We start from the raw sequence: 44678 nt of genomic DNA, 5'->3' as shown, positions 1-44678 counted from the left end.
ATATCGACTGGCTGGCAGGCCAGATACACCTTCGTTCCCGCAGCGATCTGGATCATGACTTCGCACCGAGGGCAGCAAGAACCCGCCGAAGCGCCCGCTCGTTGACAAAGGCGTCAACCCGAACACGTGCACCGTTTGGCAGGTCTATCTCAATCACGCCAGGCCGCTCCTCCAGGATTGACGTTCTGGCCGGCCTCTCGGCTCTCGACTGTGCCGAACTCTCCACTGGACTGGCGTCCGGCGCGCGAAGAGCCGGCATCGTGATCGCGGGCCCTTCGTCGCCGCACGTCCCGAAGACCCCGATCGGGATGAACTCATTGTGCGACGAAGCCTCGGGGAGAAGCACCAGAGAAGCCGGACGGGGTCCCAGTTTGCCTGCTTCGGCAGCCCGGATCCAACCGAAAAGCTGATTGTTGTTGACGCCGCGTCGACGGGCTACCTCCGCGACAGCGTTTCCCGGGAGCCTGGCCTCTTCGACAAACCGCCACTTCTCTTCCGTTGTCCAACTGCGCCGACGACGAGGCTCCGTCTCTGACATGCATGCCACCTAAGTGTCCGCTTCAATCTTCGTGGACACTTATCTCATCCTGATCGCCGCTTCGGTAGGCGGCCATGACGCCACGCTTACGTAAGGAACTCCGCCTACGGTGCTGCTCCGTCCTTGATCGGAGACAGCCCATGAGACGCTTTCTGCTCGCCACGATCGGGATCGTCCTGGTGTCCCCAGCAGCGATCGCCGACGGCCTGAGCCTTGCAGGCTCCCTCTGGCAATGCACCCGCGCTTCCGACCGATCTCAGTTCGTGATTACCTTCTATCCAGGTGGTGGCGTCGGAGGAGGGGAACTCGAGAACGGGGAGGTGAGCCCCTACATCTTCGATGCGTCCGAGACCAAACCCGGCGAATGGCCGGGCAAATGGGAGCAGACTGGCCAGCGGTTCACCTGGGCGTTTCCCGACCAGAGCATCCGAATTGAAGGGAGCCTCTCAGGCCCTGGGCAGGCAACTGCGCGGCTCACCGGCACAGAAACCTCTTCGGGCGAGCGCTCGGCCATTACCTGCACCTCCCTGTCCAAGCTGCCCAAGATCGGGGAAGGGTTGGTCATCCCCAGGAACAACCATTTCATCGACCTGGATCAGAACGACGGCGAGCTGAAGGTGCCGGCGGGCATCTCGCTGCAGGAGCCAGGAGGTCGATAAGAGCTATGGCTGCGGTGAGCCGGACTCAGTCGCAGATCCTTGTTCTGCGCACTGTGACATCGCCATAGGCGTCGATCCGCTTCGTTGAGACAACGCGGCATTCCTCGATTGGCGCAGGGATGCCGACCACTCTCTCCTGGTAGACGGGCGGAGGCAGGACCGGCTGCACAGAGACAATCGGGACATTCCGGGGAGGAACCAACGCAGGCCCCTCAAAGCCTTCGCTCTCCTCCAGAGGCACAATCGGCAGAGGCTGCTGCGGCACCAGAGCTGGCCCTTCATAACCGCCAACAAAGCGGCGCTCGATCACGCGGCGGCCAATAACCCTGTGCTCGACCGGTGGGGTGATATAGGTTTCCTCGACCGCGAGCCTGCGCCGAACTGGCGGGTGTTCCAGAGCCGCCTCTTGATCGTCGTAGTATGGGGGGAGATCTGCGGCGACGGCGGCCGTTGTAGTCACGAGAGACGATCCGCCGAGCACCAGTGCAGCCAAGCCCAGTTGTGCAACTTTGTTAAAATGGAAGGCTCGCATGTGAGATCCTATAGCTCCTCAACGGGAACGTCGCCTCACGGTCAAGGTTCCCCTGCTCGACCTTGGTGCTCGATGGAGGAACTTCGACATACCGATGGGATGCGTTCGCTCCTCAAATCTGGTGAGGCTGCGACACAATGTTCGCCCTAACCCGCTTGTGAATTTTATATCAACCCTTATATCAGGCTTACCCCAGCGGACAGTGTTGTGGACTTCGACAGCGGCGGGCGTCACCGCCAGCGTCGATGAGACCGTGCCAGGACGGATGTACTCCGGCACGGATTGTTCCTGCGCTTGCCTGACGATGCGAGCGCCCGTCTGGTACCCTATTAGCCCAGGCCCGTAGCTGGCGCGGCAGGAGATGCGAAGGCATTCCGCCCGTTGACCCCGGAGCCTGGGCTTTTCCATTTTGTCAGACGCCTAAGACTGAAGAAGCTTTAAAGTGCTCAGCGCATCGCCGGTCGCAGCGAAAGCAGCCGTATTGTCGAAGATGCACCATGCCGCTCGTCCGGCCTCTACATGGTCCCGAAGGATCTTGGCGGTTTCCGCGATGACATCGTGTGAGTACGCCGAGTAGTACATTTTCGGCGACCCATGCAGGCGGTAGTAAACCAGACCAGTCCAGCCCCCCGGAGTACCGGCACTCGGATGAGGCTTGGGATCGGCCGCCACCCGCGCGATCCGGTGCTCTACCAGGAAGGCGTCGACATCGGCGGTGAACCATGATGCATGCCGCGGCTCACAGACGAGATCTCCAGCAAAGGATGCTCGAAGCCTCTCAACGAATGATCGCACGTCGGCCGGGTCGAACTTCAGGCTTGGAGGAAGCTGGATAAGCACCGGTCCGAGCTTTGGGCCCAGGCCTGCAATCTCCCCTAGAAAACGCTCCAACGGCTCGTCGACATCGCGCAGACGGCCTTCGTGAGTGATCGCCTTCGGCATCTTCACGGCAAAGCGGAAATGCTCCGGTACATCACCGGCCCAGCGCTGATAGGTCGACACGCGATGCGGGCGATAAAACGAGGAGTTGATCTCGACGCCGTCAAACCGGCTCGCATAGCGCACGAGATGGCTGCCCTCGCTCGGGAAGGCGTCATCGTACTGCTTTGGGATCGCCCAGGCGGCGGTCCCAACATGAACGCGGTGCTCACTCATACCTGCCATCAGGGCACTGGGCTGCTAGGGATTAGCCTCGTTTGAGCTTCCCAGCCGCTGCATCGAGCTTCTCGCGGCTGTTCCCGTGCTCCTTGATCAACTCTTCGGCCTGCGCAACGCTGATGCCGTGCTTCCGGGCAAAGTAGCCGATCTCGTACTCTTCGCCGCCGGCGACCCGGCCTCGGTCCGCACCACCCCGATTGGCTTTGTCATCTGACATTCCGTTACTCCTTACACAACAACGACACTTCAAAAATGCGTCACGATGGGGAGTGGTTTCCTGGGGCGTTAACCAACCCCGAGACTCCTGTGGAGAACTCGGAACGAGTCATTTCGGGGCGACGTTGCCGACTCGTGACGGTGCCGGTCAAGGTTGCCAGACCTGTCACACAGTAGAGTATCGTTGGGAGTTCTACCCATGGCTGAACGGACGGTTTGGAAAGGTCACATCAAGCTCTCTCTCGTGTCCTGCGCGGTCGGCCTATACCCCTCCACATCGTCGGGTGGAAAGATCCGGTTCAACACCCTCAACCGCAAGACCGGCAACCGCGTGAAGCGCCAATTCGTCGACAGCGAGACCGAGGAAGTCGTCGAGAGTGAAGACCAGGTCAAAGGCTTCGCGGTCGGCAAGGGCAGCTACATCCAGGTTGAGGACGAGGAACTCGACGCCCTGAAGCTGGAAAGCACCCACACCATCGACATCGAGAGCTTTGTGCCGCGCGAGGAGGTGGACGAGCGCTTCCTTGACACCGCCTACTACATCGCCCCGACCGATAAGGTGTCCAACGAAGCCTTTTGCGTCATTCGTGATGCGATCCGCGATAAAGGCATGGCCGGCATTGCCCGCATCGTGCTAGCGCGACGAGAACGCATGATCCTGCTGGAGCCCCTTGATGAAGGGCTAGTCGGAACCACACTGCACGCGGCCGACGAAGTTCGCGACGAGGACAAGGTCTTCGACGAGATCAGCGAGGTGAAGTATCCCAAGGAGATGAAGAATCTCGCTGCCCACATCATCGACAGCAAGGCGGCCCACTTCGATCCGAAGCAATTCGATGATCGTTATGAGGAAGCCGTCGCGGAGCTGCTGAAGTCGAAGCAGGCCGGCAAGCCTCTGAAAGAGGAGCCGTCCGAAAAACCGTCGAATGTCGTCAACCTGATGGACGCGCTCAAGCGCAGTGTCTCGGCCGAGAAAGCAGGATCCGCAGGCAAGAAGACTGCTCCGGCGAAGAAAGCCGCGTCGAAATCCAAATCGGCGAAAAAGCCGGCACCCAAGGCGAAGGCGCGTAAGGCCGGCTAACCCTGACGTTTCGTGTTGCGTAGGAGAGTGTCATGGTCGCGGCATCAGCCCGTCCGAAAGCCAGGAAGGCGCCGTCGCGAGGCCGAGCCACCACGAAAAGAGCCTCTGGTTCTCTCGCCACCTACCGGGCGAAACGGGACTTCTCTATCACGAGCGAACCCAAGGCGAGGAGAGCCAAGTCTCAGGGCAACCGCTTCGTGGTGCAGAAGCATGATGCGCGCCGCCTGCACTATGACCTGCGGCTGGAGCTCGATGGGGTTCTCAAAAGTTGGGCGGTGACGCGGGGCCCGAGCCTGGTCCCTGGTGAGAAGCGCCTCTCGGTCCACACCGAGGACCATCCCCTGCAGTACATCGATTTCGAGGGCGTCATCCCGGCTGGCCAGTATGGCGGTGGGACCATGATTGTCTGGGATCAGGGCCGCTGGATTCCGGACGGCGACCCGCATGAAGATTATGCCCGGGGTCGCTTGACGTTCACTCTTGAGGGAGAGCGCCTCAAGGGCAAGTGGCACCTCGTGCGAACCCGCGGCAAGCCCGGTGAGAAGAATGAGCAGTGGCTGCTGCTCAAGTCCGACGATCCGGCTGCACGCACCTCCGAGGATGCGGATATCCTGGAGGAGGAGACGACCTCGCTTAAATCAGGCCGGACCATTGAGGAGCTGGCCGCCCAAGGCGATATCCGGGTCGATCATGCTGCACGCGAAAAGGTGGCCAGATCCAGGTCGGAGAAATCGCGACGACCATTGAAGGTCAAAGGTGCCAAGAAGGGCATTCTGCCAGCCTTTGTCGAACCGGCGTTGGCCCAACTGGTTGAGAGTGCCCCAAGGGGTGGCAACTGGCTTCACGAGATCAAGCTCGATGGCTATCGCATGCAGGCCCGCATCGACGGCCGCGAGATCAAGCTCCTGACACGAAAGGGGCTCGACTGGACAGCGAAGTTCAAACCAATTGCGAATGCCCTCAAAGAATTGAAGATTCCATCTGCGTTGCTCGACGGCGAAATCGTCGTGGAGGATGAGGCGGGGGTCTCAAGCTTCTCGGCGCTCCAGCAGGAACTCAAGGGCGGGAAGGGCGAGCGTTTCGTCTACTATGTGTTCGATCTGCTTTATCTCGACGGAGAGGACCTGAGGAAGGCGACACTTGCAGACCGCAAGGCGGCCTTACGCCTCCTGTTCGATGATCTGCCCCAGGGTAGTGCGATCCGCTTCAGCGACCATCTTGAGGAGGATGGGGCAATGCTCGTGCGGCATGCTTGCCGGATGGGCTTGGAGGGGATCATCTCCAAGCGCGCCGATCAGCCCTACAGGTCAGGGCGCGGCGACGACTGGGTCAAGTCGAAGTGCACGCAGCGCCAGGAACTGGTGATCGTAGGCTACCTGCCATCGAGCGCGAGCAAGAAGGCGGTGGGCTCACTGGTCATGGGTGTCTATGAGGCTGGCAAGCTCATCTCTGTCGGTCGCGTTGGGACCGGCTTTACATCCGAGGTGGCGGGCGCTCTCTACGAGACCCTCACGTCGATTGAAATCAAGGCTTCGCCCTTTGCCCGCAAGATCCCTGCCGCTGCCAGTCGGGGAGTGAAGTGGGTCAGGCCGGAGCTGGTCGCCGAGGTCGAGTTCCGCGGATGGACGCATGATGGCATGGTCCGGCAGGGCTCTTTCCAAGGGCTGCGCGAGGACAAGGATCCGCGGGACGTCGTGCGGGAGACAACTGTGCAGGGCTCTCGCGACACAAGCCCTGGTGCTGCGATCCTAGAGAAAGCCCATCTCACGCATCCGGACCGCGTTCTGTGGGAGGACGAAGGGATCACCAAGCTCGGGCTCGCTGAGTTCTATACGGAAATGGCCGATTGGATCCTGCCTCACATCGTGAACCGTCCGCTCTCGCTCCTGCGCTGCCCAGGGGGATCACAGAAGGAATGCTTCTTCCAGAAACATGCCTGGGCGGGTCTTGATGAGGAGCTGATCCAGCGGGTCCGCGTGGGCGATGACGAAGCAGTAGCGATCCAAGATCTCTCCGGGCTTCTCGCTTTAGTGCAAGCCGGCGTTCTCGAGATCCACCCGTGGGGCTCAACGCTGAAGAACCCGGAGAAGCCCGATCGGCTTGTCTTCGACCTGGATCCGGGAGAGGGCGTCGGCTGGGGTGCGGTGGTTCAAGGTGCGATCGACGTGCGTGATTACCTCCAGGACCTCGATCTTGTCAGCTTCGTCAAGACCTCCGGCGGCAAGGGTTTGCATGTTGTGGTTCCCCTCCGCCCAAAAGCCTCTTGGGATGAGGCAAAAGCGTTCGCGGCTAGTGTCGCAGCAGCCATGACGAAGGCAAGCCCCGCTCTTTACACGGACACTATGGCGAAGCGGGCCCGAGCTGGGCGGATCTTCATCGACTATCTGCGCAACGGGCGGGGTGCCACGGCTGTGGCGGCTTATTCCACGCGAGCCCGGGCCGGAGCTCCTGTTTCAACGCCCCTGACGTGGGAGGAACTGTCGACGATCCGCAGCGGCAATCAATATCGGATTGGCAATCTGGCCGCGCGCTTGCCTCATCTTCAGAATGATCCTTGGGCCGAGTTTCGAGATATCGACCAAGTGATCCCGAAACCTCGGAGACGTTCTTAGGCGGTACGGGGTCTGATCAGCACAGGTGTGGCGATACCCTATAGGTCACCACCGATATGCTAGTGGCTGCCAAGTCCGGTAATTTGAGACGCCACTAAGAATCCAGCCCCTTCTTCCAAGGCTCCCACTGGAGGTGGGAAACCTCGTGTGGATCAGTGTCGATGGACACCCGCTTCACGTGATGAACGGTGAGAGAGTCAGATTGAAGTCTGAGGGTTGAGTTGCGCAGATCCGTGTCGTCGGCGGCAGGAGTGCTTGAGCCTTCCTGATGCTTGGCGCTGTCACTGGCCTGGATTGGCTCGGGAAGCTCTTCGATGATGGTGTAGTCGGGTTCAACGCCATCTTCAGTGGTAGTATAGAGCTGCGCACTGATCTTTGCGCCCTTACTGGTATCAGCCGGCTGCACACGGGCAGCCTTGTGAAACAGCACGACGTTGTACTGATCCTCTCCGGCCTGGACAGACGGGTAGATGATGCCGTCCAAGGGCGGGTCCGCTTCCGTGGCAAGGAAGTCCGCGACGGCCTGGGTCGCCAGGTATTCAAACGGCTCGTCACTCGGCATGACCGGCACCGTGATCCGCTTACCGAGGATCGCGAGAAATGCGACGCGCTCCAACTGTCGAACGTAGTCTGGATCGAAGATGCTCCCCGACAGTCTGATGCGGTCCAAAGCCCTGAGATCCAAAAGCCGAAGAGGAGCAATCACCTCAAACTGACCTACAAGAACCTTGCTCCCGACTGGAGGGCGCACCTCGGCGATGGCTGCTGTGGGGTCGCTCGCACCATAAAAGACCGCGATACCGCGCGCGTTCATTCGGCCGTCTCTAGCCCTTTGCGAGGGCGGCGTCCCAAGCCGCTGTTCTGGATAAACGAGGGCATCCTGAAGATCGCTGTCAGCTTCAAAGGAGCGCGCCCGATAGAATGCGGAGTGCTGAGTTCCAGGGCCGGCGTCGACAACGACATGGCGACCGTCTCGGGTTTGCAGATGCGAGATGTCCTTGAAGATCACCTCCAGGGTCGCCGCGGCATCCCGGCTGAAGAACCGGGTCTCTGTTTTCAGCTTCTCCTCGAATAGGAACCACTGTGCCTGCCATTCCCTCGGATTAGGGCCTTTCTCGGCGTAGCAGGCGCCGGCGTCGAATTCGGTTTCATCACCGATTTTCATGCTTTCCCAGTCAGCATAGCGGTCGGCAAGTACCGCTTGGATGTCTCGAGCCGGCTGCTCACCGATGAGCGCCGCACCGGAGATCGCATAGACAGTGGGGAAGCCTTCCCGCTCCCACTCGTAGTTTAGCTCCTTGTCCTTCTGCATCATCCACTCGAGGTCCGAGGGGTGTTCTGATGTCCGCTCGTAGTGCTGCTCGAAGGCCGTCTCGATCCGATCGGCCATCTCGGCGATGCTAAAGGTTTGCCCAGGCTGGCAACAATAATCGCATTGACCATGGGTGCCCTGATTGGCGATCAGGTCCTCTAGATAAGTCTCGCCGACACAATCAAAGCAAATTCGCTTTGTCTTCAACTGGCCGATGTCGGACATAGGTATTTCTCGGGCTAGGACTTCAGGAGGTAAGATCTGGCCCGCTCCATGTGGTTTGGCCGCCTGCTCTTGTCCAGTCGAATTGTGACAGAGCCGCCCATAGGACGAGTTGCCGCAGAACTGTTCGGTCACATCCTCGTTATCGAGGGTTCCAAAACGGCATTCCGTATGGCAGGCGACGATGCTCCGGACCTAATGGTCTCCTTTCTCCTACCAAGCGAGGGACACCGAGGACGAATGCACTTTCCGCTGTCGCCCAACGAATCCGAGCGCCTCGCCGCTCTTCATAAGCTCGAGATCCTTGATACGCCTTCGTCACCGGCTATCGACCGAATCTGTCGAATTGCACAGCGGTTATTCGACGTCTCCATGGTTCATGTGACCCTGGCCGACACTCACCGATACTTCTTCAAGGCGAGGTTCGGTGGAAGTGAGGCAACTGAAATTCCTCGAGACTACGCGTTCTGCAACTACACGATCTTGCACGATGAGGTCTTCGTGGTGCCGGATGCGTTGGCGGACCAGACCTTCAGCAAAAACCCCCATGTGATGGGCCATCCGTTCCTCAGATTCTACGCTGGCGTCCCACTGACGATCCGGCCGGGTATCCGGCTGGGCGCCTTCTGCATTTCCGATGTGAGGCCTCACGAGTTCAGCCAGTATCAGACGACATTGCTTCGTGGTCTCGGCCGCCTGGTGGTGGATGAGATCTGGTTGCACCACCTGGACGTCTCGGGCCAAGTCGAGACCCAGTTCCATGCCACTGGGTCGATGGAGCAATCCCTCGACTTTGAGACATGGATCTTGCCAACAAGTGCTCAGATTCGGGCAGCCCGTGGGCTGCTGAATTGGTCAATCCGTGAATTGGCTGAGGCAGCCAATATCTCCCCGGCGTCGGTGAAGCGGATGGAGATTTCCGGAGAGCTGTCGGTCCGGCGGACCAGCGTGGACGCTGTTGTGCGTGCCTTCGAGCAGTACGGCGTTCAGTTTACCCGCGAGCCTGATGGGACCGTCGGAGTGGCCCGAAAGTCGCCGCTAGGGGACGTCCGCATCCCTGAAGAAACGGACTACCCGTTCTAAGAAACGACGGCCGGTCAACTGGGGAGGTGATGGGTTACGTGGGCCCGTGGTTCCGACATGGCCTCCCAGGCAAGTTCGGCCAGCACTCCGTATCGTTCCTGATGGGCAGCTGACGCCCAGATCACCTCCAGATGGCCTCGGATGTCACGCAACGCGATGACCGAGCCGTCCCAGCGAACCGTGGCTGAGGCGGCCGAGCTGGCGTCGTAGCCCGTTTCCTCGCGCCAGATCATCCGAGCGATGGCGCACATCACCCCGAAGGCCTCATGAAGCCGGGAGACCCGATCCGGCTCTGTCTCTTCATTGAGGGCCGACACAGCGGGGTAGTGATACAGGCTGCTCATCAGGGGATGTAACCATATTCCATGCCAAGATAGGACTTTATGGCATGCCGACGGCTTGAAGGGGTTGCGGCCAAAGGCCTCTCATCGACCAGGATGAACAGAAAAGCCTCCCCACCCGCCGTTGCCGTGGAGGTGAGGAGGCTTCCTTGAAGTGAGGAGGTTGCCATCCTCGCCCGAGTAACGGCGAACCTAGCGGATGGTTTCCACGGACGGGCGTAGGCCTGAGGACGGATCCGCGACGATATGGTTATTGCCAGCAAACCAGCTGACCGGTTTTGTTGCTGTGGATCAAGGCGGCCGGCTTGGCTGCTAGCCAAACTGGACCGATGATAATACTGGGAGTAGCAATGACGGGACGTAGCGACAGGCCTTTGCCAGCGTGGTGGCCGTGGTTCCTGGCGAGTATGGCGAGTGTCAGCTTCGGTCTTGCTACGCTTTTAAGTTGAGGTCCAAAGGGCCCCAGCTGAGCCTTTGCAGGTGTGATCCGAACCATACGGCTAGGCTGAAACCGATCACGCGGGCGTGAGTTGCCCCTTCACATACGTTAATCAGGGGCAATGCAGGGCACAGCCGTGAGAACGATGCCATGCAGCAGAATAACACTCGGGTTTGGTCGCGTGACCTCCCCAGCAGCTTGAACTTCTCCCAGGAGCAGGTGGTCTTTGTCATCGGGCACTCTTTGAAGAGCCTGTACGACGATGTCATTGCCGCCGACATGCCGGAGCACCTGAAAGCTCTTGTGCTCAAGCTTGAGGAGAAATATCCCCCGTAGGGCATGCCCTTGGTGAGGGCACCCTTCACACGGTGGGATGATTTGATGACCAGCAGGAATGTAACTCGAGCGGATCTGGCCCAGGCCGTCGTCGAGGCTGTTGGTCTTCCCCGTCATGAAGCCGTAGCCCTTTCCGAGCAGGTCCTAGCCGAGATCTGCGATACGCTGGAGCGAGGGGAGAATGTGAAACTCTCCGGGTTCGGGAATTTCACAGTTCGGAACAAGGGCGAAAGAACTGGCCGGAATCCAAAGACCGGTGTCGAGGTACCAATCGAGCCGCGCCGGGTGGTCACCTTCACTCCCTCCCATAAGCTCAAGGACCGTGTGAACGGGCATCCTACAGAGACCTGATCGAAGACGGGATTAGCCCGCCTCTGACATCGGGTGCCCACTCCCATAAGCTATTTGCCTTTAGCAGGAGTATTGACGTGTTTGTTGTGCCTCCGCTGCCGGCCAACGAGGCAGAGCGGCTTGATTTTCTTCTGTCGTGTGGGATCCTCGATACGCCGCAGGACGAACGATTTGGCCGGCTCACACGTATAGCCTCGAGAGTTTATGAGGCGGATGTCGCCTTTCTCAGCTTCGTGGATGACCGCTACCAGTGGATGAAGGCAATCACTGGCGACGGCATCGGCTCATCGATCGAGCGTGAGCGGTCGGTGTGCCAGATCATGATCGCGTCCGGCGAGCCTCTGGTCTTCGGTGACATGCAGAAGGAGCCGAAGCTGGATGGGCATCCGGTGGCGCCGTTCCTGCCCTTTCGCTTCTATGCCGGTGTTCCGCTGCTGACACCTGCAGGTGCTGCGGTCGGATCTCTCTGTATTCTCAAGCGCGAGCCGCAGGATGCTGAAGGCTTCGATCTCTCGACACTGATCGATCTGGCTGCGGTGTCGATGGACGAGGTCGAACTCTGGAGGCTCAACCAAGATCTAGAGCGCGCCGCCCAGACTGACGGGCTGACAAGCATTGCCAATCGCCGGGCGTTCGATCAGGCGCTTGAGCGGGCCATCCGGCGCGCGCACCGGACGACCGAACCGCTGTCGTTGCTGCTGCTTGATCTCGACCACTTCAAGGCACTCAATGACACGGCGGGACATCAGGCAGGTGATGAAGTCTTGCGCCGGTTCGCCGGGGTTCTCGCGCAGGCAGCCCGCAGGCCGGACGATGTCGCCGCCCGCTACGGCGGCGAGGAGTTCGCTCTGATCTTGCCGGCAACTGATCAGATGGGTGCGTTGGAGGTCGCTCAACGGCTAAGGGAGAACCTGGCCGCAGCCGAAATTCGCCACCCCAGAGGAATTGACGGACTGGTGACGGTGAGCATTGGAGCAGTTACGGGTGATCCAGCCGCCAATATCTCTGCAGAGATGCTAGTCTCGGCCGCTGACGGCAGATTGTACGAGGCTAAGAGGGCTGGCAGAAACCGCGTTGTTGGCGGGTCGCTTCCCTAAAGCGCGAACATGCCTTTATAGGCTATCCCGACCTAGGGTGTTCCCGGTATTCCTTTCAGACGTGATCGTTTCGAGTGAGTGAACGAAATTCCCGCACAAGCTTCTCGAACAATGCCTTGCTGCCGGGATAATCTCCCTGCGAGATCGGAAACCGCTTGGAGTTTATCCGAGCCCGATTGATCTGATCGACCATATCCTGGACAGATTGAACACCTAATTCGGAAAGAACTGATTGATCGGGCCTGTATGTGCGAAGCCCTTCGTAACTCGGCGGACGGAGTGGATCTCTAGGAGGGGATGGGGTCGCTGGATTTGTCGCCGAGCCGATACCGGCTGAAGAACGAGGGCCATATTCGAATGATGAGCCAGACCACAAGGACGGACTCCTAATGTTAAAGTCTTGAGGAGAATTGGATGCCGATTTCTGTGGAGTTGTATAGGTGACCCCCTGGCGGGCAAGCCCCTCAATCAGATCCGATCGCAATTTCGGAAGACCTCGGTAATCGATGTCAACGCCCACGCCCCGAAGCTCCTCGACAATTTGAGTGGCAAGCTTTGAGCAGGAATATCCATCATCAATGACCCTAAGGACTCGAAGGGCCTTCTTCTCTCCGCCCACAGACGCAACTCGAAGTTCTGGAGCCCTGAGCTTCTGCTCCTTCCTGTTTAGTCTTTCCTGCTCTGCCCGTTCCCTGTCTGCCCGTTCTTTCAGGCGTCGCTCCTCGCGAGCCTTCGATCTAGCGGGAAATTCATCAAGGCTTTTTGCATCATTCGATGATAGTCATGAGCAATATATGAGGCGACGCCATTTTGTTCCTCAGGCAGAGATGTTTCACCAGTGCGCAGGAGCTCGTACCCATACTCTGTCAGGAAACAGAACCTGTCACCGTTACTGATGAATTCCTTCATCAATCCCAACTTGATAAAAGGTCCAAGCGTCTTCTCAGATGTATCATAGAGGTCCCAGTCCTCTTCGACGGCTCGCCATCGACCGGCCGGGAAGACAATATTGGGAGGAATCCACAAGAAGAAGACACGTCCTGGATCTCCGGCACCTGGGTCACCGCGAGCGGGAAAATCAAATCCGGTACTTCCAAATACCATCAGGCGTAGTCGACTGAGATGATTACGAGACAGAGATGGCAGATCCATCTCGGTCATCTTCCGGAGAAGCCGATCAGTCGTTGTTGCGGTTTGGTCTACGCGGGCTAGCTCGAAACCTGCTTTGAAGGCCTTTTCCATCAGGCGAGCGACACTTGCCGCCTTGTCTGCGGGTGCGCTTCGTAGAAGTTCCTTCGCCATTGCTCGGAAGATCGACTTCCTGAGGTCTACGTCCCTGACCTCATCAAGATCGAGGGGAGCATTGTAGGGGACATAGCGCATAGCGTAGGACCTCCTAGAAAGCTTCATTGTAGCGCGAATTTAAGCGCCAGGCGATTGGGGTACCCTGGGCTCGTTGCACCAGCCGATCTCCCGGTCTAGTTGAAGTCGGACCTAAGGGTCTCTCAAAAGTCGGGATTTATACCACCCAGCAGTTGCAGCTAGGTATCTGATCTTGTTATCTAGTTTGCGGGACTGCCGAATTGGCTTCTTGCACTGAGATGTGGAGCCCTGCTGAAGTGCATTCCTTCAGAGACTATGGAAGGCTTAATCGTCCAGAACAAATCAACAACCAAGTTGGGTTCCCCGCTTGAAAAACGCGAATCATGGACTCTATTCTGGTTCGGGCCAGCTTAATTCGGCTGGCCTATCCGGATAGTCGTGCGGGGCTGACGGACCGTCTCACCATCTCTTCGTCGTTCAAAAGTCAGTCTGAACCGGTGTGAGTGCATCGGGGCAGGAGTTCAGGAGTCTCTCTTTTGGCTACGCTGAAGCAATTCGAAGAAGCCCTGCGCGCCCAAGGCATGAACATGGCCCTGGCCATTCTGGAGAAGATGCGCAAGGAGGAAAAGAAGACCCGGTCGGTCGCTCCGGCCCGGCGAGTGTCTGGGCGCAAGATGACGCCGGAGCTCGCTCGCAAGATCCTCGAACTTCATAGCACGACCGACATGACCCAGCAGGAGATTGCCTTCCAGCTTGGGATCAACCAGGGTCGCGTGAACGAAGTGATTAAGCGTGGGAAGTGGCTCACCGAGGATCCGCAGTCCGAGGAAGCTCAGGCGCGAGACAAGGCAAAAGCTCGGATGAAGCGCATGCAGTCGGAAGACACGCCCATCCCGCGCAAGCAGCCAATTGCGACGGGCGTTGAGGAAGGGCCCAAGAAGCCGAAGGCGAAGCCGGCCAACTCGGCGCAACTGTCGATAGACGATTTCCTCAAGGCTTCGAGCGACTGAATGGAATCTTGTATCAGCGGGCCCCGCCCCGCTGGTTACGATCAACTCAAGGCGGGGCAGATCGCTATGGTGCATCAGCAGCACACCATTCTTGTGCGCGAGCTGGTGGGCGGACTTGGTGAACACCGAATTGGTGACCACGACCGCGTAAGGGGCATCCTGAAAGGCGGCGGCGGCATAGGCTTCCTGAACAGCCTTGTTGCCGACTGTGCCGTTGTAGAACTTGCACTGGATCACAACCCGCCGATCCTCCTTCTCCGCAATGATGTCGGCTCCTTGGTCACCTGATCCCGGCGTAAGTGAAGCACGCCATCCGGCTTCCTGCAGGATATCGCGGCAGTAGAGCTCAAACTCTCTGCCTGTCATCGCGTCGTCAAATTCAACTGCTGGCTCAGCGGGCTGGTGCCGATCGATGATCCGGTTGATCCGGGTCCTCAAGCGAGCGGCGTAGCGCTTCGAATCCTTGGCCAGGAGATGCTCGACCTTCCTGCGCTGGAACTCCGGCACGAGCGTCTTCTTGATGAAGGTGTTGAGGTGCCTGTCCCAGGTCTCCTCAGAGACGTTCCCATATTCATCCGGTGAAAGCATATGGGCGCGTTTGGTCGCTAACGTCCTGACATGTGTCAGGGCCGCCCGGTCTGTTAGGTCATAGATGAGCAGGAACGAATGGACCTTGGTGAGGCGCAGGAATAGCAGCAGCGCGAGCCCAATCCAGGCGGCGATCGGCTGGAGATACAAGCCGATGCCGAAGAGGAAGAGTAGTACGGCGCTGAACGCCTTATGTCTCCAGAGGTAGCGAAACATTCCCTTATCCGGCAGTCGGCGGCGGCTTTCAGTGTGACTGCGAGGGTTTTGGATAGCCGATTGGGGTTACTAGCAGCTTCGCAAAGATTTAGGCCCGCTGAAACTCACAGGATTATTTCGGCTGCTACTGCCTGGTGATCCGCGTCCGGTCGAGGATTTGACCCGCGAACTCCCGCAACTCTTCGGCAGTGCTGCCTTCATCTCGCTGGATGACAAAGAGCCCTGTATGAAGCAGGATCATCAACTCCCGAGCTTGCTGCGCTTCGCCATCTGCGGCCGGCATGACCTCAGCCATCTTGGCTCTCATGATGGCAGCGTCGCGATCGAGGATCTCCATAAGGCGTGTGGTCACTGCGTCTCCTCTCCGAGGCAAGTCCTCAGGGTCTTATCACCTGAGATAGTTCACATCTGCCAATTTATAATAGGGGAGGTGACGGGCAGATTCAGGACCGCCGCATCACTCGGGCTTGATACCAAGGGCAACGCAATAGCCGTAGTAAGCATGCTCCCCTGCCTTATGATAAATCTCTGCGATCTCCATTTTCTTGCGCCGGTCGAGAGCAAAGCGGGATCCGGTCCGCTGCAGGCGTAAATAGGCCTTGGGACAAGCATCGAGTTTGACGGTCTCACGCAGTCGCGGAAACTCCTCAGTGGACATTTCCTGCGAGTAGCCATCACGCCCCATGAACATCACAAAGACCTTCCGGTGCTCGTTGATGAAGCGCTCGTCGCTGAGGAAGTCAGGGGGCGATGTCTCTGTCATGGGGTTCTCCAGTTTGGCAGGCACAACAAAAAAGCCGCCCCGAAATGGAGCGGCTTGTCGTTGAGGCGGAGCAATCCGCAATTGTGAGAGGTCTCAGACCTGCTGCAGGTTGGTGGCAGATTCCTTTCCCGACCGACGGTCCTGCTCGACCTCGTAGGAGATCTTCTGGCCGTCCTTCAGACCGCGGAGGCCAGCGCGCTCCACTGCGGAAATATGAACGAACACGTCTTTGCCGCCATTGTCCGGCTGAATGAAGCCGTAACCCTTGGTTTCATTAAACCACTTAACCGTCCCAGTCGCCATTCTCGTCTCTAGTCCCTTGTAGTTCCCCTCCGGCAGAGCGCCTTGCTCCACCCTCCGGTGACCGATCGATCACGCGAAGGAGGCTAGTTGGGCAGGGCAACCGTGGCAACAAAGTGGCGGAAGGGTAGTTAATGGCAGGAACGGGCCATTAGAGTTGCCTCCAGGCGGTCTGGACCTATCTCCGAGATCTGGGTGTGAGCCGGCTAAGGACTGTGCCGTCATCAGTATGTCACCGATCCTTGGAAGACCAGCATCCCAGACAAGCAGACAAAACTACTGGAGGAAACATGAAGACCCTGTTCCTGGCCGCCGCCCTCGCCTTTACGCCGGCGATGGTCTCTGCAGCCGACGTGAAGCCCCTTGCTCAAGCCCATGCTCACAACGACTATGAGCATAAGCGGCCGCTGCTCGATGCCCTCGACCATGGCTTTACTGGCGTCGAGGCTGACATTTGGCTCGTGAATGGCAAGCTGCTGGTGGCGCACGAGGAGGCTCATATCAAGCCGGAGAGGACCCTGGAGGCGCTGTACCTGGACCCTCTGAAGAAGCGCATCACTGAGAATGGCGGCAGGGTTTATCCGGGAAGCGAGGGATTTACGCTCCTCATCGATATCAAAACTGAGGGTGAGCTGACCTACAAAGCTTTGGCAGAGGTACTTTCCAAATATGCGGACATTCTGACGGTTGTTCGGGACGGCAAGGTTCAGGCAGGCGCCGTCACCGCGGTCGTGTCCGGCAACCGCCCGAAAGATCACATGCTCTCGGAGAAGGTCCGCTATGCCGGGTATGATGGCCGCATGCCTGATCTGACCTCCGACATGCCAGCATCCTTCATGCCGCTCCTGAGCGACAACTGGACCAAGGTGTTTACCTGGAAAGGCGAGGGAGAGATGCCTCCCGCCGAGAAGGCCAAATTGCAGGACATCGTGAAGACGGCCCATGGCAAGGGCTGGACCATCCGGTTCTGGGCGACACCGGACCAGCCGGGTCCGCAGCGCGAGGCAATCTGGAAAGAGCTGAAGGCGGCGGGCGTCGACAAAATCAATACGGATGATCTCGCGGGCTTGCAGAGTTTTTTGAGCAAGTAACGCGATAAGCGACTGGGATGCGCGCGTGATGAGTGTGCATCTCAGTTGGTCCAGGCCCTTGAGTTAAGCAACGGGCGGGATACGGCTTCAAGAGTGTCGGTAGCCATCGGTTTCAATGCCGATGAACATCCCATGCCAAGTGCCACCGAATATGTTGTCAAAGGAGAGGTGGTGGAACCGCTTCCGAAACTCCCGATAAGTTGGGCTTCCGTCGGGAGAGCGTTGGAACAGTTGGTGGATCGACTTCATCTGAGCACGGGTGGGGCGAGCGCGGTTCATGTTTTCCCTCTTCTAAGCGGTTGAGGATGGATTAGTCGGCGAGGATACCAGCGGCCGACAGGACGGCTTTCGCTTGGTCCGTGAAAAGGAAGTCGACCTTCTGCTCCTCCGTCATGAGCCCCCAGGCGGCGCGGAACAGGTCCTGCAAATCCCCGATTTCATGGTCACCTTCAGAATCCTCACCATGCACGAAGGCAGCATGTGTGAAGGTGTCGGCATCCTTCACGTCCGCGAGTGTGAGTGGGCGCTTGGAGTCGTCTCGTTTCGTGAGCACCGGCTCGAAGAACCTCCTGGCCGGGAGCCCATCCCCCTCGTCGAACACATTGACGATCTTGCCCTCAATGGCGACGGTGAGTGCGATCCCCTGAGATCCCTCGAGGCGCTCAATGCGATCAATGATCGCTACGGCGCCGACCGGGAACGTGAGCTCGTTGTCATCGGCGTCCAAGCCGCTGGTTTCGACCAGCATCTGAACCACGTCGTCCTTCTTGAACCCGAAGGCTTCGGGTAGTTCCTGGGTCATTTCAGGCGTCCTCGATTGATATTTATGGGGTTTCCCGGATTGGGAGTGCGCTACGCAAAAGGGCCGTCATCTCTCGATGACAGCCCTCTCGGCCGGCTCGAATTGGCTCGATAACCCTTTGCTTACCATACCGGCCACTCGTCGGAGCGGGAGCCGAACTGCTGGGCAGGCGCGTCGTTAACCACGCGGACTAGCTCAGTGAGGTTGCGTACATGACACCGATCCTGTCCCCTTGGAGCCGCCCAGCCGCGGCTGAAGCTCGCCTTCCAAAAAATCTGCGGCAGCGCGTTCTCGTGGTCGAAGATGAGTTGATCATCGGCGAGATTGCGGCTGAAGCCCTGACAGAGGCCGGCTTCGAGGTGTTTACCGCCGCGAGCGCCGAAGAAGCCGAGGTGATATTAGCCGACGTTTCCGTGGACATCCTCTTTACCGACATCAATCTCGGCGGTCGGGATGGATTTGACCTGGCGGCATTAGCTTTGACGATCCAGCCGCTTCTGTCGGTTGTCTTTACGTCCGGTCGCTCCCGCGCCTGTCACGGCATGTGTGCGTCTGCCGGTGTCCCGTTTCTGCCAAAGCCTTATCGGCTGCCGGAAATGATCGAGATGATTGAGCGCGTGGTGAGGCGCGATCCTCCTCAGTGAGGCGGGAGCGGGGCTGATCAGACGTTTGTCGGCGCAGTAACCAGACGAGGCTTGGTCTTAGCTCTGGCCTTGAGAAGCAAAGCTTTGATGTGCTGTTTGACCTCCGGTTCATTGACGGCGAGCTGGGCTACGATGTCACTTGTGGGAACCCCTGCGGCTATAAGCCGGAGCACAAGAGCTTCCTGCATTGACAGCGCGGGCCGTGCCCCTCTTCTATTCTCATTGGCAGCGGGATGGGCCTCTGGCTCAACCAGGTTCTGCGTTCTCTTTGCCCCCATGTGCTCCCCCTGAGCCGCGGAATATGCTCCCAGCCTTTTACAGGATTATAAAGGAACAGACTTGGCTGAGTAGCTCAAAGACTTTGCACTTTGGCTCATGGGCCAGTCCCATAAGGGGTATTCTTTAGCAGGCGAATAACAAAGGAAGGTTGTTCTAGCCGATCAGGGCCCACTTGCCGCCGATCGGCAGGTTCATCGTGACCTTCTCGTGGGCGTAAAAGAGGGTCTTGGATTCCTGGTCGACCCAGCCATCGTCGTTGGACCAGAAATCGCCAGCATCGTTGACGATCGCCCAGGTGGTTTTGTCGGCAAGGGCCTCCTGGTGGTCGCTGATCCGCTTGAACTCGACCGGAGCATTCTCCTTGAGCCAATTCAGGACGCTCTGATGATAGGCGCTACCGCTCTGGGCCTGGCCCCAGACATGAACCCACGCCGCAGCGTCGCCGGTGAAAATCCCGGCGTCATCGATGCGCTCCAGGCGGGCGGTTTCAGTTTCGAGGCCGCTGCATTCCGCAATCCACCAGCCCTCGCTTTCGGCCTGTGCCAGATCCGGCCGGCTGGCCCAACTCGAGGCACGGACGGGTGCTGGCGCGGCTGAATCCGACGGCAATGCGGCGGGCTTCACCTCGATCCCTTCGGCAACGCAGAGTTTTTCCCAGTCGCCGTAGTATTCAATGCGGTCATCCTGACCGTCAACTTGCAGGACGAAGGCCTCGTCGTGTTCGTCCTGGGCTGAAATCTGCGACCATCCCGCAGCCCGGGCGGCTGCCTCGTATGCACTGTCGGCTGGTTCGGCTTCCGTGAACAGGGTCCAATCTTCTTTGAGGGCCTCGGCGCCGGAGCCATAGGTATAAACGCTAATACCCTCATCCTGACGTCTGATGAGAAGGGTCAGCCCTTCGGCTTGGACCGTGACCTGATCGCCGGTCTTCAGCAGATTGGCTTGTGTGTTGAGCGTGATATCAGTCTGCATCGATGACCTGTCGTTCAAGCTGCTTGCGGAAGGGTTTCGTAGAAGAAGGGGGCTCCGGTTTCCGCATCGTCGCGGGCTTGGCGTGTGACGGCGCACCGGATGTTATGCAGAGCTGGGAAGTAGGATCCTGCATCTGGCCACCGGCGACCGTTCGGAGCGACGAGGGCGAACCCGTGCCCTTTGGCATCGACCTCGACATCAAAGCCGTCAGGCAGAAGGCCTAGGGTACCTTCTTTCAGAAGGTCGGGCTTTCCGTGCTCGGAACACTTGCCATCGCCCCATTGACCGTTCCCTTCGACAATCAAGGCGGCATTGTATGGGTCGGTCTTGAGCTTCTTCAGCGCGAGGAGTGCACCGGTTGCGGGCTGCGGGCCATCTTCCCCTGGTTCGGGCAATCGATAGGTCGTCGCCGGGATCGGCAGCTTGCCCTTGTGCTGTTTGCGTTGCTCGGTGAGCAGGGCCAGGAAGGTTTCCTCTGAGGACCCCTTGCGGCTGCTGCAGCCAGACATGAAGCCGGTTTCACTGATGAAGGGCTTGCCGGGGTCGATCGCGTAGAAGCACATCCAGCGGTCAGGCGTGCAGATGGCCCGAATGCCATCGATCTCAAGAATTCGGGGAGTTTGGTCCTCGACGCCTTGTAGCCGGTCTGCCCATGGCTTTGACTGGGTGTCATCGGCAGGCGCTTTGACAGGGCTCCTGTAGGAGAAGACTGCATCTTTGACAGCTTCTTTGACGGCTTGAGGCATCGTCGGCTGAGGGGCGAACAAGGCATCGAAGTCGAACGCCATCTGGCTGGCGCCGGGAGAGTTTCGGGGCATGAGATGATCCGTGTCGACGAGGGGGCGAAAAGGGGCTACGCGGCCGTGACGGCAAACCGGAGCGGGCCGTCGGGAATGACTCTGCCGCCCTTGTGCTGAGTGGCGATCTGCTTGGCATGAAGGCTACACCTCAGGCCTTTCAGGACCAGGCGCGTTCCATCCGGAAGGCGGTCGCCTGGCTTAGTCTTCCTCCAGGTGGGATGCTCGCCGGCAACAGATTGGGCTTCGGCGGAGCGCCTGTAGAGCGTTTCGACGATGGCACGGAAGCGGCTCTTGTCGATGTCTTTCCCGTAAACAGAGGACCGGCAAATATTGGCGTCTGCGGTTAGGTGAGAGGGATCATGGCCGACATCCGCCAGGATCCGCAGCTTCGGCTCAAGGGTCTTCGATGATGCTGCACCAAGGAAATGGACGCGGCTGGGCCTTGATTGCCGAATGAAGTCCCGGAGTTCGTCGGGTGTAACCGCCTTCTCATTCGATGGAATTCCAACCACCCAACTGTCGCTGTCCAAGATCTCAACAATTCGGGCGTATGCCTGAGCGAGTGTCAGGTCGCCGACCTGGATCGGGATGATCGGGATAGATAGATCCTGGTTGATTTCCTCCAGAATCCAAGACCGGTACCGCTCCACCAGAGCGATGCTGACGCTTTGATTTCCTACTACATCCGGCATTACGAATAGAGGACGAGGGTAGTCAGGGTTGTCGGATGTGGCCGACCCTTCGATGCCGCTGTCACCATTGAGGAAGTAGGCGATCGTCGCCTTGATGCACTCATAGCGATGCCAAACTCGGGCGAAGTCCACTGTCGGGCATCGGGCGAGGAGTCTTTCGATCTCATCTGAAAAGAGGTCGCAGATTATGGGTTTAGGCCGCGAGGCACCTTTGAGGGAGCGTTTGAACTCACTGAAGGCGCCAGAGTCCACGAAGATCTGGGTTTTGTGCAGAATGACCGCTTCGGCAATTGCCTCGATGGCAGTGCTCGACAGTTCTCCTGCTTCAACGCCGATCCCGCGGCTCTTCAGATTTTTCCAGACGAACGCTCCCGCTTCCAGATCGCCGATGCGGCTCATCCCGGATGCGAATATGACGAGCTTATGCTTCAAAACCTCCAACAGGGCTTCGGTCGTGAGAGCAGCCTGATTGTCATTGACGGGAGGAATAAGCGGTGCTGGATCAGTCCCGAAAATCGGAGACTGAACCGCAGGCGTCACAACAACAGGATCTGCGATGAAGAGATCGAAGTCGAAGGTTGTCTGCAGGACGGTAGCAGGAATCCGGGGCATCGATAGCCTAGTGTGAAGGAGGGAAGGGGAGGGCCCTACCAGGAGCCGCGCGTGATCACGCGGCGAGCCGCATCGATCCACTCTTGATCGCCGTACCCGTGGTAACCGCCAATCACTTGGGCCCCAGCCGGCGCGGTGGCTTCCTTTTCAAGAAGTTTGATCTGGTCGCCGTAGCGATTGAGGAGCCGCTCATCATAGAACACCGAGGCCTCGCCTTGCGTGACGCTCATCCGGTGGCGCTCGATCCTTACCTTGGAAGGATCGAAATCGGGCAGAGGACGCTTGGTGTCGTTGATCACCTCGGCCCAGGCCTCTGTTGCCGTGTAGCGGCCGACGACAGTGCCTGAGGCGTCCTTGATCGTATGCCGCCCGTCGGCGCTGGTTAGAGCATCCCGCTTATGAGACAGCCCGCGGGCAGCGAGGGCCTCGTTTAGAGTCGGCTCGCCGATCAACTCGACTTCGAGATCGTCGCCAGCATTCCGGACGCGGAATTTGTAACCTTCATGTGCGAACTCAACCCAAGGATCGACTTCGGTTCGGAGCTCAGCATCGAACACGGCCTGAGTGGCTTTTGCTCGAACTGTCTCGCGGCCCTGGGAACCGAGCCGGTCATGCAGCTTTGCCCGCAACATCAGGAAGGGGCTGTCGGATCGACTGGCGATCTGTTCTTGGAACATGGTCTATAACTCCTGGCGGCACGTATCTCAGTCGATGGAGGAGAGTTGCGAGGTGTCGACGCCAAGGTCATGGAGGCGCGCATCCAGGGATCGAAGCCGGGTCTGGAACCTCCCGCGCAGGGCAGTGAAAACGGCATGGAGATCATCGCCGGTCTCAATCACAAGCTCACATGTCTGATCGGCTGCATCAGGCGTGAAGATCTGAACCCTGGAACCGATGGTGAGCGATGCGGCGATCTCGTCGTGATGGGCAATGATTGCTCCGCGCCGCGCCAATGCGTCGGCGGCGGATTGAACATGTCGGGGCGTCATGAAAGCACCTCGTTCGAAAGAGGAGTGGGACGGTCAGTGCTCGAAAACCGGGAGTACGTTCGGGTCAGGATCAGCCTCGTTGTCGTAGAGCACGTAATCGGCGCCGAGCTCACGGGCCTTCTTCATGGCATCGACGATCTCTGGCGGGCACTTGGGATAGGCCTTTAGGTCGCCCTCGTGCGGGGCATAGACCAGCCACCCGTGCTGGGTGACCCCGCCTGAGAACGGCAACTCGTCGTTCTCAAGCGTATTCAGATGTGCAAGCGTTTCTGGCCGAAGGTGCGCCGTGGACAGGTCCAAAAAGGCGCGCAGCGGGTATTCCACCGCCGGTTTGAACACAGGGTCGGTCATGGAGATTTCCTGGGGTTTTGAACTGTCGCTCTCAGCCAATCAGGGCTTCGGGAGATGCAGACCTTCGCTGAGGAACACTCAACTCAGCGGAAAAAGAAAGGGCGAGAAGTAGTTTGATACTCCTCGCCGCATTCGGTGGCGTTGATCTACTGCAGTAAAACCGGACGATGGTGTCGGGCTCAATCCCCAAAGGCTTCGTATCTGCCGCTGATCGAGAACGGCAAGCCGCATGGATTGGCTGAGTTCTTGCTCACTACCACTGCCCCACCACCTGACAATGAAATCTCGACTGTCTGGCCGCCAGGGAAAGTACCTTTGATCTGTTTGCCATCTTTGGTCAGGCGCGTGGTGACCGTGCAAGGATTTTTACGCGTAATGAGCCCGTCGGGACTACGCCCCTGCTGCTCCGCGCTAAACTCGACGGTATAGGCCTTCCCGCCGGCAACGGGATCAATAACCAGTTCGCAGGATATGTTCCTGGCGCAGACACTGTCATTACCTGAGTATCCACCTGCGAAGGGATCTCTTGCCGTAGCCGGGGAGGTCGCGAGGGCAAGAGCGGCCAGAGCGAGGCCAAACTTCAACTTCATAATTTACACCTTTGATCGTCGTGCAGCGAATTAAACCGACGGCAGCGAACTTATTGAAGACCTCATGTGGATTGTCGAGGGATGGCAAACAGCAATCGGTGGACAAGGGATTGCTGCTGCGGGCGAAAGAGAGATCTACCTCCCAAAATCTGGTCAGATCGCCTCAAGCCACCCCACCTCAATGCCGAGGCCCATGACCGTTGTTGGCCAGAAGTCTCCGGTTTCCTCGCCATGGGAGAAGGTTTGCACATATCCTGGGTCGGACCCAGGACCTTGGTTTTGCCCAAGGAAGGTGATTTCCGCGCCAACGGGCAACTCGACCCGTTTCATTATCATGCCTCCGCTTGGATGCGGTTCCCACCGTCCCAAACGGGACCCTTCTTTGGAAACCCGGTACCGGGCTCCCTTCTTAAGGTCGAGCCTTTGAGGCTTCGGCGGAGCGGTCTCTGGAGCGGAGGAGGGCTTGAACGGGAAAACGAGGGCCGTGTCGAAACCCCTGACCATTTCAGCGATCTTTTCGGCGTTCAAAGACTGGAGGGTGCCGCTCTGGACCGGGTTCGGGGACGTCTCAAGCTCACCCCCTGGAACCTTGCTTGCCCGGTACAGGGCGTAGAATGTCCCATCGTCGCCGTTGAGCGTGATCACAACGGCCTGGTCATTGTTGAGCCAGCGGTCGAAATCCTCATAGGGCCGGTAGTTATGATAGTTCGAGAAACCGGCAGCCTTAAGAACGGCACGGGCATTATTGAGATAGTCTTCAAGCATTCTCGCCGTCTCCCTCGTCTGTCGCGCCCCCGGTACTCCAGTCACCATCCGGATCAAATTGGTCTAGAGCGTCGGGGCATGGCTGCCCCTCAAAGGCCGGATTGAATGGTGCGCAGGTGCCAGCAAAGGCTACACCCTCGGCGGAGGCATCACCGGCAATCACCCCGAGCTTGTTCGCGATGGCAGCGGCCATAGTCGAACCGATGGTTTCAAGTTCACCGGCCCAGATGTCAGCTTGCGGAAGGCCGATTTCCTTGGCGCAGTCGAGCATTTCGTCGAGGTTCAAGAGTTTGGTCATTCGCTGATCTCCGTGTCACTAGGGCCGAGGAGGCTGGGTTCTTCGATGTCTCCCTCAAAGATCGGCATTAGGAGATACCGGGAATCGCCTCCAAGTTTTGCTATAGCGGCGACCGCATAGGCGGGGGTCATTATCTGAAACGACGTGAGGTTGAGAGGGTCCTCGTCGTCGCCTTGGATGTTGTGCCCGGACGGATCAGCGAGTTGAAACCCGAGCATCCTGCGACCAGAGCCCGGGGCGGGAGTGCCAAAAGGCGGCGTTGCAGTCGTGCTCACAAGGTCAGCCCTTCTCGTTTGGCGGCCTGGAGTGCTCTCGAGGCTCGTTTGATTGGATGGTCATCAGGCAGGCGGGTACATCTCGCAGCACCGCCGAGCTGGTCGGCAGCCCAAAGTCGCAGCGTCGCCAGTGTCTCGACCAAACCCTGCGCCGTCTCACGCGAGCACGGGCTCCCGGTGGCAAACTCCTCAGATAGACGGAACGGAATGGGGCCTTGGAGTACCGGATCCAATTCAAACTTGTTGTCCGACAGTTTGCCGCCAGGACGGATACCGGCAACGAAGCTGGCACTGGGATCCCACGATTCGAGTTTGTAGCGTTCAACCCGTCGGCCGTCGGCTAGACGGATAGCGCTCTCCCCCGCCTTCAGGGGAGTTTCTGCCTTCGTCACGAGTGTCTGGACCCTCCAGGCATCATAGAAGGCGACGGTGACCGTAAATGTCTCCATGGGTGCGCCTCCTGGCGCGAGAGGAATTCCCTGGAATTTCAGGGGTTTTGAGGAGGATTGATCCAGATTTGGATGGCTCTTCAGGGAAGGTGTGAGGCCTTTACCAAACCGATCGGCTTTCCCCTTTTTAATTCGTCTTATCCCGTTTTATTGCAGACAGGGGCAGGGCGATCGGATAACAGCGGCCTATCGAACACCAGGAGTTTCGCAAATCATGAACAATCATCTGAAGGGTTTCGCCGCTGCAATCGCGCTTGCTCTTGCCAGCACTTCTTCGATGGCCGCTGATCTCTCTGCGCCATCGTTTTCGTCCATCCTGCCGCCGGCAGTTCAGGGCTTGAAGCCGGGATTCGTCTGGACCGGTGCATATGTCGGCGGCAACGTGGGACTGGCCTACGGAGAGCGGCAGGGTCACTTTGGCAGCGACACTGTTGTCTCGGAGCTCGGCGGCTGGGTTCGCCCGAAGGACGATTTCCAGACCTTCATTGGGGGTGCTCAGGCCGGTTATAACTGGCAGACCGGACTGTTTGTTTTCGGCGTCGAAGGAGACATCAGCTATCTCGACGACGTGAAGGCTCTGAATATGCCCCGGACGGTCGAGGGTGCGACCTACACCGCCAACGGAACCGTGACGGTCCTGAACAGCCTTGAGTGGCTGGGCACCGTGCGCGGTCGCGTTGGCGTGGCTGCCGATCGGTTCTTTGTTTATGGAACCGGCGGGTTGGCCTTCGGCGACGTGCAGAACCGTGCCAGCGTTGAGGGCACCGTGACCACGAGAGGCGTCGTGACTCCTCTGGAGCCCATCAGCGGAAACGGCGACGAAACCCGCACCGGCTATGCCGTTGGCGCTGGCACTGAATACGCCATCACGAACAATCTGACGGGCAAGTTCGAGTATCTCTACTACAATCTCGGCACGTCGAAGTACGATGTCGGAGCCGCGGGCGAGGTCGCTGATTACCATGTGCGCAGCGACAACACCGGCAACGTCGTTCGTGCTGGCCTGAACTTCAAATGGTGAGCTGCCGTCACTTCATGATGGTGAAAGGAGGCCGGGCATAACGCTCGGCCTTTTTCTTGATACGTGCAATTCCAGCCACGCAGGCGCCTCGACGATGCTTCCCCTTTTTGCCACCACCATTTTCTTGTCTGCTTTCCTGCTCTTCGGTGTCCAGCCGATGTTCACCAAGATGGTACTCCCGACTTTGGGCGGCTCTCCGTCGGTTTGGTCAGTCGCGATGGTTTTCTTTCAGGCTCTTCTGTTGGCGGGCTATGCCTATGCAAACCTGCTGGTCACGCGGATGCGCCGGGGCGTCGCTGTCGCGATTCATGTGGCACTGCTGGCGCTAGCCATGGCAGGGCTTCCAATCACAGTCATTGCATTCGGGGATCCGGAGCCGTCGGGTGGGACCGCGTTCTGGCTTTTGGGCGTGTTCGCTGCGTCCGTCGGGTTGCCGTTCTTCGCCTTGTCGGCAAATGGCCCACTGCTCCAGGCGTGGTTCGGCCAAGTCGGGCACAAGCAATCTGCGGATCCGTATTTCCTGTATGCTGCCTCGAACGCAGGGTCCTTCCTCGCCCTGATGTCTTATCCCCTCCTGATCGAGCCGTGGCTGCGGCTGGGAGAGCAAAGCCTTCTCTGGGCATCGCTCTATGGCTTGCTGGCAGCGGGCGTCACTCTTTGCGGCCTTTTCCTGATCCGCCGGGGCCGAGGCATCAGCGGCGGTGTCGTCGCGGATGAGATTGAGGGGCCCCCAGTGGGATGGTCAGGCCGTCTGGCATGGATGGCTATGGCCTTTGTGCCGTCTGGTCTGCTGGTTGCTGTCACGGCCCATATTGCGACCGATGTGGCTTCTGCACCCTTCCTATGGGTCCTGCCCTTGGCCCTGTTCCTGCTGACTTTCATTGCGACATTCCGCGAGAGGTCGTTTGCCTCGTCGGGAAAGTTGAAGGCTGTTCAGGTCTGGGGCATCGCGTTCGTCTTTCTGATGCTGCTGAAAGGTGCGGAAACACTGGCCCTGGCAGGACTCCACCTGGGAGTTTTCTTCATCAGCGCTCTTATCGCCCATCGAGCTCTTTACGAGCGTCGCCCTACGGCCCGGAACCTCACCTCGTTCTATGTCTGGATGTCCGCCGGAGGAGTACTGGGCGGCGTGTTCAGCGGCCTGCTGGCGCCGTTCCTGTTCTCCGGAGTCCTCGAGTACCCCATCCTCCTGGTGGCTGCTCTGTTTGTCGGACGAAAGGTTGCATGGAGGGATTTCACCTCTAAGGAGGCTTATCCCGGCGTTGTTGCGGCAATCCTGCTGGTAGGATGTGGCGTTCTAATCGTTTTGGTCGATCGGCTGAGCGAAACGATCCTATTTATCACAGGGGTGTTGCTGATCATCCTTCTGATCATCACCTGGCGGAAGGCAGTCGGTACGGTTCTTGTAGGAACTGCCTGCGCCCTTACGGTAACGGTCCTGTCTGATCTGGTGGTCGGGACAACCTCATATCGATCGTTCTTCGGGGTCAACAAGGTCTATGAGTCGCCGGACGGTCAGTTCCGGTACATCCGCCACGGCAGCACGATCCACGGGGCTATCAGGCTTCGGACTGCGGAAGGTAAGCCCGTGATGGGCCGGCCCGAGCCCCTGACCTATTATGCGCCGGCTGGATCGAACGTCCTCGGGATCGATGCGGTTCGGAGTGCCCAAGGGGGACGGCTCAACCGGGTTGCCGCGGTCGGCCTGGGAAGCGGCAGCATTGCCTGTTCAATCAAGGCTGGAGAGAATTGGACCTTCTTCGAGATCGACCCAGTGGTGACGGAGATTGCGACTGATCCGTCCCAATTCGCGTTCATGGCGAAATGTGCGCCCAATTCGAGAATCGTCCATGGCGATGCAAGACTTACGCTGCAGAAAGAGGCAGATCGTTTTGACCTGATCTTTCTGGACGCTTTCTCGTCCGACTCGATTCCAGCTCATCTGATCACCGTCGAGGCAATCCGCTCTTATCTTGATCGGCTGAGCCCGAACGGGGTCGTAGTGATGCACATTTCCAACCGGCACCTGGACCTACGAGCAATCGTTGCACGAGCTGCGGCCGAGGCGGGCCTGGTCACCTATGCCGGTGCGACGAAGGCTAGTGGTGAGGCGACCGGGGCGAGTATCACTCTGGCGATCGGCCATAGGGCCGAAGACATGGGAGACATTGCCCAGACGTGGAAACTGATCCGCCCCGACTATGCCCGCTCCCCCTGGACCGATGATTACTCGAACATCATCGAGGGGATCAATGACAAGTGGTTTGGGCCGGCGATGGATGAAGTTTTGATTCAGCCTGGGAGAAGTGTTGAAGCATCGAACTGACGTCGGGAGTTACCCACGTTCGGATTAAGAGGCGACGGTGACTTTCACTGTCGCTCTCCGCCTTGAGTGATATGGCTCAGAGCATCTGGGTCTAGATGAAATCTAAGACCTGTAGAGGCATCTGGAAGGAACGGATGCCTGAACCGATGAACCACTCTTCAGGAATGTGATAACGTATTACTCGTCCTGGAGCGAACCGTATCGGCTAATTCTTTCATCAGCGCCAACTAAAGTCGAATTGGACATGACGGCATATCGAGGCAGGCTGTTCAACATTCTGAACAGGGTTCATATATATGTCCGAAACCGTCCGGTCTGCGGCCCGCGTCCTCGACATTCTTGAATATCTCGCCGGGGCGCCCGAGGGAGCGACCTTGAGTGAGTGCGTCAGCGCACTTGGTATGCCTAAGAGCAGCACTCTCATGCTGCTGAGAACCGTGGCGGCTCGAGGCTACGCGGTTAAGGACGGTGACGACCGCTACCGTTTGAACAATGCTTTCGCCAAATACGGCTTCGGTTGGGGCGGCCACCGCCTGACGAGGCTGATGGCGATCGCAGAGCCGATCATGCACGATCTATGCCGGACCGTCGGCGAGACAGTGCTGCTTGGCGTGAGCGGAGCCACAGGCATTAAGACGATCTGCAAGGTCGTCTCCGACCAGATCGTCCATTACGATCATGATATCTCAGAAGAGATAGCGCCATACTGCACGGCTATGGGCCGCGTCCTGATGGCCTACTCACCTCCGCAGCAGATCGACTCCATGTTGGCGGGCTGGCCGCTTGTCAAGCGCACTCCGAAGACCGTTACAGATCTCGGTGAGCTGCGGAAAATCATCAAGCGCACCCATGACCAGGGATACGCGATCGTCGAAGAGGAATTTGCGTCCGGAGGTACCGGAATAGCCGCTCCCATCTTCGATCAGAACCGCCAGATCTTCGCGATGCTCGATGTCGGTGCCGTCACAAGCCGGTTCCACGACAAACGCGACATGATCATTCAGCACCTGTGTCAGTCCGCTGAACAGGTGACGAATGCGATGAACCACAAATCCGCAGCCTAGCATTTCCTGAGGGGAGAGACAGAATGCTACACCAAGCGAGTATCACGGCGGACGCTGTTCCGCAGATGTCATTTGCCACACGCCGCCGTCAGTTGATGGCGGCTTCAATCGGCAACGTCCTGGAATACTATGACTTCGTCGTTTACGCATTCCTAGCAGGGACGATCGCGACGAAGTTCTTCCCTAACGAGAGTGAGGTCGCAGCCCTTCTGGCATCGTTTGCCGCTTTTGGCGTCGGCTTCCTTGCACACCCATTGGGCGGCGCCATTATTGGACGCATCGGCGACGTGAAGGGCCGCAAGGTCGCCCTTTTGATCACCATCTTCGGAATGGCACTGGGCACGGTTGGAATCGGCCTTTTGCCAACGTTCGAGACGATTGGTATTTTGGCTCCCATTCTGCTCGTCGGCATGCGCCTGATTCAGGGCCTTGCTGCTGGCGGAGAATGGGGTGGAGCAACCGCGTTCATCGTCGAATCCGCTCCTGAGGGGCGACGTGGCCTCTTCGGGGGTATCGGGCAAGCGTCGATCGCCGCCTCAAACCTTCTTGGAAGCGTTGTGGTCGCGCTCGTGACGGCTGCTTTTACAACCGACCAGATGAACGACTGGGCCTGGAGAGTTCCCTTCCTTCTGGGTGGCGTTCTGCTGCCGGTCGGGTTCTACATGCGGCGCAATCTTGAAGAAACGCCAGCTTATGAGGCTGCTCAGAAGAAGCCTAAGGAGACGTCTGCAGAACACGGGTCTGCCGTTGGCATGATGGCAAAGGCGTTCGGATTCACGATCATCTGGACCGTGTCATACTACATCATGCTGAGCTACATGCCGACCTTCCTGACAAAGCATGCGGGCATCACGCAGACTCAGGCATTGTGGGGGAATGCGATCGCCTTGACGGTGCTCGTCATTGCCACTCCGTTCTTCGGACATCTGTCTGATAGGATTGGACGTAAGCCTCTGCTGCTTGCTTGCTGCGCAGCATTTATCATCCTGCCCTATCCGCTCTTCTCCGTGATCCTGGCGAACGCCTCACTCGCAACGATCGTTTCGATCCAGATCTTGTTCAATCTCTTCATTGCGTCCTTCTCTGGCGCAGGTCCATCCGCCCTCTCCGAGTTGTTCCCGACCCACTCGAGAACCACTCTGATGTCGACCGGATACAGCCTCTCGACAGCAATTTTTGGCGGATTTGCGCCGTTCATCTCCACTTGGCTGATCAGCGCGACGAACTCTCCGATTTCGCCGACCTATTACCTGATCATCGCCGGCATCGTGTCGGGGGTGGTGATCTGGAACTTCCGTGAAACCGCGCACGAGAAACTGCGCTAATCACGAATTTTAAAGGATATCGATAATGTCAGAACCAATTCTGGTTTGGGGTGCCGGCGCCATCGGCGGCACCTTTGGAGCGGCTCTCGTCCGCGCCGGCCGAGACGTTACGTTCGTCGACGTGGTTTCGGAACATGTCGAGGCTATTCGCGATCCGGAGCGTGGGCTCCGGATCACCGGCCCAGTCGATCCGATGGTGGTGAAAGCTCCGGCCTTTCTTCCGGAGGAGCTCAAAGGGACCTGGAAGCGGATTTATCTCGCTGTCAAAGCCCAGCATACCGAGCAAGCCTGCCGCGCTTTGCTGCCGCATCTGGCTGCTGACGGGTTTGTGGTCTCGTTGCAGAATGGCCTGTGCGAGAAGACGATTGCCGAGATCGTCGGGCCCGAGCGCACTGTAGGCGCATTCATCAATTTTGGCGCAGATTGGATCGGGCCCGGCGAAGTCCACTTCGGGAACAGAGCGGCAGTTGTCACGGGAGAGATCCACGGGCGGATGACACCGCGCCTGGATGTCGTCCTTGAGGATCTGCGCACCTTCGAGCCGGACGCCATTAAGACCGATAACATCTGGTCCTACCTCTGGGGCAAGCTTGCCTATGGGTCGCTTCTGTTCGCGCAGGCGGTGGGTAACCTTGGGATCGCGGACTGCCTGGAAAGGCCCGAACTCCTGCCTCTCTGGCGTGAGCTGGCGGGCGAGATCGTGAACGTTGCTCGGGCCGAAGGTGTCGAACCTCGCGGCTTCAATGGCTTCGATCCCAATGCGTTCGGCAAGGGTGGGACGGAAGCTGCGGCCAAGGCAAGCGTTGCGGCGATGGTCGCGTTCAACCGCCCGAATGCAAAGACCCATTCCGGCGTTTGGCGTGATCTCGCCATCCGCAAGCGTCGCACCGAGGTCGATATGCAACTGCTTCCCATTGTCGGGATCGGACGCAAGCATGGACTGTCCTGCCCGACATTGGAGCGACTGATCGCGATGATCCACGAGATTGAGCAGGACCGGCGCGACCTCTCCGATAACAATCTTACGGAGCTTCTGAAGAGATGAATTTGGATTTCAGAGGGAAAACAGTCGCCATCAGTGGTGCCGCCCTGGGTTTCGGTCGGGCGATCGGCGCGAGCTTTGCAGCTGCAGGCGCCCGCGTCTATGGATGTGATATCCTTGACGCTCCTGACGATGGGGCACCAATATCACTTGCGAAGGTCGATCTTCTAGACCGGCAGGCCGCTGCGCAATGGATCGCATCAATCGAGAATGAAACCGGTGGTCCCGTCGACGTTCTCGTTTGCAATGCGGGCGGCGTCGCAGGCCAGGCGCATCGCCCGCTCGAGGAGGTGGGAGACGCAGATTGGAACCGAGTGATCGAGATCAATCTTGGTTCAACCTTCTCCCTGTGCAGAGCGGCTGCTCCCGCGATGAAGCGCGCTGGCAAGGGTGCGATCGTGACGATCTCCTCGGGCGCAGCCCTCCAAGCGTCTCTGACAGGTGTCCAGGCCTATTGCTCGGCCAAACACGCTGTGCTCGGCCTGACCCGACAGCTGGCGCATGAGCTTGGGCCGTATGGCATTCGCGTCAACAGCGTGGCACCGGGGTTTGTCCAGACTAACCCGGCGACCGAGCGGCAGTGGGCCTCCTACAGCCCTGAGAAGCAACGCCAGATCGTTGACAGTGTCGCGCTCAAGCGCCTCGGAACCCCCGAGGAGATCGCAAAGGTAACCCTGTTTCTTGCGTCTGACCTGGCGAGCTTCGTCAACGGCCAGATCTTGTCTGTCGACGGCGGTCGGTAAGCCGAACTGATTTGGAAGAACGGAGAGCATCGATGGTGAACAATCAAGCGCAAGAGACGTGGCAGTGGGAAGAGAAGCACTGGCGCGGGCTGGTCAATCAGGTTCGGGCCGGACGGAGGCTTGCGCCGACGAAGTGGAAGAATGGCGCCAAATGGGCAGTGGCTCTGTCGTTTGACTCGGATCACGAGACAAACGAGCTTCGCGAAGGGGGCAAGTCGATCGGCCGGATGTCCTGGGGGCAGTACGGAGCTCGGGTCGGCATGCCCCGTATTCTGGATATTCTCCGCCGTCATGACATCAAGGCGAGCTTCTACGTCCCAGCCGTGGCAGCCCTGCTGCATGAGGATGAGCAGCGGCAAGTCGTGGCGGAAGGGCATGAGATCGGCATCCACGGCTGGATCCACGAGTTGAACTCGGTGCTTCCTTATGAAGTGGAGCGTGACTTGATGTTCCGGTCCGCGGACACGCTGGAGAAGATCACCGGCATCCGACCAGTCGGACTTCGCACGCCATCTTGGGACTTCAGCCCCAACACGTTGCGCATCGAGGCAGAGCTCGGGCTTCTCTACGACTCGTCCTTGATGGCCGACGAAGACTGCTATGAACTCCTCCTCGATGGAGAGCCCACGGGGATCGTCGAATTACCGGTCGAATGGATCCGGGACGATGCCGTCTACTTCATGATGAACCGCTTCCAGTCACTGAGGCCCTATACGCCTCCAAAGGATGTGCTCGACATCTTCTTGCGGGAACTCGATGCCGCTCATGAAGTGGGTGGTTTATTCCAGCTAACCCTCCACCCCCACATCATCACGCCTCGCTCACGTATTTGGATCCTCGAAGAGGTGATCAGGCACGCGAAAGCAAAGGGCGATGTCTGGTTTGCAACGCATGCTGAGATCGCTGCCTTTGTGAAGGAGAACGCCTCCGAATAGGGGGCTGTCTCCTAACCTGATCGCAATGTATCGATACCTGAGATTGGAAGGCGGAGAACAGCCATGCATATGCACAATTCCGAGGCGATCGCCCGCTGGCTTGATGAGCAGCAGGACGCGATGGTTCGGCTTCTATCTGAACTGGTCGACATCGATTCCGGTTCGTATGACAAGGCCGGGGTGGATGCAGTAGGCGATCGCCTTACCGGCTTCCTCTCCGAACATGGGATCGACGTCTCGGTGACGCCCAACGCAGACTTCGGCGACATACTCCGGGCCGACGTCGGCGATGTCCGCCGCGGTGGGGAGCGCCACAATATCCTCCTCATGGGCCATCGGGACACGGTTTTCCCGAAGGGCGAAGTCTCGCGCCGGCCATTTAGGATCGAGAACGGACGGGCTTACGGTCCGGGCGTGGCGGACATGAAGGCCGGTCTGGTGATGAACGCCTTCGTGCTGGCCGCATTCAAGAAGTTCGCCCCTGAAACCCCACTTGTCATGCTGATGACAGGCGATGAGGAAATTGGCTCCAATACCTCGCGTGAAGCCATTATGGAGGAAGCGAGGAGTGCCGTTGCGGTCTTCAACGCAGAGCCAGGGCGTGCGTCAGGCAACATCGTGACGAGCCGCAAGGGCATGCTCTACTGCCGTCTCGACATCACAGGAAAGGCCGCCCATTCCGGGGTGAACTTTACCGAGGGTGTGAACGCCATTGCAGAACTTGGACACAAGATCGTTGCTTTGCATGATCTCACTCGGGTTGAGGATGGCGTCACCGTCAATGTCGGGCTCGTATCCGGCGGCCAGTCGGTCAACACAACTGCCCCACATGCGAGTGCCGAATTCGAAGTACGGTTCGTCACAAACGAGCAACGCGATGCCGTCAGCGCGGCCATTGAGGCTATTACGGCCCAGGCGACGGTCCCCGGCACAACTTCAACCCTGATTGGCAAAAGCAGCTTCCTGGCGCTCGTCCCGACCGTGGAGAGTGAAAAGCTTGCATCTCAGTATCTGGGAACAGCCGAAGATTATGGCGTCGCAATCAAGGGTGAATTCACCGGAGGATGTGCTGACTCTGGCTTTACTGCGAGTGTCGGCGCACCAACCATTTGCGGCGTTGGGCCAGTCGGTGGCAAGGCACATACCACTGACGAGTACATCGAGTTGCCCACTCTCCTGCAACGTGCCCAGATCCTGGCCTCCACAATCAATAAGGTCGTTGCCGCCGGCCGATGAGCCGCCTTTCCTTCAGTTCAGAACGATTGCAGGTGCGACTTGTCCCACAGGAGTTTCGATTGACACAGACGCTGTTCAGCCCCCTCGATATTGGCCCCGTTCAGGTCCCGAACCGGGTCGCTGTAGCTCCCATGTGCCAGTACTCAGCACACGACGGGTGCGCTTCCGACTGGCATCTGCAACATCTGATGACGCTGGCAATGTCGGGCGCCGGTCTGGTGATGCTGGAGGCGACCGCTGTTGAGAGGGCTGGCCGCATCACTCATGGCTGTCTTGGGCTTTATTCCGACGAGAACGAGCGGGCCCTTGATCGTGTTCTCAAAGCGGCCCGGTCCGTCGCATTGCCGGGTACCCGGTTTGGCATTCAAATCTCCCACGCCGGGCGAAAGGGGTCAGCCCAGCGCCCCTGGGAGGGCGGTGGCCCACTTGCCGCTCATGAAGATCCCTGGACCACGGTCGCCCCATCGGCTCTTCCTCATGATGCTGGATGGCATGTGCCACAGGAGCTGGAGGAGTCCCAGATTGATGGAATTCTCCAGTCCTTCGTCCAGGCTGCTCGTCGGGCCGAGCGCCTGGGCTTCGATGTTGTGGAACTGCACATGGCTCACGGGTACCTGCTGCATCAGTTCCACTCCCCCCTTTCAAACCGGCGGCGCGATCGCTGGGGGGACGGTTCGAGTGGGCGTATGGCGCTGCCGTTGGCTGTGGCTCAGGCCGTGGGTGAGGCAGTCTCACCAGGTATAGCGGTCGGAGCGCGGATCACAGGGACCGATTGGGAAAGCGGTGGCCTGGCGGTAGAGGACGCAGTCGAGCTGACCAAGGCACTAGAGGCAGCAGGTCTTGCTTACGTTGACGTGACATCTGGTGGGATCCCGACCAAAACGCCGATTGCAGTACGGCCTGGTTATCAGGTGCCCCTGGCGGAGGCCATTAAGTCGCAGAGTCGAATCGTTGTCCGCGCTGTCGGTCTTATTGTCAGCCCGGGACAAGCGAATGAGATCATCGTAAGCAACCAAGCCGACCAGGTCGCTATTGGCCGTGGGCTCCTCGATAATCCGCGGTGGGCTTGGCATGCTGCCGACCAACTCGGCATACACTTGCCGCGTCCTCCGCAGTATGACCGGGCTCGCCCTGCGATATGGCCAGGCGCACAGCAGACCAACCGGTCGGCGTGACCGACACTCTCAGCTCCTGTTTGGCTGAATAATAGACCGGAGCAGAGTTTCGGTCTTATTTCACGTCGGGCCACATCTCACGAAGGACTCACCAATAACAAAGCATCATCGGCCCAACTGGCTCAATCGGAGGTCATAGGCAGAAATTAGGCACCGTTGGTCGCTGCCGCAGGAATTTCGGACTTTGCTCCATTGTATTTGGGCGCTCCGAAACTGAGACAGCGCGGTACCCTTCCGGTCGCTAAGGATGACACGGTAAAGAATCCCCATTGCCCGGTCCCTGGCAATCAGGTCGGGATTTTCGCAAATGGCTTGTTCGGTTGGTGTACCAGCCCGGCCGCAATCGAAAGACGGGCTGGAGACCAGCTGACCGTCAACGGTCTGAACCCGTTTGAGGGCATTCAGGCAGAACCCGACGAAGCCGCTCTGCCGCATGTCCTCTTTGACGACATCGACTTCCATGACCAGCAGCCGGCCGAACGCGTCGCCTCCGAATTCGGCATGCCCTTGCTTGATGGTGTCCTCACCGCGCCGTCGCAGCATCTGCCCATCAAGGCCGAAGAGATCCGAGCAATCCCTGGCGAGGGACAGGTAGGACGTTGCCTTCTTTACATAGGCGTCCAGAGTTGGCTTTGCCGACGGCGGAGTTACTGAGAACCCATCCTGCTCATAAACCTCGATACCAAGGGCTCGGGCCCGATTCAGGGTGAGAAGTGCGATTTGATCCGGTGGAGCATGGGTAATGAACCGGATGGCCTCAACCCGGAGGCCGAGATGGGTCAGATATGACCCGATCTCAGCGTTGCCCATGCCGGTCTCGCGGGGCTCGCCGTCGACCGTGGTATAGGCAGCGTGGAAGCCAATCCTTGAACTCGCTGACATATACCGCCGATAGGACGAGATCCAGATCAGCGCACAGGCGGAAGCGCATTCCTCGTCCGGTAGGACCATGGTGGCGAAGTTCTTGTCCCGCAATTGTGCCCCGATGCTCAAGGCCTCGGAAACGGATCCGCCTGGCGAGGAAAGGGCAATGGACGCCCGATCAAGGTCTTTGGTGACCTCATAGAACCTGTCGCTGTCGCCTTTGACGATATCGCCGGAAAGCATAACGAGGCTGAGCGGGGAGCCGGGAACATTGATGACCTCAATTTTAGCAGCCGAGGCCGGGGTAGCTAAGCTGCCCCATATGGCGAGAGCGGCGCAGCCGGAAACGAGGGCCGCACGGAATAGCGAGTGGATGGACAAATGGCGCTCCAGAAGCAAATTTTTGCCCGATTCTATGGATGTCGCGAGCGCCGTTCAAGCGAACTGATAACTGATGCCTCGGATGATGCCTTGACCCAGCCTGGGAGAAGTGGCGAGGCATACAATTTGAAGTCGGGAACTCGCGACGCTCGACTAAAAATAGGCGGCAGTGACTGGCACCGCCGCCTTTCTCACGTTTAGCGACCCTCTGAGCCTGGACTTGCTTTGCTATGCGCTCTGGGTAATCTCCAAAACCCGCTCGCATGCATCCAGATCGAGCCAGTCATTCTCGTCCCGGATGCGGGACTCCATATCGATCCAGAAGGTTTGGCCTATACAAACCTGTTGGATAGCTGGGAGAGCTCGGGAGAGGGACGCGGGACCCAAGCCGCCAGCGAAACCGCATACTTTGCCATCGAGGGGCGGCGTCCATTGTGACGTTTCGATCCCTCGTCCGCCCGAGGCGTCAAAGAGAACCTGGTGGTTCGGGGCCTTGATTGAGAGGGAAACCCCTGCGTTTGCCCGATGCTCCTGGGTGATGACCGGGACTGGAAGGAAACGGATGGCCGAATCCAAGTCCGAGAGTGAAAATTTTGCCCTCCGAAATGCAAAATTCAGTTGGACTCTGGAAACGTTGGGATGAACGACAAGCCGAAAAGCATCCTGGTTCAATCCCTTAGCATTCCCGAAAATTGCCGCTGCGATGAATTCTGGGACTGCCCTTCCGCAGAGGTGGATGGCCCATCGTATTGGACCGGCGTCCAGCATGTTGAGAATGGATGGCAGGCTAGGGAACCTGTTCTGGTGTCCTGAACGCTCGGGGGAAAAGAGGATCGCGAACTCGGCGCGTGGGAAACTAGCCGAAAGACTGGCGATCCGTAAGAGATCTGCCTGTTGATCGACGCCTGTCAGGGTGCAAGAGATGAGTGGCACGGCGCGTGTCCTTCTGGCGTCGATCACCGCTTCGTGGGAGCGGATGAGACGCTGGGGATTTGCAGTTGTTTTGAACAAGCAGGTGGGTGGGGGATGGAGAAGAAATACAAAGGGTGCGTCCTGAAGGGGACAACCATCCGCGGAAAACCGGAAGTGGCGATCCTCGAGGGTAAGGACCGCCTGGGGATTGTGGATGGCGAGACGTTGGATGAGGCGTTCGGCTTCGCTCAGGCGTTTGTTGACGCCAGACAGAGCGGCGAGGCCCAGAAGCGAAGGATGCCATGGGTTGGGACGACAGAGCAGTATGTTCGCTACTTCAAATCCAATCCGCCTCGACCTTACGAGGTCAGCATGCTTAAGGCGAATGCCACTGAGCCACTAACGGCTACACAGATTGCGGCCGCGGCGGGCTATGAGAACTACGAAACCGCCAACAATCTTTATGGAAAATTGGGCGCCCGGGTAGGGCGAACGATTGGGTTAGAGTTCGACCGATACAAAGACGGCCGGGAATTTTATATGAGCGCCCTGGTGAAAGAGCTTGGTGAGAAAGAGCTGGAGACCGGGCACATGCGCTTCGAGATGCATCCGGAACTTGCCGAGGCTCTCAGGGAACTCGGGATTGCCTAGGGGCGTATCAAAATTCGTTGCAGGGGTGAAATGCTGAAATGAGACTGCTTCTGACCTCCCTAGCTCTGGTCGCGATGTCCATCGGCGCTGACGCGCAATCGCCCAGTCGCCTCCCAGGCAAGCCGAGTGCGAAACCACTGCCGGATTGGTGCCAGCATGGTGAGTGCATGACTCCGACGATCGAATATTCCGAACCGATCTTGTTCCACTCGGCTGGGGTGCTTTTCCGTATCGAGGGTGAAACCTGGTCATATTCGATGCAGAATCCGAAGAGAAAGACCCGGGCGCCAGGGACTAGCAGGGCCTTCGTGTTCTGCTCAAAGCAGGTACCGGCTGTCATTTCACCCTTTGAGGGGAAGTATCTCGTCGACTTCCTGACCGTGGATGATGAAGGCCGCTACGGTCACGCGAATGAGATCTCGATGGCTCAATACTTTGCCGTGTGTCACGGCCGCATCTTCGACTCTATGATGACAGGGGCCGCCGAGTTCGCGAGGACCTTGGGCTACAAGGTTCAGGATCGGGTTGAGCAGCCCACCATTGATCGACCCGAAGACGTTCTACGATTTTTGCCAAAATCGAGGCAGTAGTCCAAACCAGACGAGCCGCAATGCACGGATCGGGCCTCCTCTCTGCGCGGCTCGCTGCATGGGAACTGTTTCCGATTAAGCCTGTTAATTCCGGAAGAAGTTTAAGCCGCGTTCGAAGTCAGAAGAGTGAGGAGACATCCAGTTCTCCCCGCTTTCCCATATGCTTGCGGCTCAACCATCCTAATCATCTGTTGAGTGATCTATATGATCAATGCGCTCCTTTCTGTTCCCACGGGCTATCAGACAGAGTCGGCTCTAATCATCGCACCATATTTCGATCCGTGGTTTGGGCGCCAAGTAGCGGAAAGGCTGCAGCCTCAAAGGCTCCGGTTCGTCGTCGATGACGGTGCTCGATATGAGGATATCGAAGCTCTGGAGCAGGAGGTGCGCGATGCCGGGGTCAGGGATCTGAGGATCCTTGTCGCCCAGGCAAACAGCTTGATGCATATGAAGGCCTATTACTTCCAGTTTCGGAATCAAGACGGGATAGTTGATCAACGCCATCTACAGTTCGGATCTGCAAATGCAACCAAGGCAGGTTATTCCGACTCCGGCAACGCGGAACTTATTGCGGCGACGCGGCTGCTGCCTTCTGAGCATGCGGACATCATCAACTACTTCGACTCAGTGCTGGAAGCGGCTGATACGGGCGGAGGCCGGATCCAGGGAATAGCTTGCTCTCCCGGCCAAGGTACCCCGGGTCTATTTCTCCCGTCTTTCTACTTGAGCGATGCTGATGCGCCAGCTGGCTTTGACGGTTGGCTTCAACGCGGCAGGCTCGTGGCCAAATATCGTGACGCACAAAAGTTTCTCTCGGTGACCATTCGGCTGAAGAAAGCCGTTCCGCCGGGGGAGGTCGCTCAAGTGTTTGCAGAGCACGGTATGGGGAACGTGGCGGAGAAATACGAGGTCGGGCACAGGTACGTCGCCGAGACTGGCGACTTGGAGGACAAATCTGCAAATCCTCTATGGAGGTCAAAGTATTGTGTTTGGACGCACTTCGGTTACTGGGTCTCCGAAGAATGTTACAAACAGCGAAAGGGTGAATTTGTCGCGGGAGCGAAAGCAAAGCGAGAAGCTGCAATAAATGAGCTTCTTGCCAACTACAGTGACAAAACTTGGAAGGATAGCCGGCGCAGCCAGTTTATAATGCGGCTTCAGACAATTTGGAGTGCCCTTGAAGAACTGGGTCCCCCAAGCGACTACCTGGAAGGAGATGAGCAGCTCGATATCGCATTCTATTGCGAGAGATTTGATAAGAAGGTTGCTGAAGACGCCCGCCTTGCCCGCGAGCCGAAGTTCAAAGAGAGGTATGTCAACGGATACGATTTCCCACCCGTTCCTAAGTTTAGGCCAGATACGGATCCCTGGAACGCATTTTTGGAATCCTGGGCCGACACGATTGCGCTGGAAGCTGACCAATCGAAGAAAAACTCACAGCTGGTCAAGACGCTTGAGTACGTCCTCGGCGATGTCGAGCGGCTAAGAGATTTATCATCTAGCGAGATCGTAAACTGGCTTAGGGCCACCTGGCGCAACGAGATTAAGCCTGGAGCCATCGTTTTAGCGAAGTACGAGGATGGCTATTTCTACCCTGCGACGATCAAGCGGACAGAGGCCGAGCGGCACCTAATTACTTGGCTTCAGGATGGCGTTGCGGCACGCGTCCGCCTGAATGAGGTATGTTTCGTCTCTGACGGAGTAGAAAATTACTTTCTTGATTATGATCCCTACTGGGAGAAACTTGACGCACGCGCAGCCAAGTATGCCGATTCAGCATGAGAGAGGCGCATCCTGAATTCCTCACAAGGGATGAGTCGTGAAGGACATTAGGATTACCGAGAGCGGCTCTTCCTCGACCGGCATGGAGTATAATCGGCTAGATAATAGAAATGGCCAGCAGCACGCGCGGATAGATCAATGCATGATACATCGAAGCCCCACATGATAACCGCTCAAGAAATGGCTAAAGAGGCTGGGGTAGATCCAAAGCTGTTTCGCGCCGAGTTGCGCGATTCTCGGTTCCATTGGCATCAACACAACGACCGTTGGGAAGTCGTCTACGGAAGCTCTGAACATAATGAAATGAAGGCCGTGCTGGACCAGATTGTGGCACGCCAAAGCTGATTTAATCAGCTGCCTTTGTCTAACGAATGTCAAAGCATCTTCCTTCAGCCTCTGATGATAGATGTACCCGACTAGACGAGGTCCTTGCCATTCAAGTGCTCGCTAGGAGCAACTATCCAGCCAACGAATGGACACAACCCGTCTTGAGACCGCGAGCGAAGATCCATTCTATGAATGCCACAAAAGAAGCCGCAGGCTTAAGTGCTCTGCGGTATCGTGGCTTGTTACAATGGAACCTGGGGCGGCGATGATTGTTGACCTCTGGCAATGGTCAAGCCGCGTTCCCCAAGACAGAAAGCAAGGCGAGTAGTTTCCCCACTCCCGAGCCGCATCCCAGTCGAGTTGGCCGTCCTGACGAAGGAGGCACTGGACACGGACGAGTGGTTACATGAGGTGAAGTATGACGGGTATCGCATGCTTGCTCGTATGGATTCTGGTCCGGCCCGCCTGATCACCCGTAACGATCAGGATTGGACCAACCGTTTCCCTGAGCTGGCTGAGGCATTCACCAGATTTGATCTTTCAGGGACTGTCCTCGACGGCGAAATCGTGAAACTGACTGAGACCGGGGTGAGTTCCTTCGCGGCCCTGCAGGATGCCCTTTCCAAGGAACAGACGGCTGATCTTGTCTATGTGGCGTTCGATCTCCTGTTCCTTGACGGCGAGGACCTGAGAGGTCTTCCGTTGGAGGAGCGCAAGCGTCGACTATCGAAACTGTTAGCCAAGGCGCCCGGAACAATCCGGATCAGCGAGCATCGGGTCGGGGGAGGGAAGGCGCTTTACAAGCAGGCATGTCAGCTGCGCCTTGAAGGGATCATCTCCAAACGGCGGAACTCTGTCTACACCGGGACGCGCAGCGATGATTGGCTGAAGGTCAAATGCCTCAACACCGAAGAGTTTATCATCATCGGGTACACTGAGCCGCAGCGCTCCCGCGTCGGCTTCGGGGCGCTGCTCGTCGGATACTATACGCCCGACGGTGTGATCCGGTATGCCGGGAAGGTCGGTACGGGTTATTCCCGCGAGTTCCTGATCGATTTTCAGAAACGCTTAGAGAAGATCGAGCAGGCCAGCCCCACGGCGACTTTGCCCAAAGGCACCTACATGCGCGCCAAGGTCCACTGGGTGAAACCTAAGTTCCTTGCGCAAGTCGAGTTCACCGAATGGACCCGGGATCGGATCCTTCGCCATCCGGCGTTTCTCGGGTTGAGAGAGGATAAGGATCCGCGAGAAGTGGTGATCGCCACGGAAAGCCCGAGCTCATAGCCGGATCACGGCGTCGTTCGGCGTGCTCGCAGTAATCGCCGCCAAATCCACCCTGGCGCCGAGCAGACAACAAAGACCAAACAGGCTGTAATCAGAGCCGCCGGCCAGAAGTAAATTGCGTGTGCGGTGTAGTACCCCAGTCCACTTGGAATAAGCACAAAGCCGGACTGGCCCAGAGCCCATGTGAGGGCTACCCCTATCACAGCTACGGGAAAGGTCGTCAGCAGCAGACCGAGATTGCCTAACCCATCCGGAGCTGTGTGTGTGAAATCAATCCAAGCATAGACGGCAAAGGTCAAGTATGCTGCTGGGGGAAGATAGGTCCATTTCATGAGGGTCCTCAGTAGTCCGAGGGTGCCTCAAACCCAAGGACCGAATGGGGGCTGTTCTTTGTCGTTTCCAAAATCGCGCAGGAATCTTTAGCGCGGCGTGGCGCGGGCCCCCTCATGGTCACAGACCATGCATCGTACGTTCCGGAAACGGGATATGGAGCCGGTTCGCATCCCTTTTTGAACACGTAGGCGGTCCCGCTCACCGTGCCCTTGGCCTCGAGGCCGGGAGCATTTTTGAACTCGCCACGGAACAGGACGGTGCCTTCCTGAACGGCGCCGGCGATCGAGGCTTTCGGAGCGGCATATCGTATGATCCCGGTTCCCATGTTGACGTACATCCCCGAGCCGTTGTGGATGTAAAGCTCGTCATTGTCCCAGCCGAGGGTATCTTCGAGTCTCTTCGGCAGTGATCCTCCGGCCTTCCATGATGAGGCTATGACCAGCTTGCCCTTCTGGCATTGCTTGTAGATGTGATACTCAGTGGCGTTGTGCCGCCAGACTGGCCAGCAATCCCCGGCGACGTCGACCGCAAGGTCCTGGTACCCGTTAGATCGGTCAGGAAGAGCCTTAATCTCCTGAGCATCGAACCCAAGGTTGGCTATCCACTCGCCTTTACGGTTCCTGATCATCAGGGTCTTGTTCATTCCAAGATGGCTGAAGCATGCCGCGCCGCCATTCTCGTGGCTGGCCGTAATCATGACCTCCTCCACACCGTCGGCGTTCAGATCCATCGGCGTCACGTCGAGCTCGACCGGGCTTCCCATCTCGATACCGCATTCGATGTAGCGACCGACCGACCCAGCCTTCGCAGCCTTGATGGCGGCTTCCCGATCTACATCGGAGAGTGCTAGTGTTGTGACTCTAACGCTTGTTTCGCACGGGCGACCTTTTCCAGGATCGAT

Annotated in this window: 48 protein-coding genes and 2 pseudogenes; 24 read left to right on the top strand and 26 right to left on the bottom strand. The window is 58.3% G+C overall.

Annotated elements, in window-relative coordinates:
- Positions 1 to 52: 52 nt before the first annotated feature.
- Positions 53 to 538 (bottom strand): IS66-like element accessory protein TnpA, encoded by a 486-nt coding sequence (tnpA, locus tag OC446_RS19930; RefSeq protein WP_262030762.1) that lies wholly within the window; start codon positions 536 to 538, stop codon positions 53 to 55.
- Positions 539 to 678: 140 nt separating this feature from the next.
- Here tnpA and OC446_RS19925 point away from each other — a divergent pair, with 140 nt between their 5' ends.
- Entirely contained in the window at positions 679 to 1197 is a 519-nt protein-coding gene (locus OC446_RS19925; protein WP_262030761.1) for a hypothetical protein, read from the top strand.
- Positions 1198 to 1222: 25 nt separating this feature from the next.
- Here the strand turns inward: OC446_RS19925 and OC446_RS19920 are convergent, their stop codons facing one another.
- The 3 genes from OC446_RS19920 to OC446_RS19910 all read right to left on the bottom strand — a co-directional run bounded on the left by OC446_RS19920 (position 1223) and on the right by OC446_RS19910 (position 3104).
- On the bottom strand, positions 1223 to 1657 hold the full coding sequence (locus tag OC446_RS19920; protein WP_262030760.1) for a hypothetical protein: 435 nt from the start codon (positions 1655 to 1657) through the stop codon (positions 1223 to 1225).
- A 492-nt stretch (positions 1658 to 2149) separates the two neighbouring features.
- A complete protein-coding gene (locus OC446_RS19915) occupies positions 2150 to 2893 on the bottom strand; it encodes a DUF72 domain-containing protein (RefSeq protein WP_262030759.1) in 744 nt (247 codons plus the stop codon).
- 22 nt (positions 2894 to 2915) lie between these two features.
- Complete coding sequence (locus OC446_RS19910) at positions 2916 to 3104, bottom strand: DUF3606 domain-containing protein (protein WP_262030758.1); 189 nt, start codon at positions 3102 to 3104, stop codon at positions 2916 to 2918.
- Between the two features lie 198 nt (positions 3105 to 3302).
- On the opposite strand from OC446_RS19910, the gene OC446_RS19905 reads away from it, so the two are divergent.
- The gene (locus tag OC446_RS19905; protein WP_262030757.1) at positions 3303 to 4184 is read left to right on the top strand and encodes a Ku protein; all 882 of its coding nucleotides are present in this window, start codon (positions 3303 to 3305) and stop codon (positions 4182 to 4184) included.
- A 32-nt stretch (positions 4185 to 4216) separates the two neighbouring features.
- Complete coding sequence (gene ligD, locus OC446_RS19900; RefSeq protein ID WP_262030756.1) at positions 4217 to 6796, top strand: DNA ligase D; 2580 nt, start codon at positions 4217 to 4219, stop codon at positions 6794 to 6796.
- 94 nt (positions 6797 to 6890) lie between these two features.
- Here the strand turns inward: ligD (OC446_RS19900) and OC446_RS19895 are convergent, their stop codons facing one another.
- Positions 6891 to 8333 (bottom strand): RES family NAD+ phosphorylase, encoded by a 1443-nt coding sequence (locus OC446_RS19895; RefSeq protein WP_262030755.1) that lies wholly within the window; start codon positions 8331 to 8333, stop codon positions 6891 to 6893.
- Positions 8334 to 8570: 237 nt separating this feature from the next.
- On the opposite strand from OC446_RS19895, the gene OC446_RS19890 reads away from it, so the two are divergent.
- On the top strand, positions 8571 to 9413 hold the full coding sequence (locus OC446_RS19890; RefSeq protein ID WP_262030754.1) for a GAF domain-containing protein: 843 nt from the start codon (positions 8571 to 8573) through the stop codon (positions 9411 to 9413).
- Positions 9414 to 9427: 14 nt separating this feature from the next.
- On the opposite strand, the gene OC446_RS19885 is transcribed toward OC446_RS19890, so the two are convergent.
- On the bottom strand, positions 9428 to 9757 hold the full coding sequence (locus tag OC446_RS19885) for a hypothetical protein (protein ID WP_262030753.1): 330 nt from the start codon (positions 9755 to 9757) through the stop codon (positions 9428 to 9430).
- Positions 9758 to 10343: 586 nt separating this feature from the next.
- On the opposite strand from OC446_RS19885, the gene OC446_RS19880 reads away from it, so the two are divergent.
- The 3 genes from OC446_RS19880 (at position 10344) to OC446_RS19870 (ending at position 11977) form a co-directional block, all read left to right on the top strand.
- Entirely contained in the window at positions 10344 to 10529 is a 186-nt protein-coding gene (locus OC446_RS19880) for a NepR family anti-sigma factor (protein WP_262030752.1), read from the top strand.
- A gap of 45 nt (positions 10530 to 10574) precedes the next feature.
- On the top strand, positions 10575 to 10880 hold the full coding sequence (locus tag OC446_RS19875) for an integration host factor subunit alpha (protein WP_262030751.1): 306 nt from the start codon (positions 10575 to 10577) through the stop codon (positions 10878 to 10880).
- Positions 10881 to 10957: 77 nt separating this feature from the next.
- On the top strand, positions 10958 to 11977 hold the full coding sequence (locus tag OC446_RS19870) for a sensor domain-containing diguanylate cyclase (protein WP_262030750.1): 1020 nt from the start codon (positions 10958 to 10960) through the stop codon (positions 11975 to 11977).
- Between the two features lie 708 nt (positions 11978 to 12685).
- On the opposite strand, the gene OC446_RS19865 is transcribed toward OC446_RS19870, so the two are convergent.
- The gene (locus tag OC446_RS19865; protein ID WP_262030749.1) at positions 12686 to 13360 is read right to left on the bottom strand and encodes a hypothetical protein; all 675 of its coding nucleotides are present in this window, start codon (positions 13358 to 13360) and stop codon (positions 12686 to 12688) included.
- Positions 13361 to 13836: 476 nt separating this feature from the next.
- On the opposite strand from OC446_RS19865, the gene OC446_RS19860 reads away from it, so the two are divergent.
- The gene (locus OC446_RS19860; RefSeq protein WP_262030764.1) at positions 13837 to 14310 is read left to right on the top strand and encodes a sigma factor-like helix-turn-helix DNA-binding protein; all 474 of its coding nucleotides are present in this window, start codon (positions 13837 to 13839) and stop codon (positions 14308 to 14310) included.
- A gap of 63 nt (positions 14311 to 14373) precedes the next feature.
- Here OC446_RS19860 and OC446_RS19855 read toward each other — a convergent pair.
- The 4 genes and pseudogenes from OC446_RS19855 to OC446_RS19840 form a co-directional block, all read right to left on the bottom strand.
- Positions 14374 to 14676, bottom strand: a pseudogene (locus OC446_RS19855) (restriction endonuclease); the annotation flags it as partial.
- A gap of 562 nt (positions 14677 to 15238) precedes the next feature.
- Positions 15239 to 15466 (bottom strand): hypothetical protein, encoded by a 228-nt coding sequence (locus tag OC446_RS19850; protein WP_262030748.1) that lies wholly within the window; start codon positions 15464 to 15466, stop codon positions 15239 to 15241.
- Positions 15467 to 15571: 105 nt separating this feature from the next.
- Complete coding sequence (locus OC446_RS19845; protein ID WP_262030747.1) at positions 15572 to 15877, bottom strand: hypothetical protein; 306 nt, start codon at positions 15875 to 15877, stop codon at positions 15572 to 15574.
- A gap of 93 nt (positions 15878 to 15970) precedes the next feature.
- A complete protein-coding gene (locus OC446_RS19840) occupies positions 15971 to 16180 on the bottom strand; it encodes a cold-shock protein (RefSeq protein WP_262030746.1) in 210 nt (69 codons plus the stop codon).
- A 287-nt stretch (positions 16181 to 16467) separates the two neighbouring features.
- Here OC446_RS19840 and OC446_RS19835 point away from each other — a divergent pair, with 287 nt between their 5' ends.
- On the top strand, positions 16468 to 17268 hold the full coding sequence (locus OC446_RS19835; protein ID WP_262030745.1) for a phosphatidylinositol-specific phospholipase C/glycerophosphodiester phosphodiesterase family protein: 801 nt from the start codon (positions 16468 to 16470) through the stop codon (positions 17266 to 17268).
- A 310-nt stretch (positions 17269 to 17578) separates the two neighbouring features.
- On the opposite strand, the gene OC446_RS19830 is transcribed toward OC446_RS19835, so the two are convergent.
- Positions 17579 to 18070, bottom strand: a complete 492-nt coding sequence (locus tag OC446_RS19830; RefSeq protein WP_262030744.1) for a hypothetical protein — start codon at positions 18068 to 18070, stop codon at positions 17579 to 17581.
- Between the two features lie 212 nt (positions 18071 to 18282).
- On the opposite strand from OC446_RS19830, the gene OC446_RS19825 reads away from it, so the two are divergent.
- A complete protein-coding gene (locus tag OC446_RS19825) occupies positions 18283 to 18714 on the top strand; it encodes a response regulator (RefSeq protein ID WP_262030743.1) in 432 nt (143 codons plus the stop codon).
- Between the two features lie 17 nt (positions 18715 to 18731).
- Here the strand turns inward: OC446_RS19825 and OC446_RS31075 are convergent, their stop codons facing one another.
- The 12 genes from OC446_RS31075 to OC446_RS19770 form a co-directional block, all read right to left on the bottom strand.
- Entirely contained in the window at positions 18732 to 18902 is a 171-nt protein-coding gene (locus tag OC446_RS31075; RefSeq protein ID WP_410055100.1) for a LuxR C-terminal-related transcriptional regulator, read from the bottom strand.
- A gap of 244 nt (positions 18903 to 19146) precedes the next feature.
- Positions 19147 to 19965, bottom strand: coding sequence for a hypothetical protein (locus OC446_RS19820; protein WP_262030742.1), 819 nt, complete (start codon positions 19963 to 19965; stop codon positions 19147 to 19149).
- A 14-nt stretch (positions 19966 to 19979) separates the two neighbouring features.
- On the bottom strand, positions 19980 to 20753 hold the full coding sequence (locus OC446_RS19815; protein WP_262030741.1) for a hypothetical protein: 774 nt from the start codon (positions 20751 to 20753) through the stop codon (positions 19980 to 19982).
- 65 nt (positions 20754 to 20818) lie between these two features.
- On the bottom strand, positions 20819 to 22069 hold the full coding sequence (locus tag OC446_RS19810; protein WP_262030740.1) for a hypothetical protein: 1251 nt from the start codon (positions 22067 to 22069) through the stop codon (positions 20819 to 20821).
- 35 nt (positions 22070 to 22104) lie between these two features.
- Positions 22105 to 22746, bottom strand: coding sequence for a hypothetical protein (locus tag OC446_RS19805; RefSeq protein ID WP_262030739.1), 642 nt, complete (start codon positions 22744 to 22746; stop codon positions 22105 to 22107).
- Between the two features lie 27 nt (positions 22747 to 22773).
- Positions 22774 to 23058 carry a hypothetical protein gene (locus OC446_RS19800; protein ID WP_262030738.1) on the bottom strand — a complete coding sequence of 95 codons (285 nt, stop codon included), beginning with the start codon at positions 23056 to 23058 and terminating at the stop codon, positions 22774 to 22776.
- 33 nt (positions 23059 to 23091) lie between these two features.
- The gene (locus OC446_RS19795; RefSeq protein ID WP_262030737.1) at positions 23092 to 23409 is read right to left on the bottom strand and encodes a hypothetical protein; all 318 of its coding nucleotides are present in this window, start codon (positions 23407 to 23409) and stop codon (positions 23092 to 23094) included.
- 179 nt (positions 23410 to 23588) lie between these two features.
- Complete coding sequence (locus OC446_RS19790) at positions 23589 to 23999, bottom strand: hypothetical protein (protein WP_262030736.1); 411 nt, start codon at positions 23997 to 23999, stop codon at positions 23589 to 23591.
- Positions 24000 to 24152: 153 nt separating this feature from the next.
- Positions 24153 to 24764: a hypothetical protein gene (locus OC446_RS19785; RefSeq protein WP_262030735.1), complete on the bottom strand. Its 612-nt coding sequence runs from the start codon at positions 24762 to 24764 to the stop codon at positions 24153 to 24155.
- A complete protein-coding gene (locus OC446_RS19780) occupies positions 24757 to 25062 on the bottom strand; it encodes a hypothetical protein (RefSeq protein ID WP_262030734.1) in 306 nt (101 codons plus the stop codon). The genes OC446_RS19785 and OC446_RS19780 overlap by 8 nt, the downstream gene beginning before the upstream one ends.
- Positions 25059 to 25280 (bottom strand): hypothetical protein, encoded by a 222-nt coding sequence (locus OC446_RS19775; protein ID WP_262030733.1) that lies wholly within the window; start codon positions 25278 to 25280, stop codon positions 25059 to 25061. Before OC446_RS19775 ends, OC446_RS19780 begins: the two co-directional genes overlap by 4 nt.
- 53 nt (positions 25281 to 25333) lie before the next feature.
- Positions 25334 to 25786: a hypothetical protein gene (locus tag OC446_RS19770; RefSeq protein WP_262030732.1), complete on the bottom strand. Its 453-nt coding sequence runs from the start codon at positions 25784 to 25786 to the stop codon at positions 25334 to 25336.
- A gap of 214 nt (positions 25787 to 26000) precedes the next feature.
- On the opposite strand from OC446_RS19770, the gene OC446_RS19765 reads away from it, so the two are divergent.
- From OC446_RS19765 to OC446_RS19725, 9 genes are all read left to right on the top strand, one after another.
- On the top strand, positions 26001 to 26807 hold the full coding sequence (locus OC446_RS19765) for an outer membrane protein (protein WP_262030731.1): 807 nt from the start codon (positions 26001 to 26003) through the stop codon (positions 26805 to 26807).
- A 94-nt stretch (positions 26808 to 26901) separates the two neighbouring features.
- Entirely contained in the window at positions 26902 to 29133 is a 2232-nt protein-coding gene (locus OC446_RS19760; RefSeq protein ID WP_262030730.1) for a spermidine synthase, read from the top strand.
- 296 nt (positions 29134 to 29429) lie between these two features.
- Positions 29430 to 30197 (top strand): IclR family transcriptional regulator, encoded by a 768-nt coding sequence (locus OC446_RS19755; protein WP_262030729.1) that lies wholly within the window; start codon positions 29430 to 29432, stop codon positions 30195 to 30197.
- Positions 30198 to 30220: 23 nt separating this feature from the next.
- Positions 30221 to 31522, top strand: a complete 1302-nt coding sequence (locus OC446_RS19750; RefSeq protein WP_262030728.1) for an MFS transporter — start codon at positions 30221 to 30223, stop codon at positions 31520 to 31522.
- A gap of 25 nt (positions 31523 to 31547) precedes the next feature.
- Positions 31548 to 32567, top strand: a complete 1020-nt coding sequence (locus OC446_RS19745; RefSeq protein WP_262030727.1) for a ketopantoate reductase family protein — start codon at positions 31548 to 31550, stop codon at positions 32565 to 32567.
- Entirely contained in the window at positions 32564 to 33307 is a 744-nt protein-coding gene (locus OC446_RS19740; RefSeq protein ID WP_262030726.1) for an SDR family NAD(P)-dependent oxidoreductase, read from the top strand. The genes OC446_RS19745 and OC446_RS19740 overlap by 4 nt, the downstream gene beginning before the upstream one ends.
- Positions 33308 to 33339: 32 nt before the next feature.
- Positions 33340 to 34242: a polysaccharide deacetylase family protein gene (locus OC446_RS19735; protein ID WP_262030725.1), complete on the top strand. Its 903-nt coding sequence runs from the start codon at positions 33340 to 33342 to the stop codon at positions 34240 to 34242.
- 63 nt (positions 34243 to 34305) lie between these two features.
- Positions 34306 to 35478: a M20 family metallopeptidase gene (locus OC446_RS19730; protein WP_262030724.1), complete on the top strand. Its 1173-nt coding sequence runs from the start codon at positions 34306 to 34308 to the stop codon at positions 35476 to 35478.
- Entirely contained in the window at positions 35475 to 36653 is a 1179-nt protein-coding gene (locus OC446_RS19725) for an NADH:flavin oxidoreductase/NADH oxidase (protein WP_315986523.1), read from the top strand. Before OC446_RS19730 ends, OC446_RS19725 begins: the two co-directional genes overlap by 4 nt.
- A gap of 105 nt (positions 36654 to 36758) precedes the next feature.
- Here OC446_RS19725 and OC446_RS19720 read toward each other — a convergent pair whose 3' ends face one another.
- A complete protein-coding gene (locus tag OC446_RS19720; protein WP_262030723.1) occupies positions 36759 to 37916 on the bottom strand; it encodes a hypothetical protein in 1158 nt (385 codons plus the stop codon).
- Between the two features lie 876 nt (positions 37917 to 38792).
- Here OC446_RS19720 and OC446_RS19715 point away from each other — a divergent pair.
- The 5 genes from OC446_RS19715 to ligD (OC446_RS19695) all read left to right on the top strand — a co-directional run bounded on the left by OC446_RS19715 (position 38793) and on the right by ligD (OC446_RS19695) (position 43444).
- Positions 38793 to 39461, top strand: coding sequence for a hypothetical protein (locus OC446_RS19715; RefSeq protein WP_262030722.1), 669 nt, complete (start codon positions 38793 to 38795; stop codon positions 39459 to 39461).
- Positions 39462 to 39628: 167 nt separating this feature from the next.
- Positions 39629 to 40051, top strand: a complete 423-nt coding sequence (locus tag OC446_RS19710; protein WP_262030721.1) for a hypothetical protein — start codon at positions 39629 to 39631, stop codon at positions 40049 to 40051.
- 204 nt (positions 40052 to 40255) lie between these two features.
- Positions 40256 to 41833: a hypothetical protein gene (locus tag OC446_RS19705; RefSeq protein WP_262030720.1), complete on the top strand. Its 1578-nt coding sequence runs from the start codon at positions 40256 to 40258 to the stop codon at positions 41831 to 41833.
- A gap of 138 nt (positions 41834 to 41971) precedes the next feature.
- Positions 41972 to 42178: a hypothetical protein gene (locus OC446_RS19700; protein WP_262030719.1), complete on the top strand. Its 207-nt coding sequence runs from the start codon at positions 41972 to 41974 to the stop codon at positions 42176 to 42178.
- Between the two features lie 342 nt (positions 42179 to 42520).
- Positions 42521 to 43444, top strand: a complete 924-nt coding sequence (ligD, locus tag OC446_RS19695) for a non-homologous end-joining DNA ligase (protein WP_262030718.1) — start codon at positions 42521 to 42523, stop codon at positions 43442 to 43444.
- Positions 43445 to 43784: 340 nt separating this feature from the next.
- Here the strand turns inward: ligD (OC446_RS19695) and OC446_RS19690 are convergent.
- Positions 43785 to 44678: pseudogene (locus tag OC446_RS19690) on the bottom strand (hypothetical protein); the annotation flags it as partial.

This window comes from Microvirga sp. Mcv34, assembly GCF_024519725.1.
Lineage (GTDB): Bacteria > Pseudomonadota > Alphaproteobacteria > Rhizobiales > Beijerinckiaceae > Microvirga.
The sequence above is the reverse complement of the archived record's forward strand: the minus strand, read 5'-3'. Positions and strand labels throughout refer to the sequence as shown.

Bases quoted from the DNA above. Each gene is read 5' to 3' on its own strand.
- OC446_RS19815 (WP_262030741.1), bottom strand. From the start codon at position 20,753: ATGGCGTTCGACTTCGATGCCTTGTTCGCCCCTCAGCCGACGATGCCT.
- OC446_RS19910 (WP_262030758.1), bottom strand. From the start codon at position 3,104: ATGTCAGATGACAAAGCCAATCGGGGTGGTGCGGACCGAGGCCGGGTC.
- OC446_RS19775 (WP_262030733.1), bottom strand. From the start codon at position 25,280: ATGCTCGGGTTTCAACTCGCTGATCCGTCCGGGCACAACATCCAAGGC.
- OC446_RS19710 (WP_262030721.1), top strand. From the start codon at position 39,629: ATGACTCCGACGATCGAATATTCCGAACCGATCTTGTTCCACTCGGCT.
- OC446_RS19895 (WP_262030755.1), bottom strand. From the start codon at position 8,333: ATGTCCGACATCGGCCAGTTGAAGACAAAGCGAATTTGCTTTGATTGT.
- OC446_RS19835 (WP_262030745.1), top strand. From the start codon at position 16,468: ATGAAGACCCTGTTCCTGGCCGCCGCCCTCGCCTTTACGCCGGCGATG.
- ligD (WP_262030756.1), top strand. From the start codon at position 4,217: ATGGTCGCGGCATCAGCCCGTCCGAAAGCCAGGAAGGCGCCGTCGCGA.
- OC446_RS31075 (WP_410055100.1), bottom strand. From the start codon at position 18,902: ATGCAGGAAGCTCTTGTGCTCCGGCTTATAGCCGCAGGGGTTCCCACA.
- OC446_RS19725 (WP_315986523.1), top strand. From the start codon at position 35,475: ATGAGCCGCCTTTCCTTCAGTTCAGAACGATTGCAGGTGCGACTTGTC.
- OC446_RS19820 (WP_262030742.1), bottom strand. From the start codon at position 19,965: ATGCAGACTGATATCACGCTCAACACACAAGCCAATCTGCTGAAGACC.
- OC446_RS19760 (WP_262030730.1), top strand. From the start codon at position 26,902: ATGCTTCCCCTTTTTGCCACCACCATTTTCTTGTCTGCTTTCCTGCTC.
- OC446_RS19705 (WP_262030720.1), top strand. From the start codon at position 40,256: ATGATCAATGCGCTCCTTTCTGTTCCCACGGGCTATCAGACAGAGTCG.
- OC446_RS19845 (WP_262030747.1), bottom strand. From the start codon at position 15,877: ATGACAGAGACATCGCCCCCTGACTTCCTCAGCGACGAGCGCTTCATC.
- tnpA (WP_262030762.1), bottom strand. From the start codon at position 538: ATGTCAGAGACGGAGCCTCGTCGTCGGCGCAGTTGGACAACGGAAGAG.
- OC446_RS19790 (WP_262030736.1), bottom strand. From the start codon at position 23,999: ATGAAGTTGAAGTTTGGCCTCGCTCTGGCCGCTCTTGCCCTCGCGACC.
- OC446_RS19755 (WP_262030729.1), top strand. From the start codon at position 29,430: ATGTCCGAAACCGTCCGGTCTGCGGCCCGCGTCCTCGACATTCTTGAA.
- OC446_RS19885 (WP_262030753.1), bottom strand. From the start codon at position 9,757: ATGAGCAGCCTGTATCACTACCCCGCTGTGTCGGCCCTCAATGAAGAG.
- OC446_RS19750 (WP_262030728.1), top strand. From the start codon at position 30,221: ATGCTACACCAAGCGAGTATCACGGCGGACGCTGTTCCGCAGATGTCA.
- OC446_RS19875 (WP_262030751.1), top strand. From the start codon at position 10,575: ATGACCAGCAGGAATGTAACTCGAGCGGATCTGGCCCAGGCCGTCGTC.
- OC446_RS19925 (WP_262030761.1), top strand. From the start codon at position 679: ATGAGACGCTTTCTGCTCGCCACGATCGGGATCGTCCTGGTGTCCCCA.
- OC446_RS19700 (WP_262030719.1), top strand. From the start codon at position 41,972: ATGCATGATACATCGAAGCCCCACATGATAACCGCTCAAGAAATGGCT.
- OC446_RS19735 (WP_262030725.1), top strand. From the start codon at position 33,340: ATGGTGAACAATCAAGCGCAAGAGACGTGGCAGTGGGAAGAGAAGCAC.
- OC446_RS19840 (WP_262030746.1), bottom strand. From the start codon at position 16,180: ATGGCGACTGGGACGGTTAAGTGGTTTAATGAAACCAAGGGTTACGGC.
- OC446_RS19785 (WP_262030735.1), bottom strand. From the start codon at position 24,764: ATGCTTGAAGACTATCTCAATAATGCCCGTGCCGTTCTTAAGGCTGCC.
- OC446_RS19880 (WP_262030752.1), top strand. From the start codon at position 10,344: ATGCAGCAGAATAACACTCGGGTTTGGTCGCGTGACCTCCCCAGCAGC.
- OC446_RS19795 (WP_262030737.1), bottom strand. From the start codon at position 23,409: ATGACCGACCCTGTGTTCAAACCGGCGGTGGAATACCCGCTGCGCGCC.
- OC446_RS19905 (WP_262030757.1), top strand. From the start codon at position 3,303: ATGGCTGAACGGACGGTTTGGAAAGGTCACATCAAGCTCTCTCTCGTG.
- OC446_RS19745 (WP_262030727.1), top strand. From the start codon at position 31,548: ATGTCAGAACCAATTCTGGTTTGGGGTGCCGGCGCCATCGGCGGCACC.
- OC446_RS19810 (WP_262030740.1), bottom strand. From the start codon at position 22,069: ATGCCCCGGATTCCTGCTACCGTCCTGCAGACAACCTTCGACTTCGAT.
- OC446_RS19915 (WP_262030759.1), bottom strand. From the start codon at position 2,893: ATGGCAGGTATGAGTGAGCACCGCGTTCATGTTGGGACCGCCGCCTGG.
- OC446_RS19770 (WP_262030732.1), bottom strand. From the start codon at position 25,786: ATGGAGACATTTACGGTCACCGTCGCCTTCTATGATGCCTGGAGGGTC.
- OC446_RS19780 (WP_262030734.1), bottom strand. From the start codon at position 25,062: ATGACCAAACTCTTGAACCTCGACGAAATGCTCGACTGCGCCAAGGAA.
- OC446_RS19890 (WP_262030754.1), top strand. From the start codon at position 8,571: ATGCACTTTCCGCTGTCGCCCAACGAATCCGAGCGCCTCGCCGCTCTT.
- OC446_RS19730 (WP_262030724.1), top strand. From the start codon at position 34,306: ATGCATATGCACAATTCCGAGGCGATCGCCCGCTGGCTTGATGAGCAG.
- OC446_RS19805 (WP_262030739.1), bottom strand. From the start codon at position 22,746: ATGTTCCAAGAACAGATCGCCAGTCGATCCGACAGCCCCTTCCTGATG.
- OC446_RS19765 (WP_262030731.1), top strand. From the start codon at position 26,001: ATGAACAATCATCTGAAGGGTTTCGCCGCTGCAATCGCGCTTGCTCTT.
- OC446_RS19830 (WP_262030744.1), bottom strand. From the start codon at position 18,070: ATGACCCAGGAACTACCCGAAGCCTTCGGGTTCAAGAAGGACGACGTG.
- OC446_RS19825 (WP_262030743.1), top strand. From the start codon at position 18,283: ATGACACCGATCCTGTCCCCTTGGAGCCGCCCAGCCGCGGCTGAAGCT.
- OC446_RS19800 (WP_262030738.1), bottom strand. From the start codon at position 23,058: ATGACGCCCCGACATGTTCAATCCGCCGCCGACGCATTGGCGCGGCGC.
- OC446_RS19865 (WP_262030749.1), bottom strand. From the start codon at position 13,360: ATGCGCTATGTCCCCTACAATGCTCCCCTCGATCTTGATGAGGTCAGG.
- OC446_RS19740 (WP_262030726.1), top strand. From the start codon at position 32,564: ATGAATTTGGATTTCAGAGGGAAAACAGTCGCCATCAGTGGTGCCGCC.